This is a genomic window from Thalassomonas sp. RHCl1, assembly GCF_947387555.1.
Taxonomy (GTDB): domain Bacteria; phylum Pseudomonadota; class Gammaproteobacteria; order Enterobacterales; family Alteromonadaceae; genus Thalassomonas.
Window position 1 is genome coordinate 115344 of record NZ_CANDNZ010000011.1, and the last position, 57671, is coordinate 173014.

Annotated in this window: 53 protein-coding genes and 1 riboswitch (2 of these 54 cut by a window edge); of the genes, 34 read left to right on the forward strand and 19 right to left on the reverse strand. The window is 47.6% G+C overall.

Translation table 11 applies throughout. The features are described from left to right. Positions 1–1831, reverse strand: the 5' portion of a protein-coding gene (locus QL234_RS24570) for a chitobiase/beta-hexosaminidase C-terminal domain-containing protein (RefSeq protein ID WP_281560399.1). 1298 nt of this gene lie to the left of the window's left edge; 1831 of the gene's 3129 nt are visible here — the first part of the coding sequence; the start codon lies at positions 1829–1831; the stop codon falls past the left edge of the window. A 465-nt stretch (positions 1832–2296) separates the two neighbouring features. On the opposite strand from QL234_RS24570, the gene lafA (QL234_RS24575) reads away from it, so the two are divergent. The 11 genes from lafA (QL234_RS24575) to QL234_RS24625 all read left to right on the forward strand — a co-directional run bounded on the left by lafA (QL234_RS24575) (position 2297) and on the right by QL234_RS24625 (position 12285). Next, positions 2297–3250, forward strand: coding sequence for a lateral flagellin LafA (gene lafA / locus QL234_RS24575; protein ID WP_281560400.1), 954 nt, complete (start codon positions 2297–2299; stop codon positions 3248–3250). Between the two features lie 464 nt (positions 3251–3714). Then, positions 3715–4677 carry a lateral flagellin LafA gene (lafA, locus tag QL234_RS24580; RefSeq protein WP_281560401.1) on the forward strand — a complete coding sequence of 321 codons (963 nt, stop codon included), beginning with the start codon at positions 3715–3717 and terminating at the stop codon, positions 4675–4677. A gap of 161 nt (positions 4678–4838) precedes the next feature. Beyond that, on the forward strand, positions 4839–6143 hold the full coding sequence (gene fliD / locus QL234_RS24585; RefSeq protein WP_281560402.1) for a flagellar filament capping protein FliD: 1305 nt from the start codon (positions 4839–4841) through the stop codon (positions 6141–6143). A gap of 45 nt (positions 6144–6188) precedes the next feature. After that, positions 6189–6581 carry a flagellar export chaperone FliS gene (gene fliS / locus QL234_RS24590; protein ID WP_281560403.1) on the forward strand — a complete coding sequence of 131 codons (393 nt, stop codon included), beginning with the start codon at positions 6189–6191 and terminating at the stop codon, positions 6579–6581. Between the two features lie 376 nt (positions 6582–6957). Beyond that, positions 6958–7275, forward strand: a complete 318-nt coding sequence (locus tag QL234_RS24595) for a hypothetical protein (RefSeq protein ID WP_281560404.1) — start codon at positions 6958–6960, stop codon at positions 7273–7275. A 1-nt stretch (position 7276) separates the two neighbouring features. Further along, positions 7277–8680, forward strand: a complete 1404-nt coding sequence (locus tag QL234_RS24600; RefSeq protein ID WP_281560405.1) for a flagellar hook-length control protein FliK — start codon at positions 7277–7279, stop codon at positions 8678–8680. Between the two features lie 40 nt (positions 8681–8720). Then, a complete protein-coding gene (locus QL234_RS24605; RefSeq protein ID WP_281560406.1) occupies positions 8721–9188 on the forward strand; it encodes a flagellar basal body-associated FliL family protein in 468 nt (155 codons plus the stop codon). Positions 9189–9206: 18 nt separating this feature from the next. Continuing rightward, positions 9207–9923, forward strand: a complete 717-nt coding sequence (locus QL234_RS24610; RefSeq protein ID WP_281560407.1) for a FliA/WhiG family RNA polymerase sigma factor — start codon at positions 9207–9209, stop codon at positions 9921–9923. A 10-nt stretch (positions 9924–9933) separates the two neighbouring features. Next, positions 9934–10791 (forward strand): flagellar motor stator protein MotA, encoded by an 858-nt coding sequence (motA, locus tag QL234_RS24615; protein WP_044833733.1) that lies wholly within the window; start codon positions 9934–9936, stop codon positions 10789–10791. After that, positions 10791–11828 carry an OmpA family protein gene (locus QL234_RS24620; protein WP_281560408.1) on the forward strand — a complete coding sequence of 346 codons (1038 nt, stop codon included), beginning with the start codon at positions 10791–10793 and terminating at the stop codon, positions 11826–11828. The genes motA and QL234_RS24620 overlap by 1 nt, the downstream gene beginning before the upstream one ends. Position 11829: 1 nt before the next feature. Continuing rightward, positions 11830–12285, forward strand: a complete 456-nt coding sequence (locus QL234_RS24625) for a hypothetical protein (RefSeq protein ID WP_281560409.1) — start codon at positions 11830–11832, stop codon at positions 12283–12285. Positions 12286–12439: 154 nt separating this feature from the next. Here QL234_RS24625 and QL234_RS24630 read toward each other — a convergent pair whose 3' ends face one another. Beyond that, complete coding sequence (locus tag QL234_RS24630; RefSeq protein WP_281560410.1) at positions 12440–12913, reverse strand: DUF4920 domain-containing protein; 474 nt, start codon at positions 12911–12913, stop codon at positions 12440–12442. 124 nt (positions 12914–13037) lie between these two features. Beyond that, positions 13038–13496, reverse strand: coding sequence for a GNAT family N-acetyltransferase (locus QL234_RS24635; protein WP_281560411.1), 459 nt, complete (start codon positions 13494–13496; stop codon positions 13038–13040). 317 nt (positions 13497–13813) lie between these two features. Between QL234_RS24635 and QL234_RS24640 the strand changes: the two genes are divergently transcribed. Next, positions 13814–13975, forward strand: a complete 162-nt coding sequence (locus QL234_RS24640) for a hypothetical protein (RefSeq protein ID WP_281560412.1) — start codon at positions 13814–13816, stop codon at positions 13973–13975. Beyond that, the gene (locus tag QL234_RS24645; RefSeq protein WP_281560413.1) at positions 13968–14249 is read left to right on the forward strand and encodes a hypothetical protein; all 282 of its coding nucleotides are present in this window, start codon (positions 13968–13970) and stop codon (positions 14247–14249) included. Before QL234_RS24640 ends, QL234_RS24645 begins: the two co-directional genes overlap by 8 nt. Positions 14250–14474: 225 nt before the next feature. On the opposite strand, the gene QL234_RS24650 is transcribed toward QL234_RS24645, so the two are convergent. Beyond that, positions 14475–16757 (reverse strand): TonB-dependent receptor, encoded by a 2283-nt coding sequence (locus tag QL234_RS24650; protein ID WP_281560414.1) that lies wholly within the window; start codon positions 16755–16757, stop codon positions 14475–14477. 202 nt (positions 16758–16959) lie between these two features. Between QL234_RS24650 and QL234_RS24655 the strand changes: the two genes are divergently transcribed. Then, positions 16960–18012: a LacI family DNA-binding transcriptional regulator gene (locus QL234_RS24655; RefSeq protein WP_281560415.1), complete on the forward strand. Its 1053-nt coding sequence runs from the start codon at positions 16960–16962 to the stop codon at positions 18010–18012. A gap of 160 nt (positions 18013–18172) precedes the next feature. Here the strand turns inward: QL234_RS24655 and pgmB are convergent, their stop codons facing one another. Next, a complete protein-coding gene (gene pgmB / locus QL234_RS24660; RefSeq protein ID WP_281560416.1) occupies positions 18173–18817 on the reverse strand; it encodes a beta-phosphoglucomutase in 645 nt (214 codons plus the stop codon). 2 nt (positions 18818–18819) lie between these two features. After that, the gene (locus QL234_RS24665; RefSeq protein WP_281560417.1) at positions 18820–21210 is read right to left on the reverse strand and encodes a glycosyl hydrolase family 65 protein; all 2391 of its coding nucleotides are present in this window, start codon (positions 21208–21210) and stop codon (positions 18820–18822) included. Between the two features lie 214 nt (positions 21211–21424). On the opposite strand from QL234_RS24665, the gene QL234_RS24670 reads away from it, so the two are divergent. The 12 genes from QL234_RS24670 to QL234_RS24725 all read left to right on the forward strand — a co-directional run bounded on the left by QL234_RS24670 (position 21425) and on the right by QL234_RS24725 (position 31377). Beyond that, positions 21425–22687 (forward strand): MFS transporter, encoded by a 1263-nt coding sequence (locus QL234_RS24670; protein WP_281560418.1) that lies wholly within the window; start codon positions 21425–21427, stop codon positions 22685–22687. A gap of 225 nt (positions 22688–22912) precedes the next feature. Continuing rightward, positions 22913–23503, forward strand: coding sequence for a FlgO family outer membrane protein (locus QL234_RS24675; RefSeq protein ID WP_281560419.1), 591 nt, complete (start codon positions 22913–22915; stop codon positions 23501–23503). A 7-nt stretch (positions 23504–23510) separates the two neighbouring features. After that, on the forward strand, positions 23511–24176 hold the full coding sequence (locus tag QL234_RS24680; protein WP_281560420.1) for a FlgO family outer membrane protein: 666 nt from the start codon (positions 23511–23513) through the stop codon (positions 24174–24176). A gap of 27 nt (positions 24177–24203) precedes the next feature. Then, positions 24204–24833, forward strand: a complete 630-nt coding sequence (locus QL234_RS24685) for a FlgO family outer membrane protein (protein ID WP_281560421.1) — start codon at positions 24204–24206, stop codon at positions 24831–24833. A gap of 14 nt (positions 24834–24847) precedes the next feature. Further along, the gene (rfbB, locus tag QL234_RS24690) at positions 24848–25855 is read left to right on the forward strand and encodes a dTDP-glucose 4,6-dehydratase (RefSeq protein WP_281560422.1); all 1008 of its coding nucleotides are present in this window, start codon (positions 24848–24850) and stop codon (positions 25853–25855) included. A 40-nt stretch (positions 25856–25895) separates the two neighbouring features. Further along, positions 25896–26765 carry a glucose-1-phosphate thymidylyltransferase RfbA gene (gene rfbA, locus QL234_RS24695; protein ID WP_281560423.1) on the forward strand — a complete coding sequence of 290 codons (870 nt, stop codon included), beginning with the start codon at positions 25896–25898 and terminating at the stop codon, positions 26763–26765. Beyond that, positions 26762–27865, forward strand: coding sequence for a DegT/DnrJ/EryC1/StrS family aminotransferase (locus tag QL234_RS24700; RefSeq protein ID WP_281560424.1), 1104 nt, complete (start codon positions 26762–26764; stop codon positions 27863–27865). Before rfbA ends, QL234_RS24700 begins: the two co-directional genes overlap by 4 nt. Then, the gene (locus tag QL234_RS24705; protein ID WP_281560425.1) at positions 27862–28530 is read left to right on the forward strand and encodes a WbqC family protein; all 669 of its coding nucleotides are present in this window, start codon (positions 27862–27864) and stop codon (positions 28528–28530) included. The genes QL234_RS24700 and QL234_RS24705 overlap by 4 nt, the downstream gene beginning before the upstream one ends. A gap of 64 nt (positions 28531–28594) precedes the next feature. Next, positions 28595–29272, forward strand: a complete 678-nt coding sequence (locus tag QL234_RS24710; protein ID WP_281560426.1) for a class I SAM-dependent methyltransferase — start codon at positions 28595–28597, stop codon at positions 29270–29272. 11 nt (positions 29273–29283) lie between these two features. After that, positions 29284–30027, forward strand: coding sequence for a TylF/MycF/NovP-related O-methyltransferase (locus QL234_RS24715; protein ID WP_281560427.1), 744 nt, complete (start codon positions 29284–29286; stop codon positions 30025–30027). Beyond that, the gene (locus tag QL234_RS24720) at positions 30020–30775 is read left to right on the forward strand and encodes a hypothetical protein (protein WP_281560428.1); all 756 of its coding nucleotides are present in this window, start codon (positions 30020–30022) and stop codon (positions 30773–30775) included. Before QL234_RS24715 ends, QL234_RS24720 begins: the two co-directional genes overlap by 8 nt. Next, the gene (locus tag QL234_RS24725) at positions 30772–31377 is read left to right on the forward strand and encodes a hypothetical protein (protein WP_281560429.1); all 606 of its coding nucleotides are present in this window, start codon (positions 30772–30774) and stop codon (positions 31375–31377) included. Before QL234_RS24720 ends, QL234_RS24725 begins: the two co-directional genes overlap by 4 nt. A gap of 14 nt (positions 31378–31391) precedes the next feature. Here QL234_RS24725 and QL234_RS24730 read toward each other — a convergent pair whose 3' ends face one another. The 3 genes from QL234_RS24730 to QL234_RS24740 are packed head-to-tail and all read right to left on the reverse strand — an operon-like array spanning position 31392 to position 33919. Further along, positions 31392–32330 carry a GNAT family N-acetyltransferase gene (locus QL234_RS24730; RefSeq protein WP_281560430.1) on the reverse strand — a complete coding sequence of 313 codons (939 nt, stop codon included), beginning with the start codon at positions 32328–32330 and terminating at the stop codon, positions 31392–31394. Then, positions 32330–33127 (reverse strand): phytanoyl-CoA dioxygenase family protein, encoded by a 798-nt coding sequence (locus QL234_RS24735; protein WP_281560431.1) that lies wholly within the window; start codon positions 33125–33127, stop codon positions 32330–32332. The genes QL234_RS24730 and QL234_RS24735 overlap by 1 nt, the downstream gene beginning before the upstream one ends. Before the next feature lie 39 nt (positions 33128–33166). Continuing rightward, a complete protein-coding gene (locus QL234_RS24740) occupies positions 33167–33919 on the reverse strand; it encodes a class I SAM-dependent methyltransferase (protein WP_281560432.1) in 753 nt (250 codons plus the stop codon). Positions 33920–34093: 174 nt separating this feature from the next. Between QL234_RS24740 and QL234_RS24745 the strand changes: the two genes are divergently transcribed. Further along, positions 34094–35119 (forward strand): hypothetical protein, encoded by a 1026-nt coding sequence (locus QL234_RS24745; RefSeq protein ID WP_281560433.1) that lies wholly within the window; start codon positions 34094–34096, stop codon positions 35117–35119. 33 nt (positions 35120–35152) lie between these two features. Here the strand turns inward: QL234_RS24745 and QL234_RS24750 are convergent, their stop codons facing one another. From QL234_RS24750 to QL234_RS24785, 8 genes are all read right to left on the reverse strand, one after another. Continuing rightward, on the reverse strand, positions 35153–37030 hold the full coding sequence (locus QL234_RS24750) for a hypothetical protein (RefSeq protein ID WP_281560434.1): 1878 nt from the start codon (positions 37028–37030) through the stop codon (positions 35153–35155). A gap of 93 nt (positions 37031–37123) precedes the next feature. Then, entirely contained in the window at positions 37124–37789 is a 666-nt protein-coding gene (locus QL234_RS24755; RefSeq protein ID WP_281560435.1) for an SPOR domain-containing protein, read from the reverse strand. Positions 37790–37898: 109 nt separating this feature from the next. Next, positions 37899–40922 (reverse strand): sporulation protein, encoded by a 3024-nt coding sequence (locus tag QL234_RS24760; protein ID WP_281560436.1) that lies wholly within the window; start codon positions 40920–40922, stop codon positions 37899–37901. Between the two features lie 15 nt (positions 40923–40937). Next, the gene (locus QL234_RS24765; RefSeq protein ID WP_281560437.1) at positions 40938–41786 is read right to left on the reverse strand and encodes a fimbria/pilus periplasmic chaperone; all 849 of its coding nucleotides are present in this window, start codon (positions 41784–41786) and stop codon (positions 40938–40940) included. Between the two features lie 43 nt (positions 41787–41829). Beyond that, a complete protein-coding gene (locus QL234_RS24770; protein WP_281560438.1) occupies positions 41830–42306 on the reverse strand; it encodes a DUF4402 domain-containing protein in 477 nt (158 codons plus the stop codon). 71 nt (positions 42307–42377) lie between these two features. Beyond that, positions 42378–42983, reverse strand: a complete 606-nt coding sequence (locus QL234_RS24775) for a DUF4402 domain-containing protein (protein ID WP_281560439.1) — start codon at positions 42981–42983, stop codon at positions 42378–42380. Between the two features lie 881 nt (positions 42984–43864). Then, positions 43865–44563, reverse strand: coding sequence for an SPOR domain-containing protein (locus QL234_RS24780; protein WP_281560440.1), 699 nt, complete (start codon positions 44561–44563; stop codon positions 43865–43867). Between the two features lie 277 nt (positions 44564–44840). Further along, positions 44841–45428: a HutD family protein gene (locus QL234_RS24785; protein ID WP_281560441.1), complete on the reverse strand. Its 588-nt coding sequence runs from the start codon at positions 45426–45428 to the stop codon at positions 44841–44843. Between the two features lie 200 nt (positions 45429–45628). Here QL234_RS24785 and QL234_RS24790 point away from each other — a divergent pair, with 200 nt between their 5' ends. Beyond that, positions 45629–46225, forward strand: a complete 597-nt coding sequence (locus QL234_RS24790; protein ID WP_281560442.1) for a DUF1326 domain-containing protein — start codon at positions 45629–45631, stop codon at positions 46223–46225. An 11-nt stretch (positions 46226–46236) separates the two neighbouring features. After that, positions 46237–47010 carry a transporter substrate-binding domain-containing protein gene (locus QL234_RS24795; protein WP_281560443.1) on the forward strand — a complete coding sequence of 258 codons (774 nt, stop codon included), beginning with the start codon at positions 46237–46239 and terminating at the stop codon, positions 47008–47010. A gap of 14 nt (positions 47011–47024) precedes the next feature. On the opposite strand, the gene QL234_RS24800 is transcribed toward QL234_RS24795, so the two are convergent. Beyond that, entirely contained in the window at positions 47025–48695 is a 1671-nt protein-coding gene (locus QL234_RS24800; RefSeq protein ID WP_281560444.1) for a M1 family metallopeptidase, read from the reverse strand. A gap of 158 nt (positions 48696–48853) precedes the next feature. Beyond that, a riboswitch (TPP riboswitch) is annotated at positions 48854–48953 on the forward strand. Positions 48954–49073: 120 nt separating this feature from the next. Here QL234_RS24800 and thiC point away from each other — a divergent pair. The 5 genes from thiC (at position 49074) to thiE (ending at position 54867) form a co-directional block, all read left to right on the forward strand. Then, entirely contained in the window at positions 49074–51017 is a 1944-nt protein-coding gene (gene thiC / locus QL234_RS24805; protein WP_281560445.1) for a phosphomethylpyrimidine synthase ThiC, read from the forward strand. Between the two features lie 11 nt (positions 51018–51028). Beyond that, on the forward strand, positions 51029–52222 hold the full coding sequence (gene thiO, locus QL234_RS24810; RefSeq protein WP_281560446.1) for a glycine oxidase ThiO: 1194 nt from the start codon (positions 51029–51031) through the stop codon (positions 52220–52222). Further along, on the forward strand, positions 52203–52415 hold the full coding sequence (gene thiS / locus QL234_RS24815) for a sulfur carrier protein ThiS (RefSeq protein ID WP_281560447.1): 213 nt from the start codon (positions 52203–52205) through the stop codon (positions 52413–52415). Before thiO ends, thiS begins: the two co-directional genes overlap by 20 nt. 23 nt (positions 52416–52438) lie before the next feature. Next, positions 52439–53242, forward strand: coding sequence for a thiazole synthase (locus QL234_RS24820; protein ID WP_281560448.1), 804 nt, complete (start codon positions 52439–52441; stop codon positions 53240–53242). A 95-nt stretch (positions 53243–53337) separates the two neighbouring features. Continuing rightward, positions 53338–54867 carry a thiamine phosphate synthase gene (gene thiE / locus QL234_RS24825; protein ID WP_281560449.1) on the forward strand — a complete coding sequence of 510 codons (1530 nt, stop codon included), beginning with the start codon at positions 53338–53340 and terminating at the stop codon, positions 54865–54867. Between the two features lie 54 nt (positions 54868–54921). Here thiE and QL234_RS24830 read toward each other — a convergent pair whose 3' ends face one another. Further along, a protein-coding gene (locus QL234_RS24830; RefSeq protein ID WP_281560450.1) for an MlaD family protein crosses the window boundary here: on the reverse strand, positions 54922–57671 show its 3' portion. It continues 280 nt past the right edge of the window; only the last 2750 of its 3030 coding nucleotides appear in the window; its start codon lies off the right edge, out of view — the gene reads right to left on this strand; it ends in the stop codon at positions 54922–54924.

Sequence of the window (57671 nt, forward strand, 5' to 3'; positions counted from 1 at the left end):
TCCGCGAAATAATAAAGGGTTGCTGATAAAGCTTTTTATCACCACCATTAATGCGGTAATAGGTATAACTGTCAGTCGCCTGGCTGGTTTGCTGAATTTCTACCTCTAAGGTCAGAGGAATGTTATTAACTTCCTGCCAGGTGCCTCCTTGAGTGATGGTCGGTGCAGATGGCTTAACCCAGGCATTAATTTGCTGGCTAGTGGCGCAGGTACCAAATTCATTGCACGCCCAAAGGGTAAAAAAGTAGACTCCAACATCCCGATCGAAGGTAATACTTTCCTGTTTATAGTTTTTAACAAGCCAGCTATCTACTTCATCATGCCAGCTACCGCCGGAAATATCATAATAACTGGCCAGTTCATCTTGACACCAATTCAGGTTAATCAATTCATTTTCCACAACGGTATTATTTAACGCCTTAAAACACTCGGGAACAGCAGGCTTAGGAACCATTTCAAAACTTGCTTCAATGACATCACTGGTAACACTGAGTCCTGGCTCAACGGCTATGGCTTTAATCTGCGTAGTTTCACTGATCACCAGTTCATCGGCGATATAATGGTGTGAAGCTGTGGTAGGCGTACTGCCATCCAGCGTATAATAAATATCGGTACCGGGCACATCGTGCCTTAGCAGTATTCTGCTACTGACTGAGAACTTACCTGTATTTGTACCAAAAAAAGGTGGTGCCGATTTATATTGATAAGTCTGAGAAACCTTTTTTCCTTCAACATATGAATACACCCCGTTGTTCACCACTATTTTCTTGGTTACCGCTTCAATAGTCCCCCCTTGACTTAAAGTAAAAGGTTGGCTGTATTTCACGAAGTCACCGTCATCTATGCGATACCAAATTTCACCATCTTTAGTAATAGTGGACATAGTGATCAGGGGGAGAGTACCTGCAAAAAAACCACCAGGAGTGATCTCTGGCTTCGCCGGAATCACCCAGGCATTAACCTTGTTACCCCATAAACAAGCCCCTAACTCATTACAGGCCCGCAACTGATAATCATAAACACCAACAGCGGGGGCTAGCTCGATACCAACCTGTTCCAGGCGCTTAAATAAATAGCTATTGCCGCTGATAATCTGGTAGTAACTGGCATTTTCATCCTCACACCAGTTTAAGGTAACTCCCTCATCTTCACCAACATAATTATCGACAACCGATAGGCAATGGGGGGCGGCAGGAATAGCGACAACATCATAGCTTTTCACGGCAATATCACTTAGGACACCACCGTTGGATTGGGCGACAGCTTTCACGGTGACATCACTTTCTGAAGTGATAACTCCGTTATACAAGGTAGAGTTTTCCGTGGGTGTACTGCCATCGAGGGTGTAAAAAATTTGCTCGCCGGCAGAGCCAGAGGAAAGCGTGATACCGACACTCCCCGATACCCTGTCATCATTAGGTTTGATAACCGGTGCAGGTATAGAGGTATTTAAAGTGGTTATTTCACTTTCATAATCAAGATAAGCCATACTGGGCCGGGTTAGCAGGTTTTCAACAACTCCCCAGGCTTCAACAACGGCTCCGGCATTAACGGTAAAGGGAGTACTATAATACGCAATAGTTCCGCCATCGATACGATACTTTATCTTTTCTTCGCCGCCTTGCCCCGTTATCGTTATCTGCCGGGTATTTCCAATACCTGACTCTGTAACCAAAGGTTGCTCCGGAACAACATTTACTTCAATCAGGTTAGTCCAAACACAGGTATTGGCCTGATCACAAGCCCTAACCAGCAAACGTATCAGACCTATATAAAGGTTATCAACGGAAAAGTGACGGTCAGTGATATCAGCTGTCAACCAATGGCTCATATTATAAACCTTATAATAAGCAGCCTCCGGCACCTGGCACCAATTTAATTCAATGGTTTGGTTCACCGCCACCTTAGTCTGAGCAGCCTGCAAGCAGTTCGCATCATTTATCGTAATTGCCCGTGCTTTAACTGTCATCAATATCAAAACAACCAGCAGAACACTGCCATAAGATATCAAACGCATTATTAGTTAACCCAACAAAAAAGGGGAGAATATATAGAGTTAGCATTGGCGAGTAAACAAACAATTAGGAAAAATAAAAAAAGATCAAAAAAATTTAAGTAATCCAAAAACCTTGTCGCTTTGTTCTAGTAGCAACCAAGTAGTACATCAACTTGGTACAGAGTCACTGAATAAGTTACACGCTGGTTAGTTCGTTGACGAATGAGCTAGCCGGCAATTATTCCCGGCTCAATTAACCAAAGCACATGTAGTGCTTAAGTAACATTAGGAGAATGCCACATGGCTTTATCAATTCACACTAACTACGCCTCTCTGGTTACCCAAAACCAGTTAGGTAAAACCAACAGCATGTTATCTACCGCTATGGAACGTTTAGGTACTGGTCTGCGTATCAACTCAGCAGCAGATGATGCTGCTGGCCTGCAAATCGCGGTACGTCTACAGTCTCAGTCTAACGGTCAGCAAGTTGCCATGCGTAACGCACAAGATGCAATTTCTATGTTGCAAACCGGTGAAGGCGCGTTTGATGAAATCACCAACATCACTCACCGTATGAAAGACCTTGCTACGCAAGCGGCTAACGGCACGAATGGCGATACCGAGCGTAAATCATTAAACGATGAATTTACCCAGTTAAGTTCAGAGCTGAACAATATCCTGAAGAATACCGAATACGGTTCAGGCAATAAATTATTCAGCGTTGATTCCAGTGTTGCCGCCGGTGCAGCCACCTACACCAACGCCGAAGGTTTTTCTGGCAGCGGTTTGAAATTCCAAATCGGTGCTTCAACTTCAGAAACCATGACGGTTGACGTTCAGGCATCTATTGAAGATATCGCCACCCGTGTTGCCACTATCGGTAACATCTTTGACGACCAGGGCACGCCGACTTTTGATTACCAGACATTCGACGGTACCACTATCGTTGATGCCAACGCCACAGATCAGCAAGACCTTGCCTCAAAAGCCATGGATAACCTGGATGCCTTATTGGCGGATGTTGGTGATTTACGTGGTCAGTTCGGTGCATCAATCAACCGTTTAGACCATACCATCAATAACTTAGGTAACATGAACCAAAATATCGAGTTATCTAAAGGCCGCATCATGGATGCCGACTTTGCTTCTGAGTCTTCCAGCATGACTAAGAACCAAATGTTGATGCAATCTGGTATGTCGGTATTAAGTAATGCCAACCAGATCAGCGGCATGGTAACCAGCTTACTGCGTTAATCTTTTTACGCGTCAAGTACCGGCGGTGTTGTTCCCTATCAGCTGCCGGTACTTTTTTAAAGTACAGATTCAAAAGTAAATTTATCACCATCTCCTTATTTGTCTTAACTCGCATCCACTTTATTTTTTTCACCCTGGCTAAAAAAATACACATACCTTCAGCGTTTAAAAATCCTTGTTAAAAACCGATAAAAGCCTTTATTCACACATCTTGCGATATATTTTTTGGCTGCGTGTTTGCCCAACTTCCCCAACAGAATAAAAAAACAAAAAAGATTAAAGTCTCAGCTTAAGGGGGTCGCTTTCTCTTAGTAGCAGCAAAAGTCGTCCATATATTTGCCGACAGAGCTTCAGAGTCAATTAAACGTTGGTTGGTTCGTTGACCAATGATCTGGCCGGCGATTATTCCCGGCTCGATTAATCAAAGCACGTGTTGTGCTTAAGTAACACTAGGAGAATGCCACATGGCTTTATCGATTCACACTAACTATGCCTCTTTGGTTACCCAAAACCAGCTAGGTAAAACCAACAGCATGTTATCTACCGCGATGGAGCGTTTAGGTACAGGTCTGCGTATCAACTCTGCCGCCGACGACGCTGCCGGCCTGCAAATCGCAGTACGTTTACAGTCTCAGTCTAACGGTCAGCAAGTTGCTATGCGTAATGCCCAGGACGCAATTTCTATGTTGCAAACCGGTGAAGGCGCGTTCGATGAAATCACCAACATCACTCACCGTATGAAAGACCTTGCTACGCAAGCGGCTAACGGCACGAATGGCGATACCGAACGTAAATCGTTAAACGATGAATTCCAACAGTTAAAATCTGAACTGACTAACATCCTGGGCAATACTGAATACGGTTCAGGCAACAAATTATTCAGCGCTACCGTCGATACCACAACCACAACACCAGCCTTCACCAATGCCGAAGGTTTTGCCGCCGGTGGCCTGAAATTCCAAATCGGCGCTTCAACCTCAGAAACCATGACGGTTGATGTTCAGGGCTCTATCGAAGATATCCTGGCTCGTGTCGATACTCTAGGGGCGATTTTCGATGACCAGGGTACGCCGACTTTCGACTATAAGACCTATGACAGTGCCACCGATACTTTGTCGGCCACCCTCAATGCTACCGATCAGCAAGACCTTGCTTCAAAAGCTATGGACAACCTGGATGGCTTACTGGCAGATGTCGGTGATTTACGTGGTCAGTTCGGTGCGTCAATCAACCGTTTAGACCATACCATCAACAACTTGGGCAACATGAACCAGAACATTGAGTTATCTAAGGGTCGTATCATGGATGCCGACTTTGCTTCTGAGTCTTCAAGCATGACCAAGAACCAAATGTTGATGCAATCTGGTATGTCGGTATTAAGTAATGCCAACCAGATCAGCGGCATGGTAACCAGCTTATTGCGTTAATCTTTTTACGCGTCAAGTACCGGCGGTGTTACTCCCAATCAAGCTGCCGGTGCTTTTTTTATTTTTATTTTTATTTTTATTTTTATTTTTATTTTTATTTTTATTTTTAACGTTACTTTAATTGCGGATGCTGAAATAGCACAGGGTTCGCCGGAGGTTTTATGATAGATGCGGCTTCTTTTGCTTCTCAACTGGTCAGCGCCGAACGCGCCGGTTTAGATAATCAATATCAATACCAGCAAGCACTGGCGCAAAATAAAATTACCGCCTATCAAGCGCTGGATACTAAGGTCAGTGCCTTTGACAGTGTTTTAACGGCCTTGGCCGACAGCGATAACCTCAACGCCACCACCACCAGTTTAAGCCAGGAGGGCTATTTTACCGCTAGTACCAGTGACGGCGCCACCGCAGCCAGCTACACGGTAGAAGTGTCCAAGCTTGCCCAGGCCCACAGGGTCGGGCTGGATTTTGCCAGTGAAACCTGGGTAGCCCCGACGGCCGGTAACTTGAATATAGATTTAGCCGGTACCAGCATGAATCTGGATTTAAGTACTTTACCCGCCGGTGCTACCCTGGTTGAACTGCGCGATGCCATTAACAGCGCCGCCGACAATCCCGGAGTGCAGGCATCGATTATCCGTACCGGAACCAATGTCAAACTGGTGGTCAACAGTGAAGAAACCGGCGCCGCCAATACCATCAGCATGACCCTGAGCGGCGGCAGCGGCACCGAATATACCGAATTACAGACTGCCATTAGCACCAGTACAGAATTAACCGCGGCGCAGGATGCCGAATTTAAATTCAGCGGCATAGATATTGTTTCCAGCACCAATAAAGTCACCGATGTTGTTGACAACCTCACCTTAGAGCTGACCCAGACCAATGCCGGTAACCCGGTAACCTTGACCGTGAACCGCGATGATGACAGCATCAGCTCAAATATGCAGTCTTTGGTGGACGCCTATAACGACATAATGGATGAAATCAAGGGCAATACCCTGTCGGAAGACGACAGCTATGTCGCCTTGGCCGGTGACGCCACCGCCCGCACCCTGAGCAGCCAGCTCAGAAATGCTTTCTTTGACTTACCCTCAGGTACCTATTTAAGTGATCTGGGCCTGGAGTTTGACCGTTATGGAAAATTATCATTAAATACCAGCGACTTGTCAGATGCCCTGGATGCCGACCCCACGCTTTTAGATACCATGCTGCTGGCCAGTGATGGCCTGGTCACCCAGTTAGCAGCCAAAGTCGAACCTTACAGCAAATCCAGCGGTATTTTTGATGATAAGGTTTCCACTTTGAATGGTGAGATTGACCGCATCAATGACAAAACCGAACAACTAAACTTACGCATGGAAAATACCTACCAGCGTTACCTGATGCAATTTACCCAAATGAATCAGTTAGAAAGCCAAATGCAGGCAACAACCAGCCTGTTCAGCTTCGGCACAACCAGCTAATTTTTGGCATAAATTTTCCCGAAATAAGGAAACTAAGGATCCACTATGTACGACTTTAATTCAGGTTTAGATGCCTACCAGGAAACCTCCAACGAAGCCCAGGCGGCAACCGCCGATCCCCATAAATTAGTGGTGATGCTGATTGAAGGTTTTCTCGATGAACTCGAGCGCGCCCAGGGACATATCCAGGCACAGCGTTTCGAACACAAAGGCCGCTCGATCAGCAAATGCATGGATATACTCGCCGGACTGGATTCTGCCCTGGATATGGAGCAAGGGGGCGAAGTGGCGGACAACCTGCACAACCTTTATGAGTATTGCGCCCTGACCCTGTATAAGGTCAGCATCAGCAACGAAACCGAGCAGCTGACTTCGGTCTTTACCGTGATGGAAAATCTCAAACTGGGCTGGCAGCAAATGGGCAGAGACGCCGCTTAACGCCGCCCCTGTTGATAACCTGAGGCTGGCAGCATAACGCCAGCCTGGTATGAATGCAGTAGAACGAGAAGTAACAAGCAATTTGATGTTGACTCCCTAAATCATCATCTTTCTTAGCCTCAATAGTTCGGCACCGGAGATTCTCCGGTTTTTTTTTGCCTGAAAATCATCAAATTGCCGCGACAGCTATTAAGCAATAAAGACTGACTTTCCCCGGTATCAACCCCGCTTCCGCAAGCGGAAATTCAACTTCCTCCCCACTACACAGCAACATCATAACACACTGATTTTAAATGTTATTTTAATTGGCGCATTGCTTGCAATATTGTCAGAACATTTAATCCGGTCGTTATAACTTTGCGTAAAGTCAGGTGTCATGGACAAAAACAAACTTGTTTTATCAATGAGAAAAAATATTACCTTATTAACCAAAGCCATGGTTGTTGCCGCCAATGATTTCCAGATCAACAGGGTGGCTGAACTCGATCAAAAAGTAACACAATTATTATCCCAGTTAATCGATAAACCCGAAGTACGCAACGCGCTGAAAACCGAACTGGATGCCTTATATCAAAGCCACCAAAAGTTATTGCAGGACTGCCGCTTAGGCAGAGACGCTATCAGAGAGTCATTAAAATACCTGCAACAAAATAAGGAAGGTTTACTCGCTTACCAGGAAATGGACGAACAATAATATGCTGCCAATTAACACCCATGCCTCAGCCCGGGATACCGTAAAGTCTGATGATATCAGCGCAAACAGCCGCCAGGGCAACGAAACGGCCACAGATGAAAGCTATCAGGAGATATTATCGTCCCTGAAGCAAGAGCAAACCTCTGCACCTGCCGAAGAAAAAAGTAAGCAGCAGAGCGAACAAAACCAGCAGGCAAGATTAGCAGACAGTGACGCTTCTCCGGAACAAACGGCTCCAGAAACCGGTAACGGCGATATCCTTAAGCCGCAGACACTAATGCCGCAATCGGCTTTATCAGCAGATAAAACACAGGAACAGGTTGCGCTTAAGCTACCGGATAGCCAGCTTACTGATGAGGAAGCCACTGACCAGGCAGTCGCCCTGACCAACACCACTGAGGCTAAAGGCCTTGATGCCGATATCCGTCCTTTAGCCGACAGTGAAGTAAAAATCAGGCAAGCACAGCAGCAAATACAGACATCCCAGGCGCAGCTAACAGCAGAGGATAAGCGGGCTGCTTCGGTAAAGGTTGAAACGCCAGTTATGCCGGCAACGGCTACAGACCAACTAAGCCAAAACCTTTCACAGCCAGCAGCCGGGGATACGGCTGCCGCCACGCTAACTGACCCCGGCAAACAGGCACAGCAGGCCAGCCAGGCAGTATCTTTGCTCTACCGCCAGCAAGGGCTGCAAAGCACAGGCAAGCTTACTACCGATCAGATGCAGGTGATGACAGAGCAAAGTGGCATGCTAAGCAATAAAGGCTTGGCCAATAGCGGCGCTATGCTCAGCAAATTAGACGGTGTGCAGGGCTCTGTGCTTCAGGGGCAGGCCATGGGTGATATCAGGGGCATGACAGAATTTTCTCCTGCCACGGCCCGGGTCGAGGGGCTGGCACCCACATCAGGACAAGCCCAGACGCCAACACTGGCGACGGACACCACTTTGGCGGAACGTTCACAAACGGCTAACGGCAAATATGAGTGGTCCATGCTCAAGCTCGACAGTCAGAAGCAAAACTGGTCGAGACAACTGTTTAATACCCTGCAGGACCGCATAGAAATGCAGGCCAACCAGCAAATCAAGCAGGCAAAAATACGCCTGGATCCGCCGGAACTTGGCAGGCTGGAACTGATGGTGCGCATCGAGGGCGATCGCATGTCGGTCAGCGTCAATGCTTCAAACTCAGCGGTCAGGGAAGCACTACAGGAAACCAATGACAGGTTGCGCCAGGAGCTGGAAAATCAGTTCGGCTCCTCGGTAGATGTCAACGTCGGCTCAGATTCTTCCGATCAGGCATTTAAGAATGACGAGGAAATGGTCGCTGTTACTAATGTTGAAGCCACTGAAATAAATCAAAGCTCAGTTCCTTTAACCACAGGCTGGCTCAATGCCTTAGCCTAAAACAGAGTCTCAGCCTGAGCCAAAGCGGAGTAGTAATAAGTTGAAATCTAAGATACAGGGTAAGACCCAGGTTATTGTCATCACCATATTAGCCACCTTGATCATTGTCGCCGGGCTCAGTTATGCAGGCGTTAATTTCGGCGGCGATATCCTGAAAAGCTTTAATCAGCAACCGACAGACGAACAAAACCGCCCCCTTTATTATCCGCTGGAAAAGCTGGTGATCAGTGTCGAAAGCGACAAGGTGATTTATTACATGATGATGGAAGTGAGCCTGGAAACCCACGACGAGCCGTCATTATCACAAATTCGCCATTTTCTGCCAGTGATCCGCAACCATTTTGTTAAAGACTTAAGCCAGCGTAATTTCCAGTCCATGCGCGGTTATCTCAAAGACTTAAGCAGTTTGCAGCAGGAGTTGCATCAGTCCCTGAAGCTGGTGCTGGAAAAATATCAGATCCCGGATGTCGTTGACGACGTCTTGATCACTAAATTAGTGATCCAGTAACAAGAGTAGGAGTGACGTGTGAATCAGAGCCTTGCCTGGAAAGAAAACAGTGAAGATCTGACCCTGCCCGGTCAGGAGGAAGAGCAGCTGCTGATCAAATACCTGTACCTGGTGAAAAGAGCCGTCAGCCACTTGCGCAGCCAGGTCAGCACCTTGCAGTCATACGAAGATCTGATCCAAATCGGCACCATGGGCTTGCTCGAAGCCATCCGCCGCTACGGCAGCGAACCCGACGATGTCTTTGAAGGTTATGCTTTTAAACGCATCCGCGGTGCTATTCTCGATGAGTTACGCCGTCAGGACTGGCGTCCGCGCCAGGCCAGGCAACAGGCACACAAACTTAACCGCGCCCGCCGCAACCTGTTAAAAGAACTGGGACGAGAGCCAGGCGAAGAAGAACTGGCCGCCAGCCTTGGGGTTGATGTCAAACAAATACAGGCGATGGAATTTGATAATGTCGCCGAAGAAATGCACAGCCTGGACGAACTGCTGCAGGTAGACAGCAATGTTTTATCTTACGACTCCAATACAGACAACGGCGAAATGAAACAGGCGCTGGCGCAAACCCTGGCGCTGCTGGATAAAAGAGAGCAACTGTTACTCACCTTATATTACCAATATGAATTAAACATGAAAGAAATCGCCCTGACCTTAAAAATCACCGAATCCCGGGTTTGCCAGTTACATAAACTGGCGGTTAAACATCTTCACACTCTGCTGGCACAGCAGCTCTAAGGATACACTTATGCAAAAATTACTTGGCCTGGGGATCATCATCATATGCGTATTCGGCGGCTTCGTTTTAGCCAGCGGCCGCTTGATCGCCCTGTGGCAACCGGCAGAGCTGATCATCATCTTCGGCGCCGGCATGGGGGCCATGGTGCTGGCCCATCCGAAAACGGTATTAATCGATTTAAAAAACCAGCTGGCGGACCTGTTCGGTAAAAAAACCGACCGCAACGCCACCATGAAAGAGCTGCTGAGTGTGATGCACGCCTTACTGGAGATGGTACGCAAACAGGGCATGAAGGCAATCGACGAACATGTCGAGTCCTGGCAGCAAAGCTCTTTTTTCCTGCAATATCCCAAGGTGCATTCAGACCCGGTACTGATCCAGTTTATTACCGACAACTTCCGCATGTTGTCTATGGGCAAGATCACCGCCCATGAACTGGAAAACATTTTAGAGCAGGAAATTATTGCCCTGGAAGAAGACCTGTTAAAACCCTCGGAAGCCATGCACACCACAGGGGAAGCCATGCCCGGCTTTGGTATTCTCGCGGCAGTGATGGGTATTATCATCACCATGTCGAAACTCGACGGCCCGTTAATGGCGATAGGCCTGCATGTCGGCGCCGCCCTGGTGGGTACCTTTATCGGTATCTTTATGTGTTATTGCCTGTTCGAGCCGTTAAGCAATGCCCTGGCCACTAAGGTCAGCCATAAGATCAAACTGCTGGAATGCGTTAAATCCATCATGGTGTCCCATGTCAGCGGCAAGTCGCCGATCCTGGCGGTAGACGCCGGCCGCAAACTTATCGACCGCGAAGCCAAACCCAGCTTTATTGAGATGGAAAAATGGCTGACCGATAAGGCCGCCTGATGTCAGAAACTATCATAATCAAACGCCAAAACCGGCGTAAACAAAAGAAAGAAGCCGGCGGCGCCTGGAAAGTCGCCTTTGCCGATTTTACTTTGGCGATGATGGCACTGTTTATGGTGTTGTGGATCCTCGCCGCCTCGAATATCGACGAAAGAACCGAATTTACCGAGCGTCTGCGCACCTATTCGGTGTTTGACGGCAAGAACAACCCTTTTGATTTAAGCAACAGCCCGCACCCTATCGACTTCGGCGAAGACTTTTCCGTGCTCGACACCAACAACCGTCTCGATCCAGATGCCATCCGCAAGTCGCAAAAAACCGCGCGCTCCCTCAACCAGAAAACCGCCAATGAAGAAGGCGACAATGGTTACGGCAACTTGCCGGAAATGAATTCCCTGTTTAAGGGCAAGGTCAATAACCCGGATCAACTGGCGCTGCTGGCATCCGAGCTTGAAGCCATCGCCGACAGCATAGGCGCGGTGGAAAATATCGAAGTAGAAGTGGTGCCTCAGGGCCTGCGTATTTTGCTGCGCGATGACGATGAAAATAAAATGTTTAAACGCGGCAGCGCCATGATGACACCGTTTTTCCAGGATGTGTTGCGCTCACTGGCCCCAATATTTGCCCAGATAGACAACCGGGTGATGATTTCCGGTCATACCGATTCTGCCCAGTTCCATAACGCCGCCTTTACCAACTGGGAATTATCCAGCCAACGGGCATTACAGGCCAGACAAATGTTGGAAATCGGCGGCATGCCCAAGCAAAGAGTCGCCCAGGTGGTGGCCATGTCTGATACTATGCTGATTGACAAGGCAGAGCCGAAATCCAGCATCAACCGCAGGATTGAGTTATTATTGCTGACCGAACAGGCAGAACAGGCGCTGAGCCTGCTGTTTAACCAGGCACCGGCCGATGCCGACACTCAAGCCCCGGATACAGCCTCAGGCAATGTCATCAACAATGCCTTTGAAGATGCCAGGGCAAACCGGCCGGTATTACGCTCACAAATTTTACTGGATGAGACAAGTAACTGATATGGATATTGGTAAAGACATCAACCGCAAATACTATCGCTGGCATTTCCAATCGGGTGAAGTGCCGCTGGTCTACCAGACCTCGGGGGTACCGGTAAAAATCTACCGGCGCGTGCTGTTTTTCGATATTTTCCTGGCCCAGGCCATTATCAAGGATATCAGTATCGGCGGCGTCGGCTTTATTACCCAGCACGAACTGGGCACTTCGCTGATCATGCAGCTGCCCAACGGCATGAAGATTCCCTGTAAAAAAGAGCACTTTTTCCAGGTCAACGACAAGCTGAATTTCTACGGCGCCAGCTGGAGCGAGCGGGAATATAAGAAAGTGATGCCGCTGCTAAAAACTTATAGCAAGGTAGCCTACCGTGCCCGCGATGACGACTCAGGAACAAAAAAGGTTACTGAGCTGCATAAAAAAACTGAACCCAGTCCGGAAAAAGATACGGCTGAGCCTTAATATCCGCTTTTTCGGCGTTTTCCATATGACATGATGAATGGGCACTCCTCTGCCAAAAGCCCGCTTAACAGGCTTCATCGGGGAATATACTCTATGCAGCAAACAAGTTTATGGAGCCAGCTGAAATTAATCCCAGGCGGACAAAATAGCCGCCCTAATCGGGGATAGTTACCCCCAGCGGTAAAAAGCGGTACAAGGTCATGACTTCGGTCACCGAGAGTGGCTCAAAGGCCGTCTGATTTTCATGCGCCCTGTGCGCCAAATGCTGCCTGGTTTGCTCCAAATCCAGTTTTTGCTCCGACAAAGTGCCGGTGGCATAGACAGTTTTACCAATAGCACTCATAGGAAACACCATTTTTCCGTCCGGCACTTTAATGGTTAACGTCGGATACTTGCCATCCGTTGCCAGATCCATCCAGCAACCGCGCTTTTTGCATACTTTCACCACCTTGCCGGTGATCGTACTTGCCTCTTGTTGATATTTTCCCGGGTTTGCCAGCAAGGTTGAGGTGTTAACCAGCTTAGCCATATCGGCGCCCGCGCCGAATGTCATCTCCTTGGCCTGTCCCTGCCAGCTTGCCAGCAGCATCAACAGCAACAGGCAGTTTTTATTCTTGAATAGTTTCAATGTTAAATTCCTTATTTAAATGGCCATCACAGCGCTTGACCGGGCGCAGTAAACAATAAAATTTATATCAAAACACCACGGCTTATTTCAACAGTATTTTGCTCATTTTTTTACCGCCCGCAGCTTACGGCTTTATCATATACAAACAGTTTTCAAGCGTGATCTCTTCGGGATACTCAGCAAACGAAAAACCAAACTTTTCATAAGCCTTTATTGCTTTTTCATTGTGAGACAACACAAACAATGAACATTCTTTTACCTTCAGCTGCAACAGCCCCAAATCGCAGATACTGCGCATAAGCTGTGATGCTATGCCTTTGCCCCGAAATTTAGGGTTTACAATCAACCTGCCCAGGTGGCATCTGCCCAACCTGAGGTAATATTGGCCGAAAGCACAAAATTCATTGTTGTCGGATACCAGAGAAAAGGAATTTAAGCTATCAAGCTTAAGATCTTCGCTAAATGAAGATAAGTCGTAAGGGTACCGGAAATTCGGCCCGGACCACTCGTTAAGTTCGTCTTCGCTGGAGAACCAGGCCATCATTTCCAACAGATGACTTTCCTGAGGTTTAATTAACTGCATAACCGCCTACCACATTGAATAATAGGAAAATTATAACATTTTAGCAGTATTCAAAATAGCAATGATTTTCCTTTATTGATGCATTTTCAGCGAGTTAAACTCATAGTACACCAAGCCATACAGTATCGATGATTTGCAAAAAGATTAAATATCACCCCAGCCTGATTTCTCCGGCATTTTGTACTATCACTAACAGGGAAATCACTCACCGGCGGAGGTGCTTTAAGAAGAGAAGCAGTAGATAAACCAAGCGCTGCCCCTAAGTGCTCACAACACTCAGAGACAGCTAACCACAACAGATATACGAGGTATCCATCATGGCTAAACCTAATGATATGCCAGAGTTTCAATCGGTTAAAGCTTACCTAACAGAAAGTTTAACAGAAAATATACCTGCCCCCATCACCCGGCTTTCACCGGCAGCTTATACCAGCAGCTATGCACCGTTAAATAACAAGGGAGGCCGCTCTCATGTCTGAATCAAAGTTACCCCTGACGGAGGAGGCCGTCAAAAAGGAGCAGCTGTCGGACGATTTTGCCGACCTGCGTGAAGACTTTAGCAAGTTCAGTGAAGAATGCGCCTTCCTGTTCGATGCATTCGCAGCGATTACCCGCGAGCCCGAATGCATCACGGAGCATACCAGTGAAGGTATCAGGCACCTGTGCTATTGGCTCAAATATCAGGTTATCGGCTACCGGGAGAAAATAGAAGCAATGCAGGAGCAATGGAGATCGCTTAGCCGCAAGCAATAATCTTGACTAAGGCCTAAACAGGGCAAGAGGCGGGCAGTTAACGGTAAACGGCTATGACAGCGAATCCAGCTTTAGTACATCAGCCAAATGTCCCGATAAAGCTAAAATTAAAAAACCTGCCACAAAACAAACCGGCCAGTGATATTGCTATCACTGGCCGGTTTTATCGTACAGCTGGTTTTTTAAGGCGCTGCCTCAACTCGTTTTGCTATCGACAGCCTTTCCTTAGAACTGGTAGCTGACACTAAAGTCAAAGCTTCTTGGTAGGATATAACGGGCGTTGGACGATAGCGCGTCACGCGGATCCCCTTCCGTTAAACCGTCTTCATCGGTCAGGTTGTTGGCAGCAAACTGCACCTGCACCTCATCGGTAACGTCGAAGATCACACCCAGGTCAACTTTCTCATAACCCGGTAGTTCCTGCTCATCGATGTTGGCGTTGCTTGAATGACGGTCACCGACCGCAGACAAGGTACCGTATATGGTCGCCAACATGCCGTTACTGAACTCATATTCATAGCTGGGGGTAATACGCACCTGCCACTTAGGCAGACGTTGTAATTCATTACCTTCATCCTCACCTTTAAGGATCTCGGTGTCCTGCAGGGTAGAGTTTAAGCTAACGGAAAAACCATCATCGTTGTAATAGGTGAAATCAAGCTCAACACCATATGCCCGGGTGGTACGGACAACCGCAGGCTCACCCGGCCGTGGCACTTCTAAATCACCTTCCACTTCATTAAAGAAACCAGTGGCATAGACACTATAGTTATCTTTTGACAACTTATAACCCAGTTCATACTGGCGTACATCCTTGATCAGGTCTTCGCCATTGGTATAGTCATCGAAGTTATCGCGGAAATCATCGAAATACGGCATCTTGCTACCGTTACTGATACGGGCAAAAATCCCCGAATCATTGGTCAAGGAGTAATTACCGCCAAAGGTCCAGGAAGTACCGTTTTCATCATAAGAAACCGCCTTGGAAATAGAGCCGGTCAGGCCTTCATCCACGGTATATTCGATTTCATGCTGCTCGAAACGCACACCACCGTCTAAGGTGAGTTTATCGGTCACTTCATAAGAAAGGGCGCCATATACCGCACGGGTAGTACCGTCACCGACACTGTTGATATCATAGTTCCAGCCACAGCTGTCGGCATTATCGTTACAGTCGATACCGGTGAGCATTTCACCGCCGGTTTCCACCACGTGGTAGGCCTGGTTGCCTATCGACCACCAATCTTTAGACTGGTAGGTTGAATTATAATAACCCGCGGTAAAGCTGCCTTTATCAAAGGTTTTAGTCAGGGCAAGATCATTGGTGAAAGCTTCAATTTCTTTTTTCACCACCCAGCGGCCAATTTGCTGCACCATAGTATCGCCGGCATATTCGGTACCTGTCACCGCACCAATGGCAGTAGCGCCGTTATCGGCAACACTGGACAGGGCAACGGCATTATCGTTAGGCACTAAACCCAAAGTATTGGCATCCCCCTGGGTATAACTAAAACGGTCTACCAGATCCCAGCCGTTGTCCAGCTCCAGTTCAACACTACCGCCGGAAACAGAACCTTTCCAGCCACGGCCGTCACCGAAATCAAACGCTTCGCTGGTATTGTCCGGGCCGTACTGAATAGTGGCCTGGCGGTTATTGGTGCCTATCTGCACATATTCATTGTCTACGCCGGGAGCATTGATCGGCGCCGGCAGATACCAGACACCGTGGTCATCGGTTTGGCGGGTATAAAGGTTGATTTTGCCGTTATCCAGCTCTTTGGTGATATTGATGGTGAACTGCTGACCTTCTTCGGCATTAAAACCGGCATCGCGTACACCCGGTGAGCTTTTAACATAACCACCGATCATAAAATAAAGGTCGTCTGCCAGCGCGCCGCTGAGCACACCGTCAAAGCGCTGCAGGCCAAAATCTGAAGTTGAATATTTTACCTTACCTTCGGTATCCTCGGAGCCTTCTTTAAGCAAGAAGTTAGTAGTCAAACCCGGCTGACCATTGGAAATAACCGGGTTGGTACCGCCGCGCAGGGCTTCCATAAATTCAACGGTTTCATCTAATCGGAATATTGAAGAGTTTTCTAAAAAAGACAGGGTCGGTGGCGGGAAAATCGGTGCCCCTTGTAACTGCACCGTTAAGAAAGGCGCATCCCCTGTGCTGGGAAAACCACGGACAAAAACATTGGCCCCGGCAACACCGCCGGAACTTTCTGACCAGACGCCGGGAACCGCTTTAAATAAATCTGCGGTGCTTTTTGGCGCCAGTTTTTTAATGTCATCTTCGGAGAAGTTACTAATGGCGTAACCTGCATCCACTTTTCTTACCGCTTTACCGCTGAAGGTACCGGTAACGACGATTTGTTCAATTTTTTCGGTTTTGGGTGCTGACGAGCTATTATCTGCTGTCTCTTGTTCCGCACTGATGGCACTAAACGGCTGGCATACCAGGGCTAGTACTGCAGCAACGGAAGATAGTTTAAAATTCTTTGTCATCACTTCATCCTCTTCAGGCGAGTATTGCATCTAGTAACACTAGCCTTTAATAGTCGTAATTCTAGTTTTGAAAGATTTCTTTCCCCACATTCAATATAGGCACCTTTGCAAACGATTGCAATATTTTTGTGCAAACGTTTGCAAAGAGCTAATCAGAATTTGATGCAATCGATTTCAAGACTATGATATAAGGGTGATTGTAATGTTTGCTGAATATGCAATAATCTCCGTCATGAAAGAAAAGACCATTAAAACACTTGCCGACATTGCCAAAATGGCCAATGTTTCCCAGTCGACGGTATCCCGGGCGCTGCGCAATAATCCCCTGGTGAGCCAGAAAACCCGGGATTTTGTCCAACAGCTGGCTCAGGAACACAACTTCAGCGTCAATGCCACCGCCAGTAAGTTGCGCACCCAAAAGACCCATACCATAGCCGTGATTGTCATGTTCGATCAAAATACCGAACAGTCGATTTCCGATCCCTTCCTGATGAAGTTATTGGGTACCATAGCGGATGAGCTCACTAAGTTTGGCTATGACATGCTGCTGACCACCACCAAAACCGCCACCGGTGACTGGAACAATTATTATTTTGAATCCCGCCGGGCAGATGGCCTGATCATCGTCGGTCAGGGAGAGCATGACCCGCGCATCGAAGCCCTGGCCAGCAACAATGTGCCTTTTGTGGTCTGGGGGACGGAATTTGCCAATAAAAACTACACCACCATCGGCAGTGACAACCGCAAAGGCGGTTACCTGGCGGTCAAACACCTGATTGATAAAGGCTGTAAAAATATCGCCTTTATGGGGGATATAGAGCATAACGAGCTAGAACAGCGCTGGCTGGGTTACCAGGATGCCTGCGCAGAAGCCGGACTTGAATTGGAGCCGACGTTAAGGCTCAAAACCGACCTGACCTCAAACGACGGTTATTTGCAGATCAAAAATTATCTGGAAGGCAAACATCCAAAAATCGACGGTATTTTTGCCGTCAGCGATACCATAGCCCTTGGGGTGATGAAATATTTGCATGAGCAAAAAGTCGCCATTCCCGAAGAAATTGCCATTATCGGTTTCGATGATATCGCCATGTCGGCGTTCAGCTCACCTTCTTTGACTACGGTAAGACAAAATACCACGACTGCCGGTGAGTTACTGGTAAGTAAGGTGCTGAAAAAAATCGAGAATAAACCGATTGAATCTAAGTTGCTGGAAGTGGAACTCATTGTCCGCCAGTCGAGCGAACAAACTTGAAGGGATGCAAGTCGTTAACTTACACCGGGAGCCGGTAAGCTGACCGTACATTCTCAGTTCTGGCCCACTGCTTCACCCTACTTCCTGAATCCTTTCAGTCATGTACGTAAAAAAGGGCTTAGCCAGCATATCCGGCTAAGCCCTATTATCCTAGGTGGTATCAGCTAAGTAGCTGCTGCACGTCCATTTCCCCTGTGGTCGGGAAAACAATATCCGCTTGTGTCAGCACAGACTTTTCGCCTATGCCCACGGCATACATAGCGGCAGCTTTAATGGCACTGACCCCGGCCACGGCATCTTCCACCCCGAGACAATCTTCAGGCGCAAGCCCCAACCCCTGGGCTACCGATAAAAAGATATCCGGAGCCGGTTTGCTGTTGGCCACCGAAGCGGCATCACCGATAAAATCAAATAAATCCGCGATCCCCAATTTGTCGACGACAAAAGCGGCATTTTTACTGGCAGAAGCCAGGCCGATTTTAATGCCTTTTGCCTTTAGCACGGCAAAACAGTCCAATACCCCAGGGAACAAGTTACCGGGATTGATATCATTAATCAGCTCCAGGTAGTGTTTATTTTTGTCCGCCAGTAACTGCTCGAATTGCTCTTCACTGACGGTGAGCTTGCCTTTGTCGAGGATCAGCTGCAATGAACCGACCCGGTCAACCCCTTTAAGGGCCTCATTATCTTCCCGGGTAAATTCCAGTCCCAAATGATGGGCGGTCGCTTGCCAGGCAATAAAATGGAACTCAGCGGTATCGGTAAGCACACCATCAAGATCAAAAATAAAGGCTTTAACTGTCATGGTTAGTGCTCCGCTGTTAATGAAAAGTCTTGTGACGGTTTATCCTGTGTCAGGACAATTTCTTGCTGGCCATGTTGCAGGCGCAAAGATTTGCCGGTCAGCAACTGGTAACTGACTTTTTCTCCGCTCATGGTCAACTGCAGCTGACAGCCGAGCAAGCGCAGTTTAAAGCTCACCCCCTGCCAGCTTTTTGGCAAGAAGGGATTAAAACAGGCTTTGCCATTACGAACCCTTAAACCGGCAAACCCCTGGGTGATACACATCCAGGATCCCGCCATGGCAGCAGTATGCACGCCGTAATGGCTGTTTTTATGCAGGTTGGCCAGATCCGTCATCACGGTTTCTTCAAAATAATGATACGCCTGCTCCCGCTCGCCGACTTCGCTGTAGGCAATGCTGTGGGTACAGGCAGACAGGGTCGAGTCATGGGTAGTTAACGGCTCATAAAACGCCAGGTTGTTCTTTTTCAGCGACAGCGGCACCATGTCGTCCTGGAGGAAGTTGGCCAGGATCACATCAGCCTGCTTTAATACCTGGTGGCGGTAGATCACCAAAGGATGGAAGTTTAACAACAGCGGATATTTGTCTTTGGGCGTCCCGGCAAAGTCCCAGGATTTCTTGGCCAAAAAGCTGTCATCCTGCGGCGAAATACCGAGTTTTTCATCATGGGGCAAATACATGTTGTCGGCAATTTGCTGCCACAAAGCCAGCTCCTGCTCATCAAGATTTAATTGCTTAAGCAGCCGCTGATAATTTTCCGGCGCCTGTTGCCCCATTTGCCGCGCCAAATCGCAGGCAAAAGCCAAATGGATTTTTGCCATCACGTTAGTGTAATAGTTGTTATTGACCAGCGCGGTATATTCATCCGGCCCGGTTACCAGGTCGAGACAGAATTTGCCGCCTCTGGCAGCATTGAAATGTCCGAGGGACGACCACAGGCGCGCACTTTCAAACACCAATTCGGCCCCTTCGCTCCAGATAAAGTCCCAGTCGCTGGTAGCGGAAAAATAATGGCGCACGGCATAGGCGACCGCGGCATTGATATGATATTGCGCGGTACCCGCGGGGAAATAGGAAGAACATTCTTCGCCGCCGATAGTACGCCAGGGGAATAAAGCCCCCTGCTCATGGCCCATTTCCAGCGCACGTTGCCTGGCTTTAGCCAAACCGCGGAAACGGAAGGATAACAGGCTGCGGGCAATTTCCGGCTGGGTGTAAATGAAATAAGGGATAATATAAATTTCTGAATCCCAGAAGTAATGGCCGTCATAACCCGGGCCGGTCAGGCCTTTGGCGCCGATATTGCGCTGGCCGTCGCGACCCGCCGACATATACAGGTGCAGCATATTGAGACGGATCGCCTTTTGCTGTTCGCCATTACCGGCAATCTCAATATCGCTGTTGTGCCAGAACTCACCGATAAGTCGGCTATGTTGCTGCAAGTGACCGGCATATCCCAAAGCCATGGCCTGCGCTAACTCGGCATTTGCCTGTTGGATAAGTTCCGCTCCCTGCTCGGCAGCATTACCTTCGCTATTACCTTCGACAAAAGCATGTGAAATAACGCTGTATTTACAAAAACTCAGGTTTTCTTCAGCAAGGTCCAGCTGGTAACGACATGTTAACCCTACCCTTTCACCGGACTCGCCGCCAATAAATTCAGCCTTACCATTAAAACTGTGGCTGATAGCATGGCAGATCAGGCTGTTTGGCAAGTCCAGTTGCTGCAGTTGATAACTGATGTTCTCGCCGACTTCACTGGCACGCAATGTCAGTTTTTCGGCAACAGATAAATCTCCTACCCGAGGATCGTCACTGGCCTCGCTTTCGGCCAGGTTATTTTCAATGGTAGAAACTAAAGTGATCGGCCCGCGAAATGCCAGCGGCTCAACCGTAAAGGCATTAACCATCAAGTGGCTATTGTGCTGGCAAAGAAAGCGTTGGGTGTGGAGTTTAATTTCCTGTCCCGAAGGTGTGGCCAGCAACAAAGATTCTTCAAAAACACCGGTTTTCATATTCAAACAGCGGCTTTGCACTTCTTTCACGGCAAAGGCTTGATCAGCACTGCTGTCACCGCTTTCCTTACCGGCAAACAGGGCAATACCTTTGCTGTCGGCAACCTGCAGCATTTTATTGTTGAAACGGGCAAAACCATAGGCAGACTCATCATAATGGATCTGCTCGCTGACATAGGCGCCATTGATGTAGCTGCCTTCACAGTCCCGGATAAAATCGGGATGCCGGTACCCGGATGTACCCCGGGTACCCAGGGTGCCGTTGCCCAGGGCAAAAAGCGTTTCGGTTACCGCAAGGGGAAGATGCTCAAGCTCAGCCAGGGTGATTTGCCAATCACGGCTATCGGCTGCGGCATCCGTATTATGGAAAGTTTGCAAGGTAGAACCCTTTAAAAATGTTTATTGCTTAAAATAATCATACAAATTTTCCCGCCTTTTGCAAACGTTTGCAAAAAATATTTTTACCCTCTAGAATGGGGATGTTTTATATCGGGAATACAATTGATCTTGGGGTTAATGCACAGGGTTTAGAGATTATTTATAGTTTCAGACAATTAGCTGTAACCTTATATCAGGGGATAAGAGGATTCATATGAATAACTGGCGTATTAAATTATCTTTGCTATTAACGTACTTTGTCTTTGCCATCCTGCTCAACAGCGTCGGCATAGTGATCCTCCAGGTCATCAAAAATTACGAGGTAACCAAGTCCGCCGCCAGCATACTCGAAGGCTTCAAAGACTTGCCCATCGCTGTGGTCTCTTTCCTGGTCGCCTCTTACCTGCCCAGGTTCGGTTACCGAAATTCCCTGGTCACGGGCCTGGTCATCGTCACCCTGGCCTGCCTGGCGATGACGCAATTTCCCGGTTTTGCCATGACTAAAATCCTGTTTTTAGCGGTTGGTGTCGGCTTTGCCCTGGTCAAAGTATCCGTATACGCCACGGTAGGGTTAATTACCGAAAACCGCCAGTCCCATGCCTCTTTTATGAATACCATAGAGGGCTTCTTTATGGTGGGTGTCTTATCCGGTTACTGGATCTTTGGTTTATTTATCAATCCTGACGAACCCAAATCCCAGTCCTGGCTTGAGGTTTATTATTACCTGGCAGTACTAGGTGTGCTCAACATCTTATTATTGTTATCCACCCCCTTTAAACAGCATGAGCATGACGAAGCAGACAGCGAGCCAGCTTCGGCATTGGCGGACTTTATCGCCATGCTCAAGCTGGTAAAAAAACCTATGGTTTACGTTTTTGTGATTTCGGCATTTTTATATGTGCTGATCGAGCAAGGCATAGGCACCTGGTTACCGACCTTTAATAATGAAATTTTAAAACTGCCGACAGATATCAGTGTTCAGGTTACCAGCATCTTTGCTGCCTGCCTGGCCATAGGCCGCCTGAGCGCCGGTTACCTGTTAAAACGCATCAGCTGGTACGCCCTGCTTAATACCTGCCTACTCTTTATGTCGGTACTGATTTTATTGACCCTGCCCATGACCCGGGATGTTACCCTGGCAGATAATGTCACCTGGCAAAACCTGCCGCTGGTGGCCTGGTTATTCCCCTGCATAGGTTTGTTTATGGCGCCTATTTATCCGGCAATTAATTCCGTGATTTTAAGCGCCTTACCGAAAAAACAGCATGCCGCCATGACGGGTTTGATCGTATTATTCTCGGCGCTGGGGGGCACCACAGGCTCACTGATCACCGGCCTGGTATTCTCTGCCTTTGACGGGCAAACGGCGTTTTACCTGACCTTATTGCCTATCGCCATTATTTTCATAACGCTAAAATTATTAAGCAACTTTGCTAGCAAACACGAATATTCACAGCAAGAGCAAACCGCTTCATAATTAAAACCACAAGCTCGCCGGCGAAGGTGGGCTTGTGGCATAAAACTTTCATTTCACCAGCGACAAACAGTTAATCATTCCGGCTATACTATAAGCCGGAATTCTCTCTCCCTTTTGGCAATTTTTTTCACTTGTCAGCAAAAAGCAGCACAGTTGGCTTTATTTATGCATTTATCTGCACAGAGATAAATAAAGCGCACCCAGACAGAAACCGGGGTTGTTAAAATGAATAAATTTTATACTGTATTGTTAGTCACTTGCATCGGGTTGATGGGTTGTCAAACTCTTGACTCGGTCACACCTGGCTCAAATGAAGAAATGCCGGCAACGGCAATTTTTGACAATAAGTTGTCGTCCTTGATCACCGGCTTACTGAGATCGGAGAAATATGACTACCGCAACAAACCCACCTTGATCACCACTTTTGTCTGGTCAGATACCCTAAGTTATAAAAGCCAGCCGAATGCCTTTCGATTTTTGGGGCACCAGCTGGCAGAAAGCATGAAAACCGAACTGGTACAGTACAGCGCCAGGGTGGTTGAACATAAGGCATCAAAAGCGGTCTCCATTTCCCCTAACGCTTCCTACTTTCTATCCCGGGATATCAAGGAGCTCGCCAGCAAGGCCCAGGCGGAATACGTGATTGCCGGCACCATCACCGAGCTTGACGGCGGTGCTATGGTCAATGCCGAAGTAATAGAGATCAGCAGCAGTGAAATTGTCGGTGCGGCGCGCGAGTTCTTCCCGACAAGCGCCGCCTGGTCGTCAAACCAGGTGAGCCTGCGCAACAATATGCTCCACCGTGAAGGTAAATGAGGTAGATATGAAAAAGTTAATGTTGATCATGTTAGGACTTTTAGCCGGTTGCAGCAGCCAGGAGCAATCTTTGGTAATAGAAGACCACAAACCGGAAAAATATAAGTTTGAACCGGTAAAGCACAATAACGAAGACGATCATTCCGTCAGTTATTACGACAAGCCCTTGATTAAAAACGTCAACCATTATGTAAAATGGTTGACCCAGGATTTGTTTGCCAATATCGATTTCCCCGATAATGATGCGGTGTTTGTGATATCGGATCTGGCGCTGCTCGATTCAGATCTCAATAAAACCAATCATTTCGGGCGTCAGGTCACCGAAGCCATGACCCATGAAGTCAACCGCACCGGTTTCTCGGTGATCGACATTAAGGCCCGGGGCTTTATCCGCATGTCGGAGTCCGGTGACTTGTTCTTCCAGACGGAAGATTATAATGAAATTTTAAGCCAGACCTCCGCCACCAATATTATCAGCGGCACCATGACCCGGCACCGGGGCGGTTACCTGCTCAATGCCAGGGTGGTGGATCTTGCCACCACCGCCCTGATCAGTTCGGCGCAGATTTTTGTGCCCTTCGATGTCGTCGACTCGGTAATGTTGGAAGACCAGGTTTCACCGCCCCCCAAGATCAATGAGATTTCATTGAAATCTTCCTCGGTCCGGGAATAGCCTTTAACAGCAGTAAGAAGAGATATTATGATGAATTTTATTAATAACACTCAAAAAACGTTGCAGACACTGGTGTTAAGTGTCTTTGCTGTGGCCGCTTTAACCTCCTGCACCCTGCTCAAGGAAATCCAGCAGGAGGCCACCGGGGAAAATAAAGAGCCGGAATTAACCGATGAGTCGGTGCCCTTTGTGCTCAATGATCAGGAAGTGATCCCGTTTTTCCATACCCATAAAATGGTCAGCGACTATACCGATAAACTGGCCCATGACTTATTCAATAATATGGCACGCACCGAGCTGAAATCGCCGGTGGCAGTGGCCAGTTTTGTCAGTTTAGACTCCTCATTGGAAGAAGGCAGCCGCCTGGGCAACCTGATCAGCGAAAGCTTGCTCGGCCAGGTACAAGAATACGGTATTCCTGTGATGGATATCCATTTAATGAACGGTATCGAAATGAACAGCGAAGGGGAGTTTTCTTTTAGCCGGAAAATGACTAAAGTAATGAATTCCAAAACATTAAACTATGTCTTATCCGGCGTAGTGATCGGCAATGAAAGGGGTTATACCGTTAATGCCAGGATCATAGAATTTGGCTCTATGCAGGTATTATCGACGGCAACCACCTTTATTCCGTCCTTTGTCGCCGAAGTATTATAAACAGTAACGCTAACATGAATATTCTGGTGACCGGCGGGGCCGGTTTTATCGGCTCGGCCCTGATACGCTACCTGATCTCACACACAGAACACAGGGTGATCAATGTCGATAAGCTCACCTATGCCGGTAATTTAGCCGCCCTGAGCGCTGTCGCCGATAAGCCGAGATATGCCTTTGAACAGGTCGATATCTGCAACCGCGCCGAACTGGATCGTATCCTTAAGGTTTACCAGGTAAACCTTGTCATGCACCTGGCGGCGGAAAGTCACGTTGACCGCTCCATAGATAAACCGGCGGCTTTTATTGAAACCAATATTCTCGGCACTTATACCCTGCTCGAAGCCTGTCGCTGCTACCGCCAACAATTGCCGCCACAGGCACAGGCAGATTTTCGTTTTCACCATGTCTCTACCGATGAAGTATACGGCGATCTGGCAGACTCCACCGACTTGTTCACCGAAAGCACCGCCTATGCCCCCAGCTCTCCCTATTCCGCCTCCAAGGCGGCCAGTGACCACCTGGTGCGGGCCTGGTTGCGTACCTATGATTTACCCGCGGTGATCACTAACTGTTCCAATAATTACGGCCCGTATCAATACCGGGAAAAGCTGATCCCGTTAATCATAGAGCGGGCGATAACAGGGCAAGCATTGCCGGTATACGGCGACGGCCAGCAAATACGCGACTGGCTTTATGTCGATGACCATGTGCGCGCCCTTTACCTGGTCGCCACGCAGGGAAAAATAGGGGAAACCTATAATATCGGCGGCCACAACGAACTCACCAACCTGGAGGTTATCGAGCAGGTCTGCAGCCTCTTGGATGAAATAAAACCTGCGGCTATCACCGGCATCAAACACTACCGGGAATTAATTACTTTTGTGACCGACAGGCCCGGTCATGATATCCGCTACGCCATAGATGCCACTAAGATAGCCAAAACACTCGGCTGGACACCAACAGAAACCTTTGCAACCGGTATTAAAAAAACCGTCCACTGGTATCTAGATGTAGGAAAATAAGCTATATAATCATCAATATAAGTTTTTAAAAGGCAGTTAAATGAAAGGTATTATTTTAGCCGGAGGTTCGGGAACCCGTTTGTACCCGATCACTAAAGGCGTTTCAAAGCAGTTATTACCTATTTATGATAAGCCAATGATTTATTATCCGCTGTCGGTGCTGATGCTGGCAGGGATCCGGGAAGTATTAGTGATCTCAACCCCGGAAGATATTGACGGCTACCGGCGCTTATTGGCAGACGGCCAGCAATTTGGCTTGCGTATCTCCTATGCGGTGCAGCCGGATCCCGGCGGCATAGCACAGGCCTTTATTATTGCCGAAGAGTTTATTGGCAAAAGCAGTGTCTGCCTGGTGCTGGGCGACAATATTTTTTATGGCCAGGGTTTCAGTCCCCAGTTAATCAAGGCAAGAAAAAAGACCCGGGGAGCGACGCTTTTTGCCTATCCGGTGAAAGACCCCGAGCGCTTCGGTGTAGTAGAGTTCGACGACAACATGGCGGTACTTTCTATCGAAGAGAAACCGGAAAAACCTAAATCTAAATATGCGGTGACCGGCTTATATTTTTACGATAACCAGGTAGTGGAGCTAGCCAAATCCATTGCTCCGTCCGCGCGGGGCGAGCTGGAAATCACCTGTATTAACAACCTTTACCTGGCCCGGGGCGACTTAAGGGTTGAGTTATTGGGACGGGGTTTTGCCTGGCTGGATACCGGCACTTATGAAAGCCTGATCGCCGCCAGTCAGTTTGTACAAACCATAGAGCAAAGACAGGGGTTTAAAATTGCCTGTCTGGAAGAAATCGCCCTGCACAATAACTGGCTGACGCCGGAGCAAGTCACGGATATCGCCAAATCCATGAGCCAGAACAGTTACGGCTTATATTTGCAGGAATTGGTGCAAAATAAATGATCCCGCTAAATAAGCCTTATCTACCCGACCAGAACAGATATCAGCAATATCTGCAAACGGCTTTTGACAGCCAGAGGTTAACCAATGACGGTCCCCTGGTACAGCAACTCAAAGCTGCCCTTGAGCAATACCTGGGAGTAAAATACCTGCTGCCTGTGGTCAACGGCACCATGGCACTGCAGCTGGCTTATAAAACCTTTAACCTTAAAGGCAATGCCGTCACCACCCCTTATAGCTTTATCGCCACCAGCAGCAGTTTGCAATGGTTAAACATTCATCCCAATTTTGCCGATATCGAGACAAAAAGCTTGAACCTGTGTCCGGATAAGGCACTGGCTGCCATCAACCGTGAAACCAGTGCCCTGGTGCCGGTACATGTTTACGGCAACCCTTGCGATGTCGAGGCGTTTGAGCGTATAAAGGCAAAAACAAAAGTAAAGCTGATTTATGATGCCTCCCATGCTTTTGGCATTAAGCTCGGCGAGCGCAGCATCTTAAGCTACGGCGACGCCTCCACCCTAAGTTTTCATGCCACTAAACTGTTTCACTGTGTCGAAGGGGGCGCAGTGATCTTCAATAAAGAAAAAGACTACCGGAAGGCCGCCCGGATGATCAATTTTGGTATAGCACCAGAGAACGGCCATATTTCCGGTCCGGGCATCAACGGCAAAATGAGCGAATTACACGCTGCTATGGGCCTGGCGCTACTCGGTGATATCGACAACATATTGGCCCGCAGAAACCAGCTGTTTGATTATTATAAAACCCTGCTTTGTCCCTACTTTGAGTTTCCGCTGTGGCACCACGAAGCCAGTCAGAACGCGATATATTTCCCGGTGATTTTTAAATCGGCGGCAGATTGCAATCAGGCATTTTTAACACTGAAAAAGCAAGGCATCGGCTCCAGAAGATACTTTTCTCCTTCCCTGAATACCTTAACTGACACCTTCAGCGGCCAGTCCGTCAGCTGCCCGGTTTCGGAAGGTTATGCCCAAAGACTGCTGTGCCTGCCCCTGTATTTCGATCTCACGGAAGAAGAAGTCGAAGAAGTCTGCAGCACCCTGATTAACAGCCTGGCGCTAAAGCAGGAAAACCGATGAAAGTAGCGATAATGCAGCCCTACTTTTTCCCTTACCTGGGATATTTTCAACTGATCAAAGCGGTTGATTGCTTTGTAATTTTTGATGACGTCAATTATATCAAACGTGGCTGGATCAATAAAAACCGCATCTGGCAGCACGGCCAGATCACTAACATTACCCTACCGGTACAAAAAGCCAGTCAAAACAGAAAAATCAACCAGCACCAACGCACCACAGAGCAGCAACCACTGGATAAAATTAAAAAGCAAATCCGCCTCAGCTATAGCAAAGCGCCTTTTTTTCACGATTTATATCCGCTGCTGGAAAAGCTGCTTGATTATGATGAAAACAATTTAGCCCGCTACCTGGGATATGGTTTACAACAAATGTCTGGTTATTTGGCGCTGGATACCCGTTTTGTTTATGCCTCTGAATTATCACAACACCAGGTGCAAAACAGTGCCGAACAGCGCATTATCAATATCACCCGCGAACTTGGCGGCAGTGAATATTTTAATTTACCCGGCGGCAAGGCGCTTTACCGGGAAGAAAACTTTAACGATGCCGGCATTAAGCTTAATTTTGTTTTTCCGGATTTTACCCGGCAAAACCCGCTATTACAGAGCGGGGAGCGTTCGGGTTTATCCATTATTGATGTCTTGATGTACACAAAAAACATTTGAATACAGTGAATTGCCAAACATAAACCAGATTCAAGCCAAATATAAGCCAACAGCAGAGAGATTTATGTCACACCAGCATGCTTCAGATAAATGGGCGAGTTATTACCGGGCCAACCAGGGCAAGGGCAATTATTTTCCCGAAAACTTTGTCCACCGGGTCTTTTCATCGAGTTCGCCGGTGCAGTTCTTAGACCATGATTACCGGGGAAAAAGCCTGTTAGATCTCGGCTGCGGTCACGGCAGGCATATTCCCTATCTGCAATCTTTGGGATTTGAGGTTTGCGGCCTGGAAGTATCGGCAGAGCAGGTATCCCAATTGCAACAACAGTTTCCCGGGCTTGAGTTTGCCGAAGGGGTAGCCGCTAATATTCCCCTGGCAGATAACCACTTCGATTATCTGCTGGCCTGTAACGCTATTTATTATCTTGATAATGCAAAGCCAGGTTTTAGCCGCCATATCGCAGAAAGCCGCCGGGTACTCAAAAACGGCGGAAAAATGATATTTTCCATGCTCGGCGAAAAGCACACTATTTTTAACGATGCCAAGCAAAGCGGCCCCGGCCTGTATAAAATTGCCAAAGATTTCCTCGGTTTTCGCCACGATACATATATCCAGGCCTACACAGGCGATAACCAGCAACTTTTTAACGGCCTGGAAATAAAACATCAGGGAGAGATCATAGAAACCGTCGATGATACCTGCCGCCATCTCCACTATTTCGTTGCCGTTAATAATAAATAACAGGTGTTATCATGTTTGACCGACCCGAAAATATTTATCAAAAACAAAAAGCCGATCAGGCCCTGTCGGATCTCAAAGAAGTCTACCCGCAGCATTATTGCGGTGACGGCATGTTTGTGAGCAACCGCAATATGCATTTCTTTGAAGACGAGCAATTTCAGCGGTGCATGAACAAACTGGCCACCGGCGAGCCCTATATCGGCATGGCCTGGCGGGCACATACCCTGATTTGGTGTATTTCTCAAATCATCAATACCCCAGGGGCGATCATGGAATTCGGCACCTTCCGCGGCTTTAAAATGAAATTTATGATGGAATATTTTACCGATCGGCTGGCGCAACGGGATATCTACCTGTTCGATACCTTTGAAGGCATAGACCCTAACCAAGCGGCCGACTCCCCCATCAGTCCGGATGAACATCAAAAAGCACAATTACATGCCTTCGTTCAGGACAGGTTCAAACAATACCCCAAGGTACAAATCATCAAAGGCGCCGCTCCCCAAACCCTGGAAGGTGTCACCATAGACAAGGTGGCGTTTATCCATCTGGATATGAACAGCTGGATGGCGGAAATTGGCACCCTGGAGAAACTCTGGGATAAACTGCTCCCCGGCGGCATCATCTTATTGGATGACTTTGGTTTCTTCGCCCACCGTGCGCAAAAAGATAAAGAGCTGGCCTGGTTTAAGGACAAGGGTTATGCGCCGCTGGAGTTACCCACCGGACAAGCCATGGTGATCAAACATGTATAATTTTGAAGAAAATATTTATCAGTCGGAAACAATCCGCGACATAAGAACAGCCATCTACCAAGGCCCGGGGTATTTTGTCATCAAAGATTTTCTGCCCAAGCAGGCGGTTAAAAAAATCCAGCAAAGGTGGCTCAGTGGCGAAGTGGATTATTACTTCGACCGCTTCCATAAAAACACCGCAGTAAACTTTCACACCCCTAACTATTTAATCAAGGGGGCAAACGCCGGTGACCGCTCCTATTGCATCAATATCTGGAACCAGGCACCGGATGACGAGCTGCACGATATCGCCATTGAAGCCAATAAAATCCGCAATATCGTCGAAGGCAGGCCCAGGTATTTTGCCACCCGCAACTGCGATGAACTGGTATTGCAATATCGCTTGTCGCGCACCGTCTCCCCGGGTTTTGCCGTTAAAAAACACGCCGATTTTTTTGAAGAATTCAGGCCGGATCCCGCCGGAAACCATGCCTTTGATCCGAAAAGATGTCAGCTGACGCTGTTTCTCAGCGATTATGGCAAAGACTATCACCAGGGCGGTTTTCACTTTGTTAATAATGCCGGACAGGAACTGCTCTTTGGCCGGGACGTCGCAGTAGCAGCAGGCGATCTGGTGATCTGGAAATATTCCAATATCCACTGCGTCAGGGAAGTTACAGCCTTAAATGACAAGACAGGATTTTCCCGTATTATTTTTCCGCAATTTGACAATATGGCAAAAGATAAGCTGAAGGAGGGAGCCCGATGAGAATTCCTGACAATTACCCGCAGCAGCTGTCGGACATCTTAGATGTACATATGAGCTGTGAGCTCTTACCGTCCCGGTATTGTGTAAACTTTTTAAATATTAAAGAAGAATTTAACCGCTTCTTTGCAGAGTTGAAGCTAAACCGGGCCCGTATTGCCGACTTTTTCGGCCGCTCCTTACCCTATGGCGATAATGCCGCCATAGCAGCCATAGAAAGTTTCGAATGCCGGAAAAACTTTAAAGATGCCGCCAAAAAGCTTTATGGCAACAAGGTAAAACCATTAGACATTAATAATCTAGAGTTGGATAACTATGATCTGATCCTGATCAACCTGGAATTCGGCGGCCTGAGCGACCACGGCATGCCCCTGTGGCTCAATGAAAAGTTTCGCAAGCACCACAAGGTCTTCGGTTATAAATATAATTTACCTCATCAGGCAAAACCCGAAGGCAGTTTGTTTTACCGCTCGGATGATAATGAAGAGATCAATACCCTGGCGGAATTTAACTGGTACAAACATATGGTCAGTCATGTCCATCAAGGAGTGAAAAGAATAGAAAGAGAATACCTGACCTTGTTTGATTTAAATATCAACTACTGAAGAAGTTAAGCAGATTAAGGCCACCTGGTAGTTAACGCTTGCTTTATGCTTTGTCCGGCCAGCTTGCTATCCAGTGCAGAGCGCCGGGCAAATCTGGCGCGGCTAAATGCCACCAGGCGGGCACCTAAGCCCGACTTAAACCTAGCCAGGCTGTCTGCTTCGCTGATGCCGCCGCCCAAATCCAAAAAGCCGGCACCGCTGTTTTGCAAGTATTGATAAATAAAGACGATCAGGGCGCGGCTGACATCAAGATCACAGGCTTTATAGCCCATAAAGGTATAGTCATAACCGCCTTCCACCTGAGATACCGCGGCACCGGCAACAACTTCTCCCCGATATTTCAGCAAAAACAACTGCCACAGGGGACTGGAAAATAATACCTGCCACTGCTCCCGGGTAAAAAGATACTGGCCGCCAAAATTAGCCCTTTGTGCGGTATCGCTATAAAGCCTGGCAAAGACCTCAATAGCGGAGTCAAGCTCCGCTTCGGCCTTCACTAGCTCAAACTGCTGTGCGGCACTGAAAATTTTCCGTACCCGGGCACGGGAGTCCCGCTTCATGTTTTTTAACAATGCCTGCTCGTCTAATCCCGAGTCAAGGCGGTAATTGCCCCGGCTGTCCAGGTAATAAATAAAATCTCCGCTGGTGTACAACCCCGGGGACTGCTCGGTTAAGTCCCGGCTTTGTAAGAAGCCTCCCGAGATATCCATTTTTGCCAGTGCGCCGGCGGCCAATTCCTGCCTAAAATCGAAGCGGCTGCAGCCGGAAAAACAGATGGGAGATACCACAAACCGTGAATTTTGCGGCAATAAGTCATTACCCCGCTTGGTAATAAAATAAGGAAATAACCCCTCTTGCCCGCCCGCTGCCGCCAGCCCTTGTTCAACAAAAGCGGGCATGACCGGACCACAAAACTGCAAAAACTCAGGCGTGGCAAAGCCGGAAGTTATCATTACCCCTGATCACTTTGATAAAAGCGGTTTTCATCCGTTTGATAAAAATCATCCAGGGAAACCGGGGTGAGCGCATTGTAGCCTAAGAGCTGTTTCAAATGGGCTGAGCAGGTGTTGCCAAAGTCCGGACCAAAAGCCCTGGGATAATCCAGCTGCTGCTTGATAAAAGGTTTGGAGAAAAAGGGCGTGATAATATGGCGAACCTCCCGGCTGTGGTTTTGTCCGGCACAATGCCAGATATGGCCGTCAAAAAGCAAGACATCCCCGGCCTTGCCTTCCGCCCGCACCGCCTGTTTGAAAAACTTTTCTTCATCCGGTTTTTCCGGGCTATGCTCCGAACCTTCCAGCACCCAGGTCGCGCCGTTTTCCGTGGTGGAGTCATCCAGCATGATCAGGGTATTGATCCATAGTTTCTCGGCGCCGTGAAAAGAACGCACATCCCGGTGAATATTTTGCGTATAAACTTCACCACCGGGGCGAATTTTCGATAACCCCATGGTATTTAAAATATATTTACCGTCAAAGAATTGCTCAAGGATCGGATGGGTTTTGTTCGGCTCGAGCAGTTTGAGCATTTTACGACACAGCACCGGGGTATGATGGGTGGCATCGATAACCTTATCGGCTATGCCTTTCTTTTTCTGGATATCAATAAATGCCTGTTCGTGCTGATAAAATTCACTGATGATTTCCTTCATCAAACTTTCAGGATAAACACTGGGGATCAATACCCAGCCTTTTTCCGCCAGTTGCTTTAACGCCGATTCAACCGAAATATCACTTGCTCTGCTCACCATTTACTCCTAAGTCCGGGTCGATTTGACCGAAGTTCATCACTAGCACAATTTGACATAACTCTGCAGCGGGCTGATGGGACTGCGGATCACCTCAAATGGCCTGTCCCCCATCACCTCACGAAAAGCGACGGTTTCCCCCGGGAAGTCCTGGTAGCACAACTCGTCAAACGCAAAAATGGTATTTTTCGAGCAGTATGGCAACAATTGCTGCAGAGCAAATTTTGTCGGTTCATAGAGATCAAAATCAAAATAAACCATGCTGATTAAAGTTTCCGGATGATCCGCCAGGTATTTTGGCAAGGTTTGCAGCACATCACCTTTAACCAGCTCAAACTTTTTCTCATTACTTTTCGGATTTAACTGCTCGTTCAGACTCAAGATATCCGCCAGCACCTTTTCATAGTTTTCGGAGACGGTATAGGCACCGTCTGCCACCTTAGCGCCGGTGCCGTCTTTTTCATTGGTATGGGGAAAACCGGCAAAAGTATCAAAACCAATAATTTTACGGCTGATATTATAGGGCTCATAAAGAGATCTCAGGGCGGATAACAATGCCAGATTCTGCCCCCAGCGAACGCCCAGCTCGATCACTACGCCATGAGTAGAAAGCATTTGCTGGTACAGCTCAGCCATAAACAAAATACGTCCCAGGGAACTGCGGGATAAAAACAAACCTAAATTGGCAAGAATTTCATTGTCCGGAATCGGCGTATTATGCAGGTGTTTAACCAGATCCTGATAAACGGATACTTCGTTATTGTTCAAATGATGCTTAAGAGTGAAATCACTCATATAATTGACTCCGAAAAGAGGTTTATCAACACTAATCATATAAGTTTTAACACCTTATACAATAGCTGACGCTAAAATAGTGGCAAAGCAAGCGCTGTTATGCTGAAATCAAAACAGCTTAAGTAAATACCGGCTACCTGTCGGTGCTTTGCTCCACACAGTAACAGGAAAAAGATGACCATTATCTGCCACCTGGGTAACCCCAAGGCCTACTCCACTTCGATCCAGGCGATGCTGGCGGAGTCGGAGCAAGACCAGTTTCACTATATAGGTTTTCGCCCGTCACCGGAAAAAGCCAACTGGTATATGAACCCGCTCATTGCCGAATTGTTGAATTTTGACCTCCGTTACACCGGGAGATTTGGTTTCCAACAAAAATGTCCGGATTACCAGGCATTTTTCCGGCAACTGGCGACAACAGCCAGTGCACAAAATAAGGGGATCTGGATTTCCAGTGAAAACCTGTCGATGCGCGCCATTATGGAAGAAATTGATCCCCTGGAAAAAATAGCCCGGTTACAACAAGTATTACCGGACGGCGTCACCTTTGTCCTTGTCTTCAGAAATATCTGGGCCAGCCTGAGATCCCTATATTCCGAATTCACAAAAATGGGCTACAGCAAAAGCTATGCTTATTTTACCGACGAAACTTATTTATTTCGCCGGGCGAACTTCCTCGACTCCCTGTTGCCCGGCCATCTCATTTGTGGACTGCAGCAGGAATTAACCGGCACAAACCGGTTAAGCTATCACTTCCTGGATAATGATCCTAAGCTCAGCGGTGAAAAGCTCCATGCCTTTTTATCCGGCCTGCAAAGGGGTATCAAGCTGGCACCGTTAAGAAATATTAACAGCTCACAAGCAAAATCCGGCACCAGCGAATCCAGGGCTTTGATTAACAGCCAGGCCCCTTATGCGTTAGACGGCAGCGGCCTGATTGAAAATCACAGGGCGTTTTGGCATCTGGAAACGGAACAACAACAGGTTTTCGAGCAACATATCTGGGGTAAACTGCGACAAAATAAACAAAATAACCATCAAGCAGGCCAGTTAACCCCAGCAAAAGAACACTTGGTAGCCTCAAGCCGGTTAACAAATTTTATCAATAATATTTATCACCAGGATAAACAATTATTGGCCAAAGGTGTCAATGAAGATTATGAAAACCTTTGGCTGGATTTATCCCCTCACAACGGTTGATAACGCACAATGAAAGGGGAGGCAAAACAACGGCTAATCAATTAATGCCTGATCAAACAGCTGCTTCATCGAAGCGGCATATTTATCGACATCGGTATTAAAGATATGGTGGAAGCACTGTTTTTCTAACATGAGCTCATACAGGCTTTTTCTTTTAGCCTCGTCTTCCACCAAAGATACCGCTTTACTGACCAGCTCAGGGATCGAGTCACACCCCAGCTCTTGCTCCATTCCCAGCTTGTCCCAAATACAGATATCGGTACGGGTATAAAGTTGCTGCCCTCCCTTGATGAACAACTTAGGTTTATTCAAGATAATGGCATCGGTATTACTGTTTGAGCCGCCAAAAGGCAGGGTAGGCAATAATAAATGGGCCTTACTGATCTCTTCCATATAATCTAAATAACCGCTAAAACTCACCAACTCAAACGATTTGAGCATTTTTCCCAGTTGCTTTTTAGTCGATAAATAAGCCAGGTGATTATCCTTATGGCCGGAAAAGAACACAAAGGTCACTTTCTTTCGGGTTTCCATTGCGATTTGCTTACAGATATCCACCACAGGATAAGTGACTTTTGTCATCACGCCATTGATGGCAATTCTTATTTCATCGCCATCGGGTAAAAAGTGATGATGGCCCTTGATAAATTCATCGTTCAGATCCGCATGCATGGTATGAAAAATCATGTCATTGCTGGTTATATCCGTCATCACCACCTTTTCCTGGTAATATGGCTGGATATCTTGTGCCGTAAAAGTATTGCCGGGGATCAATAAGGCATCAATTTCCGGACTAAAACTGCTGGAGGGGTGTCCCCCCATCATCAGTTGTTTCGGCGCCAGGCGCAACTGACTTAAACATATCGCCCAAAGCCGCATGCCTATGGACGGATAAAATATCAAATCCGGCGATTCGGCTGCGACCAGGGCCGCGTTGCCGTCAACGTCATAGACATCTTTGATTTCAACCACCTTGGAAAAAACCGCCAGCGCATTATCTTCGACCTGGGGGGGTTCAATATAGGCAATTAATTCGTGGTGGCGGGAAAGCTCTGTCAGCAAACGATTATAAGAGCGGAACATGGCGTGAATTTCTGAGTAGGACTCGAGGATCACGGCAATTTTCATTTTAGGTTTAGGCGTATATGCCGGCACCTCGGCAATATAGTGTTTAACCTCGTCAGATAACCACAAGGGTAAGTTATGCCGGATCAATGCCGTCATCCATTTTTTAAATTCATATTTCTGGCTTGAGGTGGCATAACTACAGGCAAAATAACAATAACTTAGTTTGCCCAAATCAGCGGTCACGGGCAAGTCTAACATCGGCAGGTCTTTCGCCGACTCTAACAGATAATTAAATCCTTTATTGGTTTCATTGGTCAAGGCCGGAATAGGCTGGGTAATTAAGCCGATATAAGTGGTTAACGCCAGGGCCGGAGCCGCCTTAAACACCTCTTTCCAGGGCAAACGAATTTTGCTTGATAAACCAATCAACATTAACAGCAGGGTTAACTGCTTTTCATTGAATTTAATGCGGCCAAATTTATCCGGTTTATATAAACCTAAATGCTCGATTAAACCATCGGTACTGTTCCAGATGCTGGCGGAAAAGATCCAGTCAATACTCATCTTATAAATGATAAAGCTATCAACCGCCCTGGGAGAGGGTTTATAACCCGGCGCACTGAATAATTCGGTGATCAGGGTGGCAAACTTATTACAGAAGGTATACATCAACTCTTCTTTACCCGGCCCGGCTTGAGGCAACAAAGAATTAACCTCTCCCTGCACCATTAAGCCATGATCTGTCATCATAGTTTCTTCGATGAACATTATGATGTCCTGCTCCGCCGCATGGAAATTTTTTGATCTGATATTTTGCGCTATGCTCTGGATATTAAAATTCATATAGTTTCGTTCATCATTATCTGAGAGTGAGGGGTCTTGCCGGTTATTTAATACTTAGCCGAAATATTATCTGCTTTGATTAACGGCCAATAATTAACTGCCGTTCAATTCCGACAGCGGCTTGCCCTTAAATTCGGTTGGAATGCACTGGGTGCCCAGGGCTTTAAGCTGGCTGCAAATGGCATCCGCTTTCGCACTGGCAGTAAACTTACCTGCTTTCACCCGGTAATATAAATTATTGTTCACTTTTATTTTTTCAAAAACAGCATCCAGTTTTCCCAATAACGCCGGATGTTTATGCTGTAACCTGTACCAGGTTGGCCTGACTTGTTTATGATTTGACAAGGAATATAACTGCAGGGAGTAATACAGTGCTCCTTTCTGCTCCGCCTCCCGGGCAGGAGCTTTCTGCTGTTGAGTTGGCGTTTGTTTCACTGCCGCCGGCTCAATATCAGCTTTTGCAGTCACAGCAGGCAATTGGGCGGGTTTCGGGGCAGGTGCTGTTTTGGGCTGACTCTGGCTAGCGGTTTGCTGTGCTGCCGCTGCTTGTGCCGCATTTTCATTATCCTGCACAATTTCATTCAGTTGCCCAATTAATTCCGTTAACTCGCCTTCAATGGCAACCAGGCGTTCTAATCCGGGCTTGATATCCTGCCACTCATGCAAGTGTTCTTCAAATTTAGGAATTGTTGCTTCCGGCGACGGCTGGTTTGCTGCCGGTTCCCCCCTGGCAGCCAACTCAGGTTCATCCTGCATCATAGAGCACCCTGAGAGACCGGTTAACAGGCCGCAACAAATAAAAAAAGTTACCAATACATTTTTGCTCATTTGATTATTACCATTTTAATCGTTGTTATCATCCTGACGGTTAAAAGCTAAACTCATAAGCTTCAACCGAGCAATTAATATCTAATTTGCTGGTTTCTTCACACGCCTTTATTGCTTGCTCATTTTCCTGATAAAACGCCAGGTTTAATTGGTACTTGCCACTGCTTTCATCATAAAGAAAAAATGCCGGTTGATTTAAACGCCGGCGATAGCGTTTTTGCAACAAATACCAGTAAGTTTTTAAAATATTCAGGGAAGAAAAGGAACCGACACTGACGACATAACCGGAGGTAAACTCCAGCTGATCCAGGGTAAAGTCGGAGCCGTTAAGAATATCCCCCTGCGCCGATAAATCGAGGATCAGGTCATCGGTTTTATGTAATTTTTTCCGCTCCAAATAGTCAGAATCAATAGAGGCACGATAATTCCCGGGACGTAAATCGGTAAACAGATAATAACCGTCAAATGCAGTATCTTCACTGGCGACAATATTTCCCTGTTCATCAAGCAAATTCACCGTGACATAAGGGGCAGGTGTTTCCTCGCCTTCTTTATTACGCAAATAAACCGTGCCTTCTACTTCGCTGGAGGTCACCACAGGGAAATCAAGACGATCGACAAACCCCCGGCGCGGAGTTATCGATACCCCTTCAAACCCTGGAATTAAGAACGGATCCCCTAAACTGCCTTCTTTTAATTCAATATCTGTGGTGACATTGTTGGGCATATTCTGCAACAGGGCGATCCCCTGCTCATCACTGACCGCCTGACGGTAATTTTGCGTCCCCTTAATTTTTGCCCCTTTAATGAGAGGTTCACCGACATCAAATTGGCCATTAGCATTCAAATCTTCAAAAACCCTGACTTTTAATGCGCCGCTGGAGGTTAAGGGTTTATTACTGAGAAAATAATTATTCTTGTCTGTCTCATAACCTAAACTAAAGCGGAAAAACAAACCTAGCGCCCAGTCGCCCCCCTGATCATAATCCAGGTTGCCACTTAAATTAAAATTCTCATGACGCCAGTTTAACTTCCATTCACTTTGATACTTGTTATCGACGGTATTGTAATTTAATGCCAATTCAGATTGTAAATCACTGGTCATCGCCCAGCTCAATTTGGAATTAACCCGGGTAATTTCAGCTTTAGGCTCTAAGGTATAATCCATTTCAAAACGGGTAAAATATTTACCAAAAGAGCGCTGAATCCGGCTGGTGCCCGCTAAAGAATGGCTGTCAGCACCGTTGACATTGTTTATATCCTGCCAAAAGATATCATTTGCTATTGAGGTTTTTCCGACATTAACACTTATCTGATTGGTCAGGTTTTGTATTTTTTGTCCATTTGCCGTTTCGATAAAATCATATTGATTCTGGTAATTTAAGGGTAAAGCAAGACCCCTGAAAGCCTGTCCCGACATTCGAAGTAAATGCTCGGTTCTGTCTCCGAAATTGCCTCCGTCATCACTATTGCCACTTTTGTCCTTGCGGTAACGATAATCAAAGGAATGTCTGCCAAAGCCTGTTTTTGCCGAGAATTGCATGGTCTGGTTATCGTTATTATCAAAAGAAAAATCACTGTCAATTAATAAGCGCTCAAACAAAGTCAGGTTTGCGCCTACATTGTAATTAAGTTTATTACTGCCTTCTTTGCTAAATAAGGTCGATTGCCCTAAAGAAACAGAAAACCAGTCGGTCACCCCCTGTTCATAATTCCCGGCAAGTAACCAGCCCTCATTATCTCCGGCGGACCCCTGAGTGATACCGAATAGAGATTTTCCGGTCTGAGTCAAAGACATCGCATACGAACTGTCATCTCTTTTAAAGCTGTTTTGGCTAACCAGTACTTCCCGTATTTTTTTCTCCACTTGTCCCTGAGGACCATAAAGGATCATTTCAAAGGTATTCTGGCCAAAAATCAGATCAACATCGTTAAATTCATAACGACCATCTTGCAGGCTTAATTGCTTATCAATTAAAATACCATTGCGATAAAGCTCTACATCCCAACCCGGTTGAATATCACCATTGATATTAATCTTATTATCTTTAACTTGACCCAAGGCGTGACTGGAAAGGGAAAAACCCCGGCTAATATTGGCATTGTAATCAATCCCCGAACGGATCGGGTTAATATCACCAAACTCATAACTGCTAAGATTAAGGGGTCCCAATAAACCACCATCAGCCGACTCCTTAGATAACCGCCAGCGTAAATCACTGATATTGTCGTCCTTGATCCCGCCGATAAAATACTGGCTGTTGAGATAGGCAAGATCATGGCTGCCTAATGCCGAATAGCCGTAAAAAGTGTTCTCTTCTGTCACCCTGCTGTTAAGCTGAACATCAAAGACCGGCGTTGAAAATGCCCGATATTGATTTTCTTTCCAGGGCAAAACCGGGGTACTTCTTTGCTGGCTATATATAGCTTTATTTTCCCTGGCCAGCCTTTGTTCGATCGGCAAAGGAGAGCTTGAGCTGAGCTTGACCGAAAGCGCTGAGAAGTCAAACGCCATACGGGTACCAAACCAGGTATTGATAACATCGGCATCAACATAAAGATCATCTTCTTCTACCCGGTAATTTTCCTTATTCAGGATGAACTCTTGTCCGTTGACCTTAGCTATAGCAATTTGTTGTTCAGAGAAATTCAACTCGAAGGTATTGGCTTCATTCATAAACCAGCCCGAAGCGGTAGATTTTCCCAAATCTATGATGATGGGAAAGTCTAAAACCTCAAATAAGTTTCCCAGACCTATCATGGCATTTGCCTGGCTTTTATAGGCAAAAACATCTGCCAGGAAATACTTCCCCACATGAATGGCCAGCAGCAACTCTTCCCCTTCCGGGATACCGACATCAAGTTCTTCTGGTGTAGCAGAAAGGGGGGAAGCGGCAACCTTGGTAACACCGGCTTTACTGTCCGGCAGCGATGACTGGATATTTTTTATCTGTTTAATCAGTTGAACGAAGCGACTGTTTTTTAACGCCTTATTATCTGCCGCTTGCACACTTAAGCACAAAGCAGACAAACAGACTAAGCAGATAAATAACAGTCGCACCATAGTATCTACACCCGGTTATTTTTTCGGCCTAGTGACAATATCACTTAAACTAACATTGAAGTTTTTTTCTGTGATCAGGGTATTGCGCATTTCTTCTCTGCCCTCATAAGCTAATCTTAACGTGCCCGCCCCCGGGCGGTAATCAAACCACTGCAAGTTATAGACCCGATAAGTCAATTCAGGATAAAAATTAACCGAATTTAATATAGCTACCTGTTTTTCTTGCGTACTTCCTTTGGGTGTCCAGTAAGCAACAATACTGCCTGTGGTACTGGTTGCACCGGAACGCGATAATTGAACTCGCACGGTCGCCTGCTTTTTCTCAGCATCGTGTATCAGCGTCAAATCTTCGACGCCCACTTGATAATCCAGACCTCCCTGCCTGAAAACAACAGGAATGCTATAACTGAGTGACAATTTAAGGGTGATACCGGCCCCTGAGTTCGCCTTATTTCTATCCCCTTCACGCGGCAAAGCGGTAAATAATAAATGTGAGCGGTATTCACCGTCCTGTAAGTTCTTCGGGCGGCGGGCGGCAATTTTGACGATTTGTCTTTCGTTTGGCGCCAGCGTGACTTGCCTGGGGCTGAGCCTGAACATATTGCTGGCGATAGGAAAGTCTTTAGCCTCCTCATCCGTCAAATTTTTATAGCCTCCTAAAGGCAAGGCGGCTTTTTGCACCCATTCGACCCTATAGGTACGGGTCTCATTGCCGGTATTCATCAGCACGACTTTTTCTGAACGGTTGCGTTCATCCAGCGCAACCCGCATAGGAGAAATCAGCAAGCTCGCCTGTGAGCTAAACGCTTGCACAACAAGTAAAAAAATAAATAACTGGGTTAATTTAATTAGTGAAAATTTCATGGCTTTTCTCTGTTGTTAAGCACTTAAATAAATACATCTAACACTAATAGTTAAACGTTACTTGCAAGGTGCCCTGATACTGTACGTCAACATAATTACCGCCGTTGCCGGAAGTACTCAAGGTTGCCCCGACTCTGACTAAAGCAAATCCTGAGCCATTTGTAGTAACTGAGGCAACAATATCGGGATTACTGATAGTAAACTGTTCGGTTGCCGGCCCTGGAGGGGGGTTGCTGGTGGTTGCCTGTGTGATTATCGCCGAAGTGAACACTTCCAGATTGCCGGGTAAGTCTGTAAGGGCAAATTCTGCCGGATGTCCGGGCTCAATAACCCTGATATGATTGACAATACTTGTTTGGCCCGAACGGCTGATAATAATGTCGCTGACCACAGAGTTATCCGATACCACAATAGTACCAAATGATAAGTCTTCAATAAGGGTGACCGTGGCCTGGGCAGGGAGGGTAAAAAAGAGTATCAATACCCGGAAAATTAATTTTTGACAAAAGGTTAAAAACATAAATAAAACTAATATAATCAGGGGGGTGGCCTCCTGATTATATTAGTTATCAGCAATTATTCAATGAATAATTAATAATCAACCGTAATGGTATAATCACCGTCATATACATCATCGATATAAGCCGATGTTGTCACATTGGCATCGGTAGATAAGGTTGCACCGACATCAAAACTTACCGTACCGGTATTATCCGTTTGCAGGTTAGGCGCACCGGCATTGTATGCAACACCGTCATTGGCACCGCCACGTACGATTGCAACCCAGGTATCAACGGTAAAATCCGGTGAGGTTGGTGGTGCAATGGCATTATCCAGCGTAGTCGCTGCACCAGGGAAAGTGATAGTTAAATCAGTGAAAGTTGCCGCATTAGATACGGTAAACTGACCAACCGAACCCGCCGTTAATTGGGTAATGGTTGCGTTATTGTCCGGAGTCGCAGTCACCGAACCGTCAGCTGCGATTGCCAGGGTAGCCACATTGGTACCGGCAGGATCGGCTGTCGCACGAATGGTACCGAAACTAAGCTCAGTATCTTCCACTAAGTCAAATGCATTTTGTACCGTCACTGAAATAGTCGCATCAGATAAGGTTGCAGCAAATGGCTGTGCAGACATTGCGGTTAAAAAAGTAGCTGTTAATACCTTTGTTATCCGATTGTGATTTAAATTAAGCATAAAAATCTCCGTTGTTCATCTGTAAAATCGATAGTAATGTGACACTAAAATACAGAAGCATAAGCAACTCTTTTTTTGTGACGCAAAATTTGTATCGACAGTAATAAAAAAACCTTTAATATTTTTTTTTACTTACATTGGTATTTAAGCATAGTCGTCGGACATAAATATTTGTAGTTCAATATGTTAATTAGATCAGCACATTGAGTACGCATATTACTATCTGAGCATTATGTAACTTTTGAATAACAAATATCCTTAAGCTCCATCACATTCCATTAAAGTTATATTCATAATATTGCTCGATTTCCCTAATCTTCAAGATTACAACTTAGACACTTAAAAAATAAAGTAAAACCTAATATCATCAACTTTTCATAGCAAGATCATTAAAGCAGGTGCCGTGCCAACAAATACAAATGATCTTTAACTTACATCCTCAGTTTCGTTTTATTTCAGGTAATTCATTTACTTAATAAACAAAAATAAATGCTAATAAATTTTAAACTTCCTGTTTATCCCTAAGTTTAGTCAAATCCGGACAAATAACCTGCAATATAAAGGCAATAAAGAGGCAATAAAGAGGCAATAAAGAGGCAATAAATTACCCGGTTGATTGCCCCGGGGGTATTTTTTTGCCGCTTGGGCGGCAAAGGATCCTGAAAGGATCGTTTTAGGATCCGTGAAAACGGCCAAAAGGATCCATTTGGATCCTGAATCAGCAACAGCGAGCGAATCGATAACCTGAGCAGATTTCAAACCAAGATAACAAGAAAGTTATTAAAAGGAAGCGGTTAGCTTTTATTAACGGAAAAAGCAATCACTAGGGTCGTTAAGTGTATAGATAGTAGGCTCCCGCTTCTTCAGGAGCCTGTTCGAGGTTAACCGACAGGTACGCCTGAGTATTTAATCACGGCACAATATTGATTCTGCTGCTTGAGGCGTTTACAAATTTGGTGCGCCTTGGTTGCAGAAGAATAAGGCCCAACCCTTAAACTCTGAAAAGTGCCCTCTTCCCTGACAATTTGCTCCAGCAAAGGATCTTTGTTTAACAACACAGAACCATACTTTTGTTTAAAATACCTCCAGCCCAGTTTGGCATTGGCCTCATTTTTAAATGCTGCCAGGTGTATGCCCACCTGAACTTTGCAATGACTGGTTTTTGACATGCTAAAAGTACTGGCAGCGGCGCAACCGGGCCGGCTCGACTCTTTCTTTGCCTCCGCTGCTTCAGCGACACTTGCATCGGCAGCATTGTCAGCTTGTGCAGCCAAATCGGCCTGCTTTCTCGCTTCCCTGGCCTGCGCAGATTCCTGTTGTTTGGCTAACTGCTCCAGCGGGGCACTGCCCAGATTTGCCGCTTTGCCAAGCTCAGCCACCAATAGCTGCATGTCGGACTCTAACGCCAGTAACCTTTCTATTTCCGGCGCCAGCGGCGCCCAAACATCAATATGGCTGTTTAGCTGTTCATGTATGGCTTCTTTGGTTATTGCCGCCTCTTGCTGTTCAGCTTCCGGATTCATCGCACAGGAAAATAACAGGGAACAGCCGAGCAAGCCCGCCAGAGGACGAACTGGCACAGTCCGGTATTTAAAAAAAGAAAAATGCTGAAAAGACGCTACCATATCGACACTCGCTGCGTTATTTATCTTAAATTTTAACAAGCTATACTTGCTTAACCCTATCTGTTATCTGTAAAGCAAATATCATGCTAACAGCCTGATGCTGCTATTTCCGCAGATAATAAACAGCCCGTAAGCCAGTTAACTCAAGGCAGACAAGGAAATTACAGGCAACTGTTAACTACCGCCGCCAAAGCCGAAACCAGGTTAACTGACAACTATTTGACTCCAGATATTAAGTTTTATTCGTTAACCGGATCACTATCAGCTGTTGTCCGCTTAAAGTGAGCTGCTGTTCAAGCGGTGTTATCTGCAGCACATGATTTTCTGCAACTTCCTGCTTTAAACCTGTATCCTGCCGGGTCAAAATTATCTCACCTTGAAGGGCGTAGACAAAGCAAAGATCGCAGGCCTGAACATCCACTTGCCCCGGTTCAAGATAAGTCCGGACATCCACCTGGTATTTTCCGGTTTTGGTCATCAGGTTAAAATCGGTAATACCGCCGTCGAGCAAACGTCCCCGCGTCTGGCTAGCGCCATCAAAGGTCGAAACCGTTAACAAGCGATTGAGATTATCGATATTGGTCTGCCCTGCCAATGTATGGCTGAGCTCTATCCCCTGCCCCGAAATTAAAATCAAATTGCGTAAATAACCGGAAAAATCGGAAAAGTCACCATCTTCTGCCACAGAGGCAATACTTAACCGCCAGTCAAAGTCTGTGAGCGTGCCCCCTTCATTTATCGCCAGCTCAGTAGTAGTGCCTTTACCATTTTTCCAGGGAATGCTTTTGAAGCGGGACGGGGGAATAATATTGATCAACATATATGAACTCTGACAGAAAACGGATATCCAGTATATAACCAGATGAAAACCGGCAATAGCTTTGCTGGTAAATTAAATGGAGTTTGCTATAAAAATGATAACAATGGCGCCAACAGGCCGGATAACTTTCTCTGCTTGCTAAACGACCCCTTACTATATTGGTGATCAGGATGATAAATGCAAATAAATGGTTTTTAAGGATGCACCAAATAGAATGCTGTAATACCAGCTATGGTTATGCCGGACAGTTTGCCGGATTTCCTGAATGTACCGACAAGCGCTGTGAAGTGATCATTGGCTTTTCGGTGATTGAAGGCAGATTTAATCACCTGGATTTAAGCGGACTTAATATTATTTATGCCGCCATGTGGCCCAAGGCCATCTATCAGGGAGACGGTATCGGCGTATTCTTTGTCGATCAGGCGACAATCAGCCAAGAGCAATTAACCGCTATCGCCACCATAATGTCGGGGCAGGCAGGCGGACAGCCTTTTGCGCTGTTATCCGGCACTTTTTCAGCGTTAGAAGGGCCGGTGTTGCAAGATATTGATATAAATATTGACGAAAAGCATGCGCATTTTTCTATCAGGAATATGGTGCAGGCTCAACAAACTCCTTTAGCTAGCCCGCTGACGGGTATAGAGCAAAACATATATATGAGTTATCCTGACACTCCCCTGGTGGTGCAAAGGATGAAGCTGGCAAACACCCAGCTGATGTCCATCAATTACGGCCGCCTCAATTTTAAACACAGTAATTGTTTTGCGGCAAAAACAATTGTCAACTGGAGTAATTAAAGGCCCATGCCGTGATTTATCGGAAAGTTAACATATTACTGCTTTGCTGGTTATGGAGCTGTTCATGCCTTGGTACCCAACTCTCCCCCTTATCACTACGGGTCGTAACGGAAAATTTTCCTCCTTATAATTATCAAACCGATAAAGGGGAACTCACCGGGGTAATGAATCATATTGTGCAGGAGTTATTAAAACGGTTAGGGAGCAAACAAAACATAGAGGTATTACCCTGGGCCAGGGCTTATAAAATCGCCCAGGAACAGCCGAACACCTTGATTTATTCGATGGTGAAAACCCCGCTCCGGGAGGATAAGTTTCATTGGCTGAGATCCTTTTTGTCCCTGGACATCAATGTTTATACCTTACCCGCAACTTACCGGGGGAAAATAAAGCAGTTAACACAAGTTCAGCAGCAAAGCATCGGCATCATGCGCTCGAGTCCCCATGAAAATTATATCAGGCAGCATTTCCACCGGGATGAGCGCCATGTCACCACCAATGTTTCTTATTTGCACCTCTACCAGATGCATCAGCTGAAACGCTTAGACCTGATCGTCGCCCCCAGCCGGCTGATCCGCTATTTAAATCAGCAGCAGCAAACCCCGATAGAAAAGCGCCCGAAGGCTATTTTCAAACTGCCTTTTCCTTATCAAAAAAAGCTTTATATCGCGTTAAGCAAAAACAGCTCGCAGCAAACGGTTAGCAGAGTGAAACAAACCCTGATCGCCATGGAGCAGGATGGCACCATAACCCGATTGCTGGATAAATTTCATTTACCCCAGTAAATAATTCAGCTGAGCTAATTTCCCAAAATATTCAATACACTGATATAAAAATTGCTGTCAATTTCCACCTTGGCATCCGGAGTTTTCAACTGAAATTCACTCCAGCCGTTACCCGGTGTCAGCCACAGCCATTCGCCACCTATATTGGCCTTGACCGGCATATCAAAACCTTCCACGGTATTGCTCCAACGAAACTTCATCAACTTGCCTTTAACAAAATATTCCAATACCGGCACCCGCACATCCCGCAGGTACTGATCAAAAATTTTGCTTAAATCTTTACCCGAATGCCTGCTGATATACTGCTCCACCTGCTTACCGGTCACGGTTTTATGGTAAAAATCCTTATTCAGGCCACGTAAGATCTTGCGCCAGAGTACATCGTTATCTATCACTTGCCGTATGGTATGCAGCATATTGCCGCCTTTGGGATACATATCAAAAGAGCCTTCCCGGTTGGCATTATAAGTTCCGATAATCGGCTTATCGTTTAACACATTTTGCCGGGTGCCCCGGGAGTATTCGCTGCCGGCCTGCTTACCATAAAAGTATTCCACAAACAGATTTTCGGAATAATTGGTAAAACTTTCATGGATCCACATATCGGCAATATCCCTGTGGGTGATATTATTGGCAAACCATTCATGGCCGGCTTCATGGACAATAATAAAGTCAAACTCCATGCCCCAGCCGGTACCGCTGCGATCCCGGCCTTTATAACCTTTTTGAAAACCATTACCATAGGTTACCGAACTCTGGTGTTCCATACCCAGATAAGGTGCTTCCACCAGTTTAAAACCGTCCTCGTAAAAGGGATAGGGACCAAACCAATATTCAAAAGCTTCTATGGTACGGCGGCCATCCTGAAAGTGTTTTTTCGCCTTGGTTAAATTATCCCGCAACACATAATAATCCAGATCCAGCGGCCCCAGCTCCCCCTGATAAACTTCAGAGAAATGGACATAATCACCGATATTGATATTGATGCCGTAATTACTGATAGGGTTGACCACTTGCCAGTGGTAGGTTTTGGTTTTTCGCTGGGGATTTTCTTCCACTTTAATCAAGCGGCCGTTAGAAACATCCATCAGGTGCTCTGGCACTTCAACACTGATCAAGGCCCCGTTATCGGGCTCATCATAGGCATGATCTTTATTCGGCCACCAGACACTGGCCCCCACCCCCTGCACCGCAGAGGCGATAAAATCAATGCCGTTTTCATCCTTTTGCCAGGTGATGCCGCCATCCCAGGGCGGATTTTCAGCCACCAGTGGCTGGCCGCTAAAAGCCATCACCAGATGGTATTCTTCGCCTTTTTCCTGCTCCCGGTTCGGGGTAATAAAATAAGAATAACCGTCCTGTTCAACTTTTAAGGCTTCGCCGTCCTGGGTCACACTTTCCAGTTTCATCGGCGGCTGCAGCTCAACCTGCAAGCGCTGTCCGGGGGATAATACCCGGTAGCTCATGGTATTGGTGCCCGAGATAAATTGCCTTTTCGGATCGACGGAAATATCCAAATGGTAATGGCTCAAATCCCACCAGGCGCGCTCCGGTGTTACCGAGCCGCGCAAGACATCCTGATGACTGATGTCTTGCCCCTGTTTAAAGACATCTTTTGCCGCCAAAAGCGGACTAAATAAAACGGCCAGGGTTATAAATGCCAGACCGGGTAATATATTCTTCATATTATCAACAAACTATCCAAATTCCGCCTGAGATGTTACCAGCCAGGCATTTAATAGCCAAGCACGACAATTACAACCTCGGGGAAAATATCAGGACTTGCCAAGCCTTTGACCTTCACGTTAGAATTCAATCAGGTTAACGGTAATGCCGTTAACCTGATGACTTGTCGGAGTGCCAAAAGGGCTGAGATCGCATAAGCGGGATCCGTAGAACCTGATCAGATTAGTATCTGCGAAGGGAACAAGAGAGTGGTTTGCCAAAGCAAAAATGCAAACCGGCTCCTCGTTGACAGCAATCACCAGAGATCTGGCCTGTTGCTGTTTTCCACACCTTAAAGCTCCGCCAGTTTTTTAATTTTATTAAACAGGTGAGAGAACATGAGTTCATTAAGTCGACGCCAGCGCCGCGAACAGGCACAGGCCTTTATCCAGGATTTATCCAATTTATCCTTCCCCAATTCACACAAGGTCTATGTGCCGGGTGAGCTGCATAACATCAGTGTCGCCATGCGTAAAATCACCTTGTCCGATACTCTGATCGGCGGCACGGAAAAAGATCCGATCTTCGAGCCGAACCAGCCGATCTCGGTTTACGATACTTCAGGTGTTTATACCGATCCGGATATCGAAATAGATGTCCATAAAGGTTTGCCTAAGCTAAGGGAATCCTGGATAGCCGAACGCGGGGATACCGAATCCCTGAGCAAGGTCAGCTCCAATTTCAGCCAGCAAAGACTGGCGGACGAAGGCCTGGACCATATCCGTTTCGAACATCTGCCCAAGGTCCGCAAAGCCAAGCCGGGTAAAAATGTGACCCAGATGTATTACGCCCGCCAGGGCATCATTACCCCGGAAATGGAATACATTGCCATACGGGAAAATATGCAGCGGGCTGAGGTCACCGAAGAAATTCTCACCCAGCAACATGCCGGACAATCTTTTGGCGCCAATACCCCGAAACAGATCACTGCGGAATTTGTCCGCCAGGAAGTCGCCGCCGGCCGTGCCATTATCCCGCTTAATATTAACCATCCGGAAGCCGAGCCTATGATCATCGGCCGCAACTTCCTGATCAAGGTCAACGCCAATATCGGTAACTCCGCCGTCAGCTCTTCGATAGAAGAAGAAGTAGAAAAGCTGGTGTGGTCCACCAAATGGGGGGCGGATTCGGTCATGGATCTCTCCACCGGCCGCTATATCCACGAAACCCGCGAGTGGATTATCCGTAACTCCCCTGTGCCTATCGGCACGGTACCGATTTACCAGGCGCTGGAAAAAGTTAACGGCATCGCCGAAGACCTGACCTGGGAAATTTTCCGCGATACCCTGATTGAACAGGCAGAGCAAGGGGTGGATTACTTTACTATCCATGCCGGAGTGCTGCTGCGTTATGTGCCCATGACCGCCAAACGCCTGACCGGCATCGTCTCCCGCGGCGGCTCCATCATGGCAAAATGGTGCCTGGCCCACCACAAGGAAAACTTCCTCTATACCCATTTCGAGGAAATCTGCGAGATCATGAAAGCCTATGACGTTTCATTTTCCCTTGGCGACGGCCTGCGCCCCGGCTCTATCGCCGATGCCAACGACGAAGCGCAATTCGCCGAATTACGCACCCTGGGCGAGCTGACCAAGATTGCCTGGCAGCACGATGTCCAGGTGATGATCGAAGGCCCGGGCCACGTGCCGCTGCACATGGTCAAAGAAAACATGGAAGAGCAGCTCAAGCATTGCGATGAAGCGCCTTTTTATACCTTAGGGCCGTTAACCACAGATATTGCCCCGGGTTACGACCATATCACCTCCGGCATCGGCGCCGCGAATATCGGCTGGTACGGCTGTGCCATGCTTTGTTATGTAACCCCGAAAGAACACCTGGGGCTGCCCAACAAAGAAGATGTGAAAGAAGGCCTGATCACCTACAAGCTGGCGGCCCATGCCGGCGATCTGGCCAAGGGACATCCGGGGGCACAAATCCGCGACAATGCCCTGTCCAAGGCCAGGTTCGAATTCCGCTGGTATGATCAATTTAACCTCGGCTTAGATCCGGAAAGGGCCAAAGCCTACCATGACGAAACCCTGCCGCAGGAGTCAGGAAAAATCGCCCATTTCTGCTCCATGTGCGGGCCGAAATTCTGCTCGATGAAGATCACCCAGGAAGTGCGGGATTATGCCGACAAACTTGAACAGCAACCAAGCTTAACAGCATCTGATAAAAGCGATATCGCCGTTAAGGTGATAGACGAAGCAGAGCAAGGCATGCTGGAGAAGTCGGCAGAGTTTAAAGCCAGCGGCAGTGAACTCTACCAGAGCCGGGGATAGGAGAAAAAGACATGGCAAATATTGCCATAGTCGGCGCCGGCCTTATTGGCCGGTTAACCGCTTTAACCCTGCAGCGCCAAGGTTATCGGATCAGCCTGTTTGATAAAGACGATAAAGCCGGCCATCACAGCGCCGCCTATGCGGCGGCAGGCCTGTTAACGCCCCTGGGAGAAGCCATCGGTTGTGAAGCCAATATCGTTACTATGGGCCTGACCTCCTTAAAGTTATGGCCGGATATTATCAACACCCTGGCTGAACCGGTCTTTTTCCAGCAAACCGGAGCCTTGCTGGTCAGCCATGCCCAGGATCAGGGGGATTACCTCAGGTTTAAACGTTATCTGCAGCAGCATTATCCCGGACAACCGCTACAAAGCCTGGACCGCGGCGACCTGTTGGCATTGGAGCCTGAGCTCGGCAGAAGTTTTCACCAGGGCTTATATTTGCCGCAGGAAGGGCAAATCGGCAACCGCCGTTTGCTAAGGGCCTTAAGCCATCAACTGGAAACCGAACAGGTCAACTGGCTCAATAACTGCGAAGTTACCGGCATATACCCGGGAGAAAGCAGCACCGGCCTGGAATACCAGATCTCGGGTGAAAAACAGCGGCAAAGTTATGATCTGGTGATCGATTGCCGCGGTTTCGGCGCGAAAAAGACCGGCAAAAACAGCGGTGCCGATCTCAAAGGATTACGCGGCGTACGCGGTGAGCTGTTCCAGCTGTTCGCCCCCGAGGTCAATATTTCCCGTCCGGTAAGGTTGATGCACCCCAGGTACCGGCTCTATATCGCGCCAAAAAACAAGGGTTATTATGTGGTGGGCGCAACTGAAATTGAAAGCGAAGATAACTCGCCGATGACGGTACGCTCGGCACTGGAATTACTCAGTGCCGCCTACAGCGTACACCCCGGCTTTGCCGAAGCCAATATCCGGCAGCATATCAGCCAGCACAGACCGGCCTTTGCCGATAACCAGCCGAAAATACTGCTGCGTCCCAGGTTGCTGCAGGTGAACGGGTTATATCGTCACGGCTTTTTAATCGCCCCCGTGGTTTTGCAGCAAATTAACGCCCTGGTATCAGCCCTGGCGCCAAACCTGTCGGAAAAAACCCGGTTTTCACCGCAAATGTTAGCGCAGGTTATCACCGACTGTCAGCTTCCCTATTCACATTTACTGCCAACAGGAGTTTATGATGAAAATCACCATTAACGGCCAGCTGTTCGAGCTTGAACAGGATCACAGCGTCACTGCCGCCCTGGCACTTTTTTTAACGCCGCAGCAGCAAAAAACCTCTTTCGCCGTTGCCTTAAACGGCGAGTTCCTTGCCCGGGAAAATTACCCGGTCACCACATTAAGCCACCAGGACGGGCTTGATGTGTTATTTCCCATCCAGGGCGGATAAACCATTTTTATAGCGAGCAAGATATGTCTTTAACTATTTATGATCAGCCCCTAAACAGCCGGTTATTGATCGGCAGCGCCCTGTATCCCTCACCCGAGGTGATGAAGCAGGCAATTCTCGCCAGCGGTGCTCAGGTGGTCACCCTGTCGTTGAAACGCCAGAACCCGGCGGCGCTGGCGGGAGAAACCATCTGGCGTTATATCCAGGAATGCGTTGCCCAAAGCAAAGGCTTTTTATTGCCCAATACCGCCGGCTGCAAAAACGCCAAAGAAGCAGTCACCCTGGCAAAAATGAGCCGGGAAATCTTTGCCACCGACTGGATAAAACTGGAAGTGATCGGCGACGACTATAATCTGCAGCCGGATCCGTTTGAGCTGCTTAACGCCGCTGAAACCTTACTCAAGGACGGTTTTAAAGTGCTGCCTTATTGCACCGATGATCTGGTCTTGTGCCAGCGTCTTTACGACCTCGGCTGTCAGGTGATCATGCCCTGGGCCTCCCCCATAGGCACAGGCAAAGGTTTAATGAACCCTTATAACCTGGAAACCATACGGTTAAGACTGCCGGATGCTACCTTGATTTTAGATGCCGGTATCGGCAAACCCTCCGATGCCTGTTTAGCCATGGAAATGGGTTATGACGCTATCCTGCTCAACAGTGCCGTCGCCCTGGCGGATAACCCGGTGCAAATGGCCCGGGCCTTTGCCCAAGGCATAGAGGCCGGCAGCCAGGCTTATGTCGCCGGTATCATGCAACCCAGGCAAACTGCACATCCGAGTACCCCGACTTTAGATACCCCTTTCTGGCACCAGCCGGGAGGACAGTGATATGACGATATATTTTCCAAAGCACTCCCGGCCACCAACAAGAGCCCCGTATGGCCAGCCATTTCCAGCGCAATCAACTCCGGGGTCTCGATAATATGAATCTAATAGCCACTTCAAAGAAAAAACCTGTCCTGTGGACAATATCCGGCTCTGACTGCTCTGGTGGTGCCGGTATCGCCGCCGATATTAAAACCGGCTTTAGCCTGGGAGTGGAGGTCTGCACTTTAATTACCGCCAATACGGTACAGAACTCACAGCAAGTGCTCAGCATCAACCCGGTCAATATTGATGTTTTGCAACAACAAGTCGATGCCCTGCTGACGGATAAGCCGCCCAATGTCATTAAAATCGGCCTGGTGGCCAATAGCTATCAGCTCAACTGGTTAAGCCTGACCCTGATCAAATTAAAACAGCAGGTAGCGGATCTGACGGTGATTTACGATCCCGTGGGCCAGGCCAGTGTCGGCGGGTATTTGTCTTCCCTGACCCGGGCCGAGTTACTGTCGCTATTAACCCTGGTAGATATCATTACCCCGAATTTGCAGGAAGCCCGGACGTTAACGGGTTTAAGCAGCCAGGCTTCAGAGCAGGCGCTGGCGACAGCTATTTGCCAGCTAGGTGCCAAGGCCTGCATTATTAAAGGAGGCCACAGCCAGGAAAATACTTGCGATGATTATTGTCTGGATACCGGTTTTCACTATGTCCCGCAAGCAACAGAGCACAGTATCAGCTACCGGTTAAGCTCCCGCCGCTATCACACCAGCTACTCCCACGGCGGCGGCTGCAGCTTTGCCAGCGCCCTCGGCGCCTTTGTCAGCCGGGGTTACCTGCTGCGCGACGCTTTTACCCTGAGCAAAGCCTTTATCAATCAGGGATTAAGCGCTTATCAGGGAGAGGAAAATTATTATGGTGCTTTTCAGCAGCAGGGCTGGCCCCTTGAAGCCGAATATTTTCCCAAGGTTATCTCGGATGTAGAAACAAAGTTGGCAGCACCTTTTGCCTGCTTAGGCATCAAGCGGCAAGACGGCAAAAAGCTCGGTCTCTACCCGGTCATCGACTCCCTGGCCTGGCTCGAACGCTTGCTGCCGCTGGAGTTAGAAATCATTCAACTCAGGATTAAAAATACCGATCCGGCAACGCTGGAGCAACTCATCAGAGATGCGGTCAAACTGGCAAGCCGCTACAATACCCGGCTGTTTATCAATGACCACTGGCAACTGGCCATCAAACACGGAGCCTATGGCGTGCACTTGGGACAGGAAGACTTGCACAGCGCCGATCTGGCGCAAATACAACAATCGGGCTTGCGCCTGGGCATCAGTACCCACGGCTGTTATGAGTTTTTACTGGCGCAGCAGCTGAAACCTTCTTACCTGGCAATCGGCGCCATTTTTGCCACCCAAACCAAAGACATGACCGGCCAGATACAAGGGGTGGATAATTTATCCCGGTTACTGGCCCTGGCCACGGATATCCCCGTGGTGGCGATCGGCGGCATCAACCTGGAGCGGGCCGCCAGGGTCTGGCAAACCGGCGTCGACTCCATGGCCGTGGTTACCGCCATCACCCAGGCAGCCGAGCCGGAGCAGGCCGTTAACCGCTTCCACCAGTTGATGGCAGGTTAACCTGCCTCAATGAACAGCTCAGTGAATAACCTCCTTAAGAACATTAAGCCGGGGTTATTCGCTGAGTTCCTGTAAAAAGAGTTGTGGCTGCCACTCAAGCCATTCGTCCCGGACTTTATCATATAAGGTAAAAGTCCCCATTTTCCCGCCACCAACGGCCTCGCCGTTATTCTCAGGCGTGGCAAAAGCGATACCGCCGGCGAGCAGGGTTTCCAGAGACTCAGAGCGAATATCAACGCCGGAGAAAACCCCGCCTTCCAAAGTAATGCCGCTGGCATTCCAGAATTTACTTTGCGCCGTAACCAGAGGTGCATAACGCTGCGGGATATTAATAAAGATGCTGACCTTATCACCGCTGGCAGCCAGATCGACCCCGATCACTTTGCCCACTTTCACCTGGCGGTATAACACGGGATCACCCACCCTCACCGAACCTAAGCGGCTGGCCGATAACTCGACATTTAAACCATAAGGCAGGGCTTTAACCACGGGCGGCATTTGCTCTGCGGTAAATTCATTTTTCACCGCCTTATTGATATCCCCGGGCAAAACACTGATAAAGCCTCCTTCGAGTATCGCATCCAGATGTTTAGTCCCCACCAGCCCCAGCTCGGGTTTGCTGAGCCAGAACTTGGCACCGGCGCGGGTAAATTTAGCAGCATCATCATTTAAAAACGCAATCACTTTGGCACCATAACCGTTCTTATCGAAAATCACCCGCTCCGTCAGCCCCACTTGCTGATCATGATATTTGATCTTCATATTCGCCTTTAAGGCGGTGACATCGTCAAAATGCAACACAATAGTACTGCCGGCAGCTCTGGCATGTTCGATATTATGATACAGGGTAAAATTATCTCCTTCCGCCACAGGCAAGTTGGTCGCTTGAGTGTGTGGGTTATAAAAACTGATGCCGCCGGTTAACAAAGAGTCCATAGATTCAGTTTTGACGATAAAGTTGCCGAGGTTGCCGCTGACGGTAATACCGCTGGCATTATAAAAACGGCTGTCGGCGCGGATAAGATGGCGATATTCCTCATCGATGGAAATATGGATGTCGACACTTTTTTCATCCCCGGACAAGGCGACATTGTCCACCTGGCCGACGGTGATCCCCAAATAACTGATCTGGCTGCCGGGCATGGCGACCTGGGCATTGTCTGCCGTCAGGGTTAACTGTAAACCTGTATGGCTGGCATGTTTTTCCGGCGGATTATCAAGCAGGGTAAACTGCCTTTTTTCCTCTCCCTGTCCCAGATTGACACTGATATAGGCACCGCCAAACAAGGCATCGGTATCTGTCAGCCCGGACAGGCTTAACCTGGGTTTGGCCAGCCAGAATTGGCTATGCTGACGTAACAGAAACTCAAATTCCGGTAAGATACCCGCCTCAAGAATACTCTCTTGCTGATGACTGTTGATAGCATGTACCGAGCCGATTTGCTGTCCCCGGTACATAATACGGGTTTGCATTTTCAGGCCGTTAACCGAGGCGGTACTGAGCTCGAACAACACCCTTTGTCTGGCAATTTCATCATTGGCAAATAGTGCAAACAAATCGCCGTTTTTCACCCGCTGTTTGTCTTTCCCCAGCCCCTTATCAAAAGTAATGCCCCCCGCCAGCATGGTTTGCAGCGAATGGGCTTTCACTTCAAATTTCTGTAAACCACCGCTGATCTTCATGCCGCTGGCATTCCAGAAACGGCTGTCGGCGGCAACATAATGCTGATACTCCGGCTTGATAAAAATATGCACCAGAAATTCATCCGGCCCCAGGGCTTCAACCCCCTGGACGCTGCCGACATGGCTTTTCTTGTAGAAGATGCCGGTACCGGCATGGATAGAAGCAACATTGGTGGCAGACAGGACCAGATGTAATCCCGGCTCGCTGTAGTTATAGGCGGGTTTGCGGTTATACACGGTAAAGCTCGAACGCGCCTCCCCCTCGGTGGAAGGACGGATGCCGATATGCGGCCCCAGCAACACGGTCTGGATATTGGTAACCCCTTTAAAGTCCACTTCCGGCGAGACCACATAAAAAGCCGATTGCTGTTTCAGGTAGGGGATCACCCTGGGGTCGACTTTTGCCTTGGCGGTGATCTTTCTTTGCTCGGTATCTATATTGGTAACCGAGTCCACTACTCCTAAATTAATGCCCTGATACATGATGGCGGCACCGACATCTATGCCGGAGTCCCAGTTTAGGATCAGCTCAATTTCATGGGCTAGCTCCGCCGATTGAAAACTGGCGAATAAGGGAAATTCATCACCATTTTTTGCCTCAGGCAAAAGCGCTTCATGGGCGGGATCGTCAAACGCCACCCCGCCGGAAATAATCGAAGCCAGCGACTGAGTCCTGAGTTTGACCCCGGAGGATAACGAGGCACTGGCTTCGATACCGCTGGCATTCCAGAAACGTGAATTTTGCTTCACCAGATGGGCATATTCAGGTTCGATAAAAGCATTAACGTGTATCAGCTGGCTGGCGTCGTCATAATCAAAGCCGGTAATGTAACCGACCTTGATTTGCCTGAAGGTCACCGAAGAATCCCGGGCCAGGGAACCCAGAGAGTCGGTTTGCAGGGTAATATGCAAGCCCGGCACCGCCAGGTTCTGGGCCGGCGGTTGATCCAGGCCGATAAAATGGCGCTGCTCCTTGCCTTCTTCTTTAATATCCGGCTGGAAATTAATATAACTGCCGGAAAACAGGGTATCCAGACCGCTGACCCGTTGCACCGAGACATCTGCGGTGACGTACCAGAACAAGGCCTTGTCGGTCAGGGAGCGGGCGGATTTGTTGATCA

Coding starts and splice junctions, on each gene's coding strand:
- lafA (WP_281560400.1), top strand. CDS start 2,297: ATGGCTTTATCAATTCACACTAACTACGCCTCTCTGGTTACCCAAAAC.
- QL234_RS24820 (WP_281560448.1), top strand. CDS start 52,439: ATGTCTTTAACTATTTATGATCAGCCCCTAAACAGCCGGTTATTGATC.
- QL234_RS24650 (WP_281560414.1), bottom strand. CDS start 16,757: ATGACAAAGAATTTTAAACTATCTTCCGTTGCTGCAGTACTAGCCCTG.
- QL234_RS24680 (WP_281560420.1), top strand. CDS start 23,511: ATGAAAAAGTTAATGTTGATCATGTTAGGACTTTTAGCCGGTTGCAGC.
- lafA (WP_281560401.1), top strand. CDS start 3,715: ATGGCTTTATCGATTCACACTAACTATGCCTCTTTGGTTACCCAAAAC.
- QL234_RS24705 (WP_281560425.1), top strand. CDS start 27,862: ATGAAAGTAGCGATAATGCAGCCCTACTTTTTCCCTTACCTGGGATAT.
- thiS (WP_281560447.1), top strand. CDS start 52,203: ATGATGAAAATCACCATTAACGGCCAGCTGTTCGAGCTTGAACAGGAT.
- QL234_RS24710 (WP_281560426.1), top strand. CDS start 28,595: ATGTCACACCAGCATGCTTCAGATAAATGGGCGAGTTATTACCGGGCC.
- QL234_RS24740 (WP_281560432.1), bottom strand. CDS start 33,919: ATGAGTGATTTCACTCTTAAGCATCATTTGAACAATAACGAAGTATCC.
- QL234_RS24750 (WP_281560434.1), bottom strand. CDS start 37,030: ATGAATTTTAATATCCAGAGCATAGCGCAAAATATCAGATCAAAAAAT.
- QL234_RS24645 (WP_281560413.1), top strand. CDS start 13,968: ATGTCTGAATCAAAGTTACCCCTGACGGAGGAGGCCGTCAAAAAGGAG.
- QL234_RS24735 (WP_281560431.1), bottom strand. CDS start 33,127: ATGGTGAGCAGAGCAAGTGATATTTCGGTTGAATCGGCGTTAAAGCAA.
- QL234_RS24625 (WP_281560409.1), top strand. CDS start 11,830: ATGGATATTGGTAAAGACATCAACCGCAAATACTATCGCTGGCATTTC.
- QL234_RS24765 (WP_281560437.1), bottom strand. CDS start 41,786: ATGAAATTTTCACTAATTAAATTAACCCAGTTATTTATTTTTTTACTT.
- QL234_RS24595 (WP_281560404.1), top strand. CDS start 6,958: ATGGACAAAAACAAACTTGTTTTATCAATGAGAAAAAATATTACCTTA.
- QL234_RS24600 (WP_281560405.1), top strand. CDS start 7,277: ATGCTGCCAATTAACACCCATGCCTCAGCCCGGGATACCGTAAAGTCT.
- QL234_RS24785 (WP_281560441.1), bottom strand. CDS start 45,428: ATGTTGATCAATATTATTCCCCCGTCCCGCTTCAAAAGCATTCCCTGG.
- thiO (WP_281560446.1), top strand. CDS start 51,029: ATGGCAAATATTGCCATAGTCGGCGCCGGCCTTATTGGCCGGTTAACC.
- thiE (WP_281560449.1), top strand. CDS start 53,338: ATGAATCTAATAGCCACTTCAAAGAAAAAACCTGTCCTGTGGACAATA.
- QL234_RS24720 (WP_281560428.1), top strand. CDS start 30,020: ATGTATAATTTTGAAGAAAATATTTATCAGTCGGAAACAATCCGCGAC.
- QL234_RS24640 (WP_281560412.1), top strand. CDS start 13,814: ATGGCTAAACCTAATGATATGCCAGAGTTTCAATCGGTTAAAGCTTAC.
- motA (WP_044833733.1), top strand. CDS start 9,934: ATGCAAAAATTACTTGGCCTGGGGATCATCATCATATGCGTATTCGGC.
- QL234_RS24700 (WP_281560424.1), top strand. CDS start 26,762: ATGATCCCGCTAAATAAGCCTTATCTACCCGACCAGAACAGATATCAG.
- QL234_RS24755 (WP_281560435.1), bottom strand. CDS start 37,789: ATGATGCAGGATGAACCTGAGTTGGCTGCCAGGGGGGAACCGGCAGCA.
- QL234_RS24670 (WP_281560418.1), top strand. CDS start 21,425: ATGAATAACTGGCGTATTAAATTATCTTTGCTATTAACGTACTTTGTC.
- QL234_RS24745 (WP_281560433.1), top strand. CDS start 34,094: ATGACCATTATCTGCCACCTGGGTAACCCCAAGGCCTACTCCACTTCG.
- QL234_RS24760 (WP_281560436.1), bottom strand. CDS start 40,922: ATGGTGCGACTGTTATTTATCTGCTTAGTCTGTTTGTCTGCTTTGTGC.
- QL234_RS24620 (WP_281560408.1), top strand. CDS start 10,791: ATGTCAGAAACTATCATAATCAAACGCCAAAACCGGCGTAAACAAAAG.
- rfbA (WP_281560423.1), top strand. CDS start 25,896: ATGAAAGGTATTATTTTAGCCGGAGGTTCGGGAACCCGTTTGTACCCG.
- QL234_RS24675 (WP_281560419.1), top strand. CDS start 22,913: ATGAATAAATTTTATACTGTATTGTTAGTCACTTGCATCGGGTTGATG.
- fliD (WP_281560402.1), top strand. CDS start 4,839: ATGATAGATGCGGCTTCTTTTGCTTCTCAACTGGTCAGCGCCGAACGC.
- rfbB (WP_281560422.1), top strand. CDS start 24,848: ATGAATATTCTGGTGACCGGCGGGGCCGGTTTTATCGGCTCGGCCCTG.
- QL234_RS24790 (WP_281560442.1), top strand. CDS start 45,629: ATGCACCAAATAGAATGCTGTAATACCAGCTATGGTTATGCCGGACAG.
- QL234_RS24770 (WP_281560438.1), bottom strand. CDS start 42,306: ATGTTTTTAACCTTTTGTCAAAAATTAATTTTCCGGGTATTGATACTC.
- QL234_RS24715 (WP_281560427.1), top strand. CDS start 29,284: ATGTTTGACCGACCCGAAAATATTTATCAAAAACAAAAAGCCGATCAG.
- QL234_RS24655 (WP_281560415.1), top strand. CDS start 16,960: ATGTTTGCTGAATATGCAATAATCTCCGTCATGAAAGAAAAGACCATT.
- pgmB (WP_281560416.1), bottom strand. CDS start 18,817: ATGACAGTTAAAGCCTTTATTTTTGATCTTGATGGTGTGCTTACCGAT.
- QL234_RS24635 (WP_281560411.1), bottom strand. CDS start 13,496: ATGCAGTTAATTAAACCTCAGGAAAGTCATCTGTTGGAAATGATGGCC.
- QL234_RS24725 (WP_281560429.1), top strand. CDS start 30,772: ATGAGAATTCCTGACAATTACCCGCAGCAGCTGTCGGACATCTTAGAT.
- fliS (WP_281560403.1), top strand. CDS start 6,189: ATGTACGACTTTAATTCAGGTTTAGATGCCTACCAGGAAACCTCCAAC.
- QL234_RS24730 (WP_281560430.1), bottom strand. CDS start 32,330: ATGATAACTTCCGGCTTTGCCACGCCTGAGTTTTTGCAGTTTTGTGGT.
- QL234_RS24685 (WP_281560421.1), top strand. CDS start 24,204: ATGATGAATTTTATTAATAACACTCAAAAAACGTTGCAGACACTGGTG.
- QL234_RS24775 (WP_281560439.1), bottom strand. CDS start 42,983: ATGCTTAATTTAAATCACAATCGGATAACAAAGGTATTAACAGCTACT.
- QL234_RS24800 (WP_281560444.1), bottom strand. CDS start 48,695: ATGAAGAATATATTACCCGGTCTGGCATTTATAACCCTGGCCGTTTTA.
- thiC (WP_281560445.1), top strand. CDS start 49,074: ATGAGTTCATTAAGTCGACGCCAGCGCCGCGAACAGGCACAGGCCTTT.